The sequence below is a fragment of the Colwellia polaris genome (assembly GCF_002104515.1).
Classification (GTDB): Bacteria; Pseudomonadota; Gammaproteobacteria; order Enterobacterales; family Alteromonadaceae; genus Cognaticolwellia; species Cognaticolwellia polaris.
The window spans coordinates 288358-346028 of record NZ_NBOE01000001.1 but is presented as its reverse complement, the minus strand read 5'-3'; the positions used below and the strand labels follow the sequence as shown (position 1 = coordinate 346028).

Annotated in this window: 53 protein-coding genes (1 of these 53 running past the window's edge); 23 read left to right on the top strand and 30 right to left on the bottom strand. The window is 38.0% G+C overall.

What is annotated here, in order from left to right; genetic code table 11:
- A protein-coding gene (locus B6A32_RS01550) for a DUF2306 domain-containing protein (RefSeq protein ID WP_158088436.1) crosses the window boundary here: on the bottom strand, positions 1 to 126 show its start. Its footprint begins 684 nt before the window's first position; 126 of the gene's 810 nt are visible here — the first part of the coding sequence; the start codon lies at positions 124 to 126; its stop codon lies beyond the left edge, outside the window.
- A 365-nt stretch (positions 127 to 491) separates the two neighbouring features.
- Positions 492 to 752 (bottom strand): hypothetical protein, encoded by a 261-nt coding sequence (locus tag B6A32_RS01545; protein ID WP_085300999.1) that lies wholly within the window; start codon positions 750 to 752, stop codon positions 492 to 494.
- 624 nt (positions 753 to 1376) lie between these two features.
- On the opposite strand from B6A32_RS01545, the gene B6A32_RS01540 reads away from it, so the two are divergent.
- Entirely contained in the window at positions 1377 to 2840 is a 1464-nt protein-coding gene (locus tag B6A32_RS01540) for a carbon starvation CstA family protein (RefSeq protein WP_085300998.1), read from the top strand.
- A 98-nt stretch (positions 2841 to 2938) separates the two neighbouring features.
- On the opposite strand, the gene B6A32_RS01535 is transcribed toward B6A32_RS01540, so the two are convergent.
- Positions 2939 to 3106 (bottom strand): PLD nuclease N-terminal domain-containing protein, encoded by a 168-nt coding sequence (locus tag B6A32_RS01535; RefSeq protein ID WP_085300997.1) that lies wholly within the window; start codon positions 3104 to 3106, stop codon positions 2939 to 2941.
- 155 nt (positions 3107 to 3261) lie between these two features.
- Here B6A32_RS01535 and B6A32_RS01530 point away from each other — a divergent pair, with 155 nt between their 5' ends.
- Both B6A32_RS01530 and B6A32_RS01525 read left to right on the top strand, forming a co-directional pair.
- A complete protein-coding gene (locus B6A32_RS01530; protein ID WP_085300996.1) occupies positions 3262 to 4734 on the top strand; it encodes a TrkH family potassium uptake protein in 1473 nt (490 codons plus the stop codon).
- A gap of 5 nt (positions 4735 to 4739) precedes the next feature.
- Positions 4740 to 5396: a potassium channel family protein gene (locus tag B6A32_RS01525; RefSeq protein ID WP_085300995.1), complete on the top strand. Its 657-nt coding sequence runs from the start codon at positions 4740 to 4742 to the stop codon at positions 5394 to 5396.
- An 87-nt stretch (positions 5397 to 5483) separates the two neighbouring features.
- Here B6A32_RS01525 and B6A32_RS01520 read toward each other — a convergent pair whose 3' ends face one another.
- Positions 5484 to 5870, bottom strand: coding sequence for a PAS domain-containing protein (locus B6A32_RS01520; RefSeq protein ID WP_085300994.1), 387 nt, complete (start codon positions 5868 to 5870; stop codon positions 5484 to 5486).
- A 150-nt stretch (positions 5871 to 6020) separates the two neighbouring features.
- Between B6A32_RS01520 and B6A32_RS01515 the strand changes: the two genes are divergently transcribed.
- On the top strand, positions 6021 to 6716 hold the full coding sequence (locus B6A32_RS01515) for a tRNA (adenine(22)-N(1))-methyltransferase (RefSeq protein WP_085300993.1): 696 nt from the start codon (positions 6021 to 6023) through the stop codon (positions 6714 to 6716).
- A 285-nt stretch (positions 6717 to 7001) separates the two neighbouring features.
- Here B6A32_RS01515 and B6A32_RS19535 read toward each other — a convergent pair whose 3' ends face one another.
- The 6 genes from B6A32_RS19535 to tyrS form a co-directional block, all read right to left on the bottom strand.
- Positions 7002 to 7496, bottom strand: a complete 495-nt coding sequence (locus B6A32_RS19535) for a pilus assembly FimT family protein (protein ID WP_085300992.1) — start codon at positions 7494 to 7496, stop codon at positions 7002 to 7004.
- Positions 7497 to 7789: 293 nt separating this feature from the next.
- Positions 7790 to 8080 carry a hypothetical protein gene (locus B6A32_RS01505; RefSeq protein WP_085300991.1) on the bottom strand — a complete coding sequence of 97 codons (291 nt, stop codon included), beginning with the start codon at positions 8078 to 8080 and terminating at the stop codon, positions 7790 to 7792.
- A gap of 260 nt (positions 8081 to 8340) precedes the next feature.
- Positions 8341 to 8664 (bottom strand): ribonuclease E inhibitor RraB, encoded by a 324-nt coding sequence (locus B6A32_RS01500; protein WP_085300990.1) that lies wholly within the window; start codon positions 8662 to 8664, stop codon positions 8341 to 8343.
- 342 nt (positions 8665 to 9006) lie between these two features.
- On the bottom strand, positions 9007 to 9483 hold the full coding sequence (locus B6A32_RS01495) for a hypothetical protein (protein WP_085300989.1): 477 nt from the start codon (positions 9481 to 9483) through the stop codon (positions 9007 to 9009).
- 34 nt (positions 9484 to 9517) lie between these two features.
- Positions 9518 to 10075, bottom strand: coding sequence for a DUF4136 domain-containing protein (locus B6A32_RS01490; protein ID WP_085300988.1), 558 nt, complete (start codon positions 10073 to 10075; stop codon positions 9518 to 9520).
- Positions 10076 to 10295: 220 nt separating this feature from the next.
- The gene (gene tyrS / locus B6A32_RS01485) at positions 10296 to 11495 is read right to left on the bottom strand and encodes a tyrosine--tRNA ligase (RefSeq protein ID WP_085300987.1); all 1200 of its coding nucleotides are present in this window, start codon (positions 11493 to 11495) and stop codon (positions 10296 to 10298) included.
- Positions 11496 to 11661: 166 nt separating this feature from the next.
- Between tyrS and B6A32_RS01480 the strand changes: the two genes are divergently transcribed.
- The 5 genes from B6A32_RS01480 to B6A32_RS01460 all read left to right on the top strand — a co-directional run bounded on the left by B6A32_RS01480 (position 11662) and on the right by B6A32_RS01460 (position 16101).
- The gene (locus tag B6A32_RS01480) at positions 11662 to 13068 is read left to right on the top strand and encodes an OapA family protein (RefSeq protein WP_332888749.1); all 1407 of its coding nucleotides are present in this window, start codon (positions 11662 to 11664) and stop codon (positions 13066 to 13068) included.
- Position 13069: 1 nt separating this feature from the next.
- Complete coding sequence (locus B6A32_RS01475) at positions 13070 to 14245, top strand: anhydro-N-acetylmuramic acid kinase (protein WP_085300985.1); 1176 nt, start codon at positions 13070 to 13072, stop codon at positions 14243 to 14245.
- A gap of 171 nt (positions 14246 to 14416) precedes the next feature.
- Positions 14417 to 14608 carry a hypothetical protein gene (locus B6A32_RS01470; protein ID WP_085300984.1) on the top strand — a complete coding sequence of 64 codons (192 nt, stop codon included), beginning with the start codon at positions 14417 to 14419 and terminating at the stop codon, positions 14606 to 14608.
- A gap of 170 nt (positions 14609 to 14778) precedes the next feature.
- A complete protein-coding gene (locus B6A32_RS01465) occupies positions 14779 to 15678 on the top strand; it encodes a TIGR01777 family oxidoreductase (protein ID WP_085300983.1) in 900 nt (299 codons plus the stop codon).
- 18 nt (positions 15679 to 15696) lie between these two features.
- A complete protein-coding gene (locus tag B6A32_RS01460; protein WP_085300982.1) occupies positions 15697 to 16101 on the top strand; it encodes a hypothetical protein in 405 nt (134 codons plus the stop codon).
- A 238-nt stretch (positions 16102 to 16339) separates the two neighbouring features.
- Here the strand turns inward: B6A32_RS01460 and ssb are convergent, their stop codons facing one another.
- The gene (ssb, locus tag B6A32_RS01455) at positions 16340 to 17017 is read right to left on the bottom strand and encodes a single-stranded DNA-binding protein (RefSeq protein ID WP_085300981.1); all 678 of its coding nucleotides are present in this window, start codon (positions 17015 to 17017) and stop codon (positions 16340 to 16342) included.
- 289 nt (positions 17018 to 17306) lie between these two features.
- Positions 17307 to 17702 (bottom strand): acyl-CoA thioesterase, encoded by a 396-nt coding sequence (locus tag B6A32_RS01450; RefSeq protein ID WP_085300980.1) that lies wholly within the window; start codon positions 17700 to 17702, stop codon positions 17307 to 17309.
- 191 nt (positions 17703 to 17893) lie between these two features.
- On the opposite strand from B6A32_RS01450, the gene B6A32_RS01445 reads away from it, so the two are divergent.
- Positions 17894 to 18592, top strand: a complete 699-nt coding sequence (locus B6A32_RS01445; RefSeq protein ID WP_085300979.1) for a 2OG-Fe(II) oxygenase — start codon at positions 17894 to 17896, stop codon at positions 18590 to 18592.
- Between the two features lie 381 nt (positions 18593 to 18973).
- On the opposite strand, the gene pssA is transcribed toward B6A32_RS01445, so the two are convergent.
- The 3 genes from pssA to B6A32_RS01430 form a co-directional block, all read right to left on the bottom strand.
- The gene (gene pssA, locus B6A32_RS01440) at positions 18974 to 20305 is read right to left on the bottom strand and encodes a CDP-diacylglycerol--serine O-phosphatidyltransferase (RefSeq protein WP_085300978.1); all 1332 of its coding nucleotides are present in this window, start codon (positions 20303 to 20305) and stop codon (positions 18974 to 18976) included.
- 68 nt (positions 20306 to 20373) lie between these two features.
- The gene (locus B6A32_RS01435) at positions 20374 to 22311 is read right to left on the bottom strand and encodes a methyl-accepting chemotaxis protein (protein WP_085300977.1); all 1938 of its coding nucleotides are present in this window, start codon (positions 22309 to 22311) and stop codon (positions 20374 to 20376) included.
- A gap of 190 nt (positions 22312 to 22501) precedes the next feature.
- On the bottom strand, positions 22502 to 24532 hold the full coding sequence (locus B6A32_RS01430) for an NADPH-dependent 2,4-dienoyl-CoA reductase (RefSeq protein WP_085300976.1): 2031 nt from the start codon (positions 24530 to 24532) through the stop codon (positions 22502 to 22504).
- Positions 24533 to 24797: 265 nt separating this feature from the next.
- Here B6A32_RS01430 and B6A32_RS01425 point away from each other — a divergent pair, with 265 nt between their 5' ends.
- Positions 24798 to 25283: a hypothetical protein gene (locus B6A32_RS01425; protein WP_085300975.1), complete on the top strand. Its 486-nt coding sequence runs from the start codon at positions 24798 to 24800 to the stop codon at positions 25281 to 25283.
- Between the two features lie 46 nt (positions 25284 to 25329).
- Here B6A32_RS01425 and B6A32_RS01420 read toward each other — a convergent pair whose 3' ends face one another.
- Complete coding sequence (locus tag B6A32_RS01420) at positions 25330 to 26694, bottom strand: MFS transporter (RefSeq protein ID WP_085300974.1); 1365 nt, start codon at positions 26692 to 26694, stop codon at positions 25330 to 25332.
- Positions 26695 to 27008: 314 nt separating this feature from the next.
- Here B6A32_RS01420 and uvrA point away from each other — a divergent pair, with 314 nt between their 5' ends.
- The 3 genes from uvrA (at position 27009) to B6A32_RS01405 (ending at position 32033) form a co-directional block, all read left to right on the top strand.
- On the top strand, positions 27009 to 29867 hold the full coding sequence (uvrA, locus tag B6A32_RS01415) for an excinuclease ABC subunit UvrA (RefSeq protein WP_085300973.1): 2859 nt from the start codon (positions 27009 to 27011) through the stop codon (positions 29865 to 29867).
- A 581-nt stretch (positions 29868 to 30448) separates the two neighbouring features.
- The gene (locus B6A32_RS01410; protein WP_085300972.1) at positions 30449 to 31126 is read left to right on the top strand and encodes a fused MFS/spermidine synthase; all 678 of its coding nucleotides are present in this window, start codon (positions 30449 to 30451) and stop codon (positions 31124 to 31126) included.
- Positions 31119 to 32033, top strand: coding sequence for a spermidine synthase (locus tag B6A32_RS01405; RefSeq protein WP_085300971.1), 915 nt, complete (start codon positions 31119 to 31121; stop codon positions 32031 to 32033). The genes B6A32_RS01410 and B6A32_RS01405 overlap by 8 nt, the downstream gene beginning before the upstream one ends.
- 122 nt (positions 32034 to 32155) lie before the next feature.
- On the opposite strand, the gene B6A32_RS01400 is transcribed toward B6A32_RS01405, so the two are convergent.
- Complete coding sequence (locus B6A32_RS01400) at positions 32156 to 32767, bottom strand: FMN-binding negative transcriptional regulator (protein WP_085300970.1); 612 nt, start codon at positions 32765 to 32767, stop codon at positions 32156 to 32158.
- Between the two features lie 42 nt (positions 32768 to 32809).
- A complete protein-coding gene (rluF, locus tag B6A32_RS01395) occupies positions 32810 to 33766 on the bottom strand; it encodes a 23S rRNA pseudouridine(2604) synthase RluF (protein WP_085300969.1) in 957 nt (318 codons plus the stop codon).
- 134 nt (positions 33767 to 33900) lie between these two features.
- Between rluF and B6A32_RS01390 the strand changes: the two genes are divergently transcribed.
- Positions 33901 to 34440 carry an NADPH-dependent FMN reductase gene (locus B6A32_RS01390; RefSeq protein WP_085300968.1) on the top strand — a complete coding sequence of 180 codons (540 nt, stop codon included), beginning with the start codon at positions 33901 to 33903 and terminating at the stop codon, positions 34438 to 34440.
- Positions 34441 to 34484: 44 nt separating this feature from the next.
- Here B6A32_RS01390 and B6A32_RS19240 read toward each other — a convergent pair whose 3' ends face one another.
- The 10 genes from B6A32_RS19240 to B6A32_RS01345 form a co-directional block, all read right to left on the bottom strand.
- Positions 34485 to 34646 (bottom strand): hypothetical protein, encoded by a 162-nt coding sequence (locus B6A32_RS19240; protein ID WP_158088435.1) that lies wholly within the window; start codon positions 34644 to 34646, stop codon positions 34485 to 34487.
- A gap of 55 nt (positions 34647 to 34701) precedes the next feature.
- Positions 34702 to 35307: a DUF2238 domain-containing protein gene (locus tag B6A32_RS01385; RefSeq protein WP_085300967.1), complete on the bottom strand. Its 606-nt coding sequence runs from the start codon at positions 35305 to 35307 to the stop codon at positions 34702 to 34704.
- 314 nt (positions 35308 to 35621) lie between these two features.
- A complete protein-coding gene (locus tag B6A32_RS01380) occupies positions 35622 to 35906 on the bottom strand; it encodes a putative quinol monooxygenase (protein ID WP_085300966.1) in 285 nt (94 codons plus the stop codon).
- A 62-nt stretch (positions 35907 to 35968) separates the two neighbouring features.
- On the bottom strand, positions 35969 to 36772 hold the full coding sequence (locus B6A32_RS01375) for a formyl transferase (protein ID WP_085300965.1): 804 nt from the start codon (positions 36770 to 36772) through the stop codon (positions 35969 to 35971).
- A gap of 21 nt (positions 36773 to 36793) precedes the next feature.
- On the bottom strand, positions 36794 to 37204 hold the full coding sequence (locus tag B6A32_RS01370; RefSeq protein ID WP_085300964.1) for a GFA family protein: 411 nt from the start codon (positions 37202 to 37204) through the stop codon (positions 36794 to 36796).
- Positions 37205 to 37207: 3 nt separating this feature from the next.
- Positions 37208 to 37642, bottom strand: a complete 435-nt coding sequence (locus B6A32_RS01365; RefSeq protein WP_085300963.1) for a GNAT family N-acetyltransferase — start codon at positions 37640 to 37642, stop codon at positions 37208 to 37210.
- Between the two features lie 20 nt (positions 37643 to 37662).
- Positions 37663 to 38607: a YbgA family protein gene (locus B6A32_RS01360; RefSeq protein WP_085300962.1), complete on the bottom strand. Its 945-nt coding sequence runs from the start codon at positions 38605 to 38607 to the stop codon at positions 37663 to 37665.
- A gap of 372 nt (positions 38608 to 38979) precedes the next feature.
- Positions 38980 to 39972, bottom strand: a complete 993-nt coding sequence (locus B6A32_RS01355; protein ID WP_085301516.1) for a response regulator — start codon at positions 39970 to 39972, stop codon at positions 38980 to 38982.
- A gap of 10 nt (positions 39973 to 39982) precedes the next feature.
- Entirely contained in the window at positions 39983 to 43321 is a 3339-nt protein-coding gene (locus tag B6A32_RS01350) for an MHYT domain-containing protein (RefSeq protein ID WP_085300961.1), read from the bottom strand.
- 550 nt (positions 43322 to 43871) lie between these two features.
- Positions 43872 to 47129, bottom strand: a complete 3258-nt coding sequence (locus B6A32_RS01345) for an amidohydrolase family protein (protein WP_085300960.1) — start codon at positions 47127 to 47129, stop codon at positions 43872 to 43874.
- Positions 47130 to 47410: 281 nt separating this feature from the next.
- Here B6A32_RS01345 and B6A32_RS01340 point away from each other — a divergent pair, with 281 nt between their 5' ends.
- Positions 47411 to 47704 (top strand): hypothetical protein, encoded by a 294-nt coding sequence (locus B6A32_RS01340; protein WP_085300959.1) that lies wholly within the window; start codon positions 47411 to 47413, stop codon positions 47702 to 47704.
- Between the two features lie 111 nt (positions 47705 to 47815).
- Here B6A32_RS01340 and B6A32_RS01335 read toward each other — a convergent pair whose 3' ends face one another.
- Together B6A32_RS01335 and mpl are read right to left on the bottom strand one after the other, a co-directional pair.
- A complete protein-coding gene (locus B6A32_RS01335; protein WP_101685870.1) occupies positions 47816 to 48478 on the bottom strand; it encodes a flavin prenyltransferase UbiX in 663 nt (220 codons plus the stop codon).
- Positions 48479 to 48574: 96 nt separating this feature from the next.
- A complete protein-coding gene (gene mpl / locus B6A32_RS01330; protein ID WP_085300958.1) occupies positions 48575 to 49942 on the bottom strand; it encodes a UDP-N-acetylmuramate:L-alanyl-gamma-D-glutamyl-meso-diaminopimelate ligase in 1368 nt (455 codons plus the stop codon).
- Positions 49943 to 50184: 242 nt separating this feature from the next.
- On the opposite strand from mpl, the gene B6A32_RS01325 reads away from it, so the two are divergent.
- The 7 genes from B6A32_RS01325 to B6A32_RS01295 all read left to right on the top strand — a co-directional run bounded on the left by B6A32_RS01325 (position 50185) and on the right by B6A32_RS01295 (position 57654).
- Positions 50185 to 51393 (top strand): YcbX family protein, encoded by a 1209-nt coding sequence (locus B6A32_RS01325; protein WP_085300957.1) that lies wholly within the window; start codon positions 50185 to 50187, stop codon positions 51391 to 51393.
- Positions 51394 to 51407: 14 nt separating this feature from the next.
- Positions 51408 to 52151, top strand: a complete 744-nt coding sequence (locus tag B6A32_RS01320; protein ID WP_085300956.1) for a 5-oxoprolinase subunit PxpA — start codon at positions 51408 to 51410, stop codon at positions 52149 to 52151.
- A 50-nt stretch (positions 52152 to 52201) separates the two neighbouring features.
- Positions 52202 to 52990, top strand: a complete 789-nt coding sequence (pxpB, locus tag B6A32_RS01315; protein WP_085300955.1) for a 5-oxoprolinase subunit PxpB — start codon at positions 52202 to 52204, stop codon at positions 52988 to 52990.
- The gene (locus B6A32_RS01310; protein ID WP_085300954.1) at positions 52987 to 54030 is read left to right on the top strand and encodes a 5-oxoprolinase subunit C family protein; all 1044 of its coding nucleotides are present in this window, start codon (positions 52987 to 52989) and stop codon (positions 54028 to 54030) included. Before pxpB ends, B6A32_RS01310 begins: the two co-directional genes overlap by 4 nt.
- A gap of 124 nt (positions 54031 to 54154) precedes the next feature.
- A complete protein-coding gene (locus B6A32_RS01305) occupies positions 54155 to 54763 on the top strand; it encodes an anthranilate synthase component II (RefSeq protein ID WP_085300953.1) in 609 nt (202 codons plus the stop codon).
- Between the two features lie 76 nt (positions 54764 to 54839).
- Positions 54840 to 55985 (top strand): HDOD domain-containing protein, encoded by a 1146-nt coding sequence (locus B6A32_RS01300; RefSeq protein ID WP_085300952.1) that lies wholly within the window; start codon positions 54840 to 54842, stop codon positions 55983 to 55985.
- Between the two features lie 454 nt (positions 55986 to 56439).
- The gene (locus tag B6A32_RS01295; RefSeq protein ID WP_085300951.1) at positions 56440 to 57654 is read left to right on the top strand and encodes an aspartate aminotransferase family protein; all 1215 of its coding nucleotides are present in this window, start codon (positions 56440 to 56442) and stop codon (positions 57652 to 57654) included.
- Positions 57655 to 57671: the final 17 nt, after the last annotated feature.

Sequence of the window (57671 nt, the reverse complement as noted above, 5' to 3'; positions counted from 1 at the left end):
GACGTAATACACCATGATCCATTGCCCGATAACAGCAACGGCAAACCAACATTTAGCGATATTGGCTAAAATAACATTTGAACGTGTTGATACACTCTCAACACCAGCGATTTCATTTTTATTCATACCTAACTCTTTAATTTTTAGTTTTATTACTTTAAATGTTTTAGCAAAGAGCATTCCAAATTTTATTATCTTAAATTTCAACATCTTGAAAATTTTAATTGTAAGTGAGAAGTGTTTTTTACGACTTTAAGGTTTTTTTGACCGATATTTAGTGATGAGGTAATTTTTTACCAACAGGCGGTAATTTAAAAAGCAGAAGCTATAAATGCCAAGGCTATAAATGTGCACGTTAACCTATTGTTAAGTCAGACATATATAAACTTAACGATTCAGTGCGAAGGTAGGTGATAACTAATAAACATGGAATTTACCGATAGCTTTTATTTGCTAAACCGCTATCGGTGTTAACTCATAATAAAGTGCAATTATTTACGCAATTTAGATACCGTAAAATTAGCATAAATAGCGATAGCCGTTCCACTAACAAGCAGTAGCATAGCAAGTCCAAACATGGCATTACTTTGGGATTCAAAAGCCATGAAATATATTCCAACAGCGACAAAGAATAAACCAATATAAATGAACACTTTGGGATACGAGGAAATAACCCCTGACGTTTTTGTGCTTGTTAATGTTCTAGTTTTATTCTTTGCAACAGCTTTTCGTTTATGCTTATTTGTTGGCATGACCAACTCCTTAAATTATCAACTTATTTTAATCGTTTTTTATAAAGTTTTATTCAATAGAAATAAAATCAACCCAATTAGCTGAGCAACAGCTTAAGTAACCGAACTCTGGATAAGCAGCAATTGCTCAATGCTCCCTTTTAAGCCATTCTCTGCGTTAAATCGTCGATAAATAGCGCGCTATTCATCAAGGTTTTCCCTTGGAAATGGCATAAAATGAAGTATTGATGGTGTCTATTCTTGATGTTCACCATGCTATAGCATTTACTTTACAACCTAAACTTTTGATTCACTTGAGTATTAACCTCTCATTATCCAGCGTTCAGGTTAAGTAATATGTATTGAATCAAACAATTTATTTTTCATAACAATTTAAAGCTAACGTAACTATCTATGATAAAAACATAGTCGTAGATCAAGTACTCACATTCACAACAACAATGAAGCTAGCTAATTTAAATGCTAAACCATTTACAATATGACATATTTTAAACAATATATTAGCCTAACGTCTTATTGTTAAGGTCCTTGGCTTTTGATACAGTTCGCCGGTTAATTAAAATGTGCAAAATCTAGCGATAACTCACGCGCTTCATTATATAAATATACAAGAGAACGAGCTTTATGATTATCTTTTTTATCTGTCTCACCATCTTAATACTAGGTTACAAATTTTATAGCCCATTTGTCGAAAAACAAGCCGGCTTAGACTCCACTGTTGATACACCACAAAAGCGTTTTAGCGAAGGTGTTGACTATGTACCTGTTCACCCAGTTCGTGCTTTTTTAATCCAATTTCTCAATATCGCCGGAGTTGGTCCAATATTTGGACCAATATTAGGGGCATTATATGGCCCAATCGCTTTAGTTTGGATCGTGCTCGGTAACGTTTTAGGTGGCGCAGTTCATGATTTTTTCTCTGGGGTTATGAGCATAAAGGAAGATGGTAAAAGCCTACCTGAAATAGCAGGAAAATATTACAACGTTATTTTCAAAGGCTTTATGTTGATATTTACTGCCATGTTGCTATTTTTTGTTGGCGTAGTATTTATCATGAGTCCTGCGGGCTTACTCAGTAACTTAGATTTTTTTGAAGGCACCATTTTAGCCAATAATACTTTCTGGGTATTGGCTATTCTAGGCTATTATTTTTTAGCAACCTTATTACCCATTGATAAAATAATCACTAAATTTTACCCGATTTTTGGCTTATTAATGATTGTTATGACGATTTCAATCGCCATTGCACTTTTAATAAATGCGCCACATTTACCTATGACGGGCGATTTCTTAGCTTATTTTGAAGCCGATCATGCGCACGACTTTTTAACACCAAACCCTGATGGTTTACCCACTTGGCCACTACTGTTTATTACTATTACTTGCGGTGCCATAAGTGGCTTTCATTCTACCCAAGCCCCTATTATTGCTCGCTGTTTAACCAACGAAAAATATGTACGCCCTGTTTATTATGGCGCTATGGTCAGTGAAGGTGTGGTGGGCTGTGTTTGGGCGCTTGCCGGCATTGCCGCATTTCCTGAAGGTTATGCCGGATTAAAAGCACTGCTCGATGCTGGTGGTCCTGGGTTAGTGGTGAACCATGTTGCTAATAGTTATCTTGGTGTGTTCGGTGGAATTATGGCAATTGTTGCTGTTGCGGTTTTCCCTATTACCTCTGGTGATACAGCCTTTCGTTCACTGCGTTTAACAATAGTTGACGCTTTTAATATACCGCAAAGCATGCGTAATCGATTATTGCTCGCCATACCGATTTTAACCATTGCGTACTTTATGACAAAGCTCGACTTTACGGTTATTTGGCGTTACTTTGCTTTCTCAAATATGTTGCTATCTACCAGTGTGCTTTGGCTTGCAACAAAATACTTATTTGACCGCGGTACTTTCCATTGGATTACCAGCATACCTGCAGTTATCGCAACAGCGGTAACCGTTTCTTATATTATGACCGCAGCTATCGGTTTTAATTTATCAAGTGGTTACGGTAAGCCCATTGGTATTGCTACAGCAATATTAGGCTGCATTGCACTTGTTATTATTCATGCTGCTAAATATAAAAATACAAAGTAGCAAAAAATATTTAAACTAGATATTACGTGTACTTAAAACAAAAAAACCAGTAATCTAACAACGAATTACTGGTTTTTTTTATCTTGAAGCTGCGATTATTATTTGGGTCCGGCTAAAAACCAGATAATTAAACCAATAACAGGGAATAGCAATACCACTAATGCCCAAACAATTTTTTCTGCTGTTGATGCGCTTGATTTTAAAATACTAAGAATCGCCCAAATTGCGATAATTAAATGTATAAGTCCTAAAATACCTGTAAACATAAATTTAATCCTTAAGTGTTATTTATTTTTTTAAATCACGAATATGTTTAATAAACTCATGCGTTATCTTGAAGCATAATGCATAAACTTACTTTACACTAAATAGAAGACATTTATAAAAACAAAAATTAAGCGTATAGAAATAAGGAATAAAATTGTCGAATAGTTCAGCTCATATCAGCTCTAAAGGTCAAATAAGTTTACTCTTCGCGGCCCGTCCTCAGGCAGTATGTAAACACCTTTTTGAACTACTCGGTTTAATGGGGCTGCTGGTGTTAGTTCCAATGATCGTATCACTCGCCAGTGGACAATACCCTGTAACACTGGCTTATTTAGCTATCGCGATAATTTGTGCTATATGTTACGCCCTTAGTCGCAAAATTAAGCGCGTTAAGCAACTCCAACGTAATGAAACACTCGCCGTTGCCGCATTAGTGTTTATTACCTCATCATTACTTTTTACGCTGCCTATGCTGCAATACAACATGTCATTTATTGACGCATGGTTTGAAACAGTTTCAGGGGTAACAACCACAGGCCTTTCAACCCTATCATCTGTTGAAGACAAACCTGCTGCATTTTTGTTTGCACGAGGTTGGATGCAATGGGTGGGTGGTTTAGGCGTAATCGTACTCGCACTCGCTATTCACACCCAACCAGGTATAGAAACAAAAATGTTTGGTGCAGATGCTGCCGATGTAGACTCGCATATTGGTGGTACGCGTGGCCATGCTAAACGTATTTTAGTGGTTTACGCTGTATTAACTTTTATAGGTATTGGTGCATTACTTTTCGCTGGTAGCTCACTCATTGACGCTATAGTACATGCAATGGCTGCTGTTTCTACTGGTGGTTTTGCCAACCGAGACGACAGCTTTGCCTCATATGGCATTAGCGAGCAGTGGATAGTTTCTATTATTTCAATTCTCGGCGCGATTTCATTACACCTTTATTATCGTCCCACTATATCTTCACTTCGCGCTAGCTTCAGAGATCCTCAATTACGATGCCTACTTTTACTGGTAGCCTTTGTACCATTAGCCGTTTTCGCTTTGGTTAAATTATCTGGAGGTGAAGCTAGCATTGGACAAGCTTATTTTAATACCATATCTGCGATAACAACCGCTGGTTTTGCTTCATCTGATATTTTACCCTTTGGTAGCGCTGCCATGTTGTTAATTTGTGCTTGTATGTTTATTGGCGGCGGCATAGGTAGTACCGCTGGTGGCATAAAAATTTATCGATTATTAGTATTGTTTAAAGCCATGCAAATGTTTTTACGACGCGCCAGCAGTGGTGTGCATTCGCAGCTACATTTGCGCTTAGACGGTAAAAGGGTAGACTACTTAACAATAGAAAACATATTAGCAGTTATTTGCGGTTATTTAGTCTTTCTCGTTGGCAGTTGGTTAATCTTTCTGGGTTATGGCATGCCGCCAATAGAGTCTCTTTACGAAGTAACATCTGCGCTTGGAACCGCTGGGGTTTCTAGCGGCTTAACATCAACAGAACTGCCTACCCCCTTAAAACTGGTATTAATTTTTAACATGTTACTTGGAAGAGTAGAAACTGTAGCTATTATTGTTTTATTGCTCCCAGCAACTTGGATAGGTAAGAGAAGGAGTTAAACACAATGCGAATGGTAATTATCGGAGGCGGCTCTTTGGCCTCTCACTGTGCAGCAGAACTCACTAAGCGCGATCATGAAGTGGTTATTATAGAAAAAGATCAAGATAAAATTGATGTGTTAAGTGAATATATCGACTGTGGTTTTATTTTAGGTGACGGAGCTAAGCCTAAGTTTTTAGAAGAAGCCTGTGCGAAAAATACCGATGCCTTAATATGCCTTTCTGACAGTGATACCGACAATTTGCTCGCAGCACAGGTTGCAAAAACTATGGGTTTTAAAAGAGTAATTGTTAGAGTAGAAGACGACGAGCTTGAGCCGGTTTGTCATAACCTTGAAATGGACGGTGTTATTTTCACCAATAAACAACTGACAAGAGAAATAGTCAACATGAGCGAGATGCGCGATGGTATGCTCAGGTCGGCCTATTTAGATGGAGACCTTCAGTTTGTCGAACTTACTCTGGATGAAAACTGCCCTAAATCACTTGCTGATGCTGAGCTTCCGAAACAATGCCAATTAGTTACGGTAAACAGTGGCGACAAATGTAGTATTCCTGCAGATGTAAAGTCGCTCAACGCGGGTGATAAACTTTTATTCGTCAGTAGTCATAAAAACTTAGAAAGATTAAGAGAGAGCTTAGGGTTAACTTCAGATTCTTGATATTTTAGCGGGTAAAAATAATGCTATTGATAAGGTAAATTACTCATCAAATGTAACTAGATTACTCCAGTAAATAGCGTTATTTGGCTACTGTTTTATATAATCACAATGTTTGACAAATACGTCATAAATGACTTTATCAACTTCAGTACCGTAACAACGGGTATGCAAAAATTCGTTGTTTTCTTCATAAACGCTCGAGTTATAAATAATATATTTTATTTCAGATTTACCTTGCACCTTTGCAGGGTAATTTCTCAACATTTCAAAACGCTTTAAACGTGCCATCATGTCTGATAAGCATTCACTATCAATCTGAAATTCTGACACATGATGCCCTACATATTCGCTTTTTTCATAGCCTAAAACGTCAAGCTCACATTCATTGGCATAAACAATAATCCCTTTAGTCGATACCACATGAATGCCGATTGATGAGTTATTGATAAAGTCTTCTGGGTTTTCAGTAAACATAACAACCTAAGGGTTTTAAAATTACCCACTTATTTTACAAGAAATTTTTCTCAATACCAGAACGGCAATATTTCTTAAAGTCAGCTACTTAGCAAAATGGAATAAAAACATTACAATGCAACAAGATAACAAGAGATTAGGACAAGTTAGTTGAAACTCAGTAAAAGGTTAAAGCAGATTGAACAAATGGTAACTAGCCATTATACCCACATTTGGGATTGTTGCTGTGATCATGGCTTTTTAGGGGCAAGTTTATTGTCACAGCAAGCAGCGCCGAATGTACATTTTGTAGATATAGTGCCAGCGCTAATCGCCAGTGTAGAAAGTAAATTACAACAGTTCTATCAAAATGCTACTTCGCACTGGCAAACACACTGTATAGATGTTTCAACACTACCTTTGCAAAAGTATCAAGGCTCTCACTTAGTTATTATTGCCGGTGTTGGTGGCGATTTAATGATTAATTTCATTAATGATATTTGCCAACAGTCTCCTGATCTTAATATCGACTTTTTACTATGCCCTGTTAATCAACAATATGACTTACGTAAAAAATTAATTGCACTGCAATGCAGTTTAAAAAACGAAGCGCTAGTAGCCGATAATGGTCGCTATTATGAAGTGATATTAGCCTCAACAAAAAGCAAACTATGTCATGAGACTAACAATAAAATAAATAAACCTATAAGCCCTATAGGAGATGATATTTGGCAAGCAAAAAGCACTCAACAAGCACATGTAGTTAAACAATATTTAACTAAAACACTTAGTCATTACAAACGCATTCAGCAAGGTGGTAAAGAGAATGTTGATGACATTATATGTGCTTATAGCCAATTAAAGTAAACGTTTAAAACCGTAAATAAAATTACTATTTTTAATGATAACTTATTTATTTTCTTACGTGACTTTATCTTACGTGCTTTAACTTAAGCAATTTCACTACGGATAACTTATACCAATTGATATAAACAATCGATCATTATAAAGCGGTTTAAAATTGATCGATTCATTAAATCAATTGGTATTAGACAGAAGAGCTGAGATTGCTAAACATTGAAACTCATTACTACCAATACAGTGAGTTAGTTTATTGCTTGCATAGTTATTAATAACAAGTATTTATCAGCGTTAGCAACCATTAGTGGTTTGTGAATAAAATGCTGAATTATCTGCGTCGGCTTCAATATAATACAACAAGCAACCACTTGAAATGTCATAACCATTTGGAAAAATTTGTACGCCAGCATTAGGCACTTTATAAATTCCCCAGTTAGTAGTAAATGAATCGGTAGGGCTTGAAACTACAGTAAAAGACGCATCAATAGCATTAACAACATTTTGAGAGTCAGCTTTTAATGTGCCATAAAAGGTATCAATGTTGAGCGTGCCAAGGGCAATAACTCCCTCGCCAATAAGCTCACCCTGTACAATAGATTTTGAATACACCAGCTGATTTGCTGATTTTATAGAGCCTTCTAATGCATTAAGGTTTGCAATAACGGCATCACTTTTAATATTAATAAATTTAGGCGCAGCCGTCGCGGCTAGAATACCTAGAATAACGATCACCACAACGAGCTCGATTAGCGTAAAACCACGGTTAGTTTTTAGGTTCAAGGTCATTAACTTCTCACTGATAGAAGGTTGATAAGCAGCAACGATTTAGTTAAAAGTCGTTTGCCAATTGCAAGTTATTATATTGAACTGCTTGATAGATATCTATTCGTTAAATTAAAATGAATAAAATAATGCGAACTTCGCCAGTCAATTTACTTTACCTTTTACCATATAAAAAACCACAAAGTGATCTCATCAGCAGGTAAAGAGCTATTATTAAAAACTAAATCACTTAAGAAGCTAGCAACCAAAGAATACCTCTAGTTACTAAAGAAGCACTTACTTAAATTTAAATAAGCTTATTCTTCTTCAACACAATTACTATTGATTAGACCAATTTGTTGATGAATTTCTTTGGTGTTTTTTTCTTGCTCTGCCATTGCCAAATCAATTTTGGCAGCAGTACATTTATCAGCTAACTCTTTATTCATCAGGTGAGTTTGATCTTTTTGCTGCTGTTTTAACCCTTCGGCACCACTATATTGGTCACGAGTTTCAGGGGGTCTGTCTTGTTGGTATGGAGGCGGTTGGTTAGCTCCACAAGCGCTTAATATAACAAGCAGGGGGAAAGATAAATATTTATTAAGCATGATTTAACACTCCTTGTGTCGATAACACTTTATTACTGAAGGCTAAATTTATGAAAACTTAGCCAGATATTTTTGGAGTATTATTAATATCACAAATATGACGTAATGATAGATATTTTTCTGACGGTTTTTATCAATTCTATAAAAACGTAAAAAAGCCCCCCATATTAATATCTCTGCTCAATTTACAAACCTAAAGGCAGGCCTTTAAAGCTAATGGAATTGCATTGAGGTAAGTAAAGTACCACGTTTAAGCTTCGTTAAGCTTCAACACCCCAACCGTCGTTATAGCCTTTAAATTTAGCCGCTAACAATTCAAACTCAGCCTCTTGTGCCACTATAGCCTCGTAACTTGGGATCATATTTACTGTGCAGTTTACGTCCCAAACATTGGGCATTTCATCTGGTTCAATTGTTACTTGCATGTCAGGCGCTTGCGCGGCTAAATGCTCAACCATTGCTTTGGCTTGCATCTCTTGTTCAAATAACTGGAAAAACACAACGTTATGCATTTCGGTTAAATTAATACCAGCAGCTTGCATTTCAGCTAATACTTGGCCTGTTTCGTCATCTGGAAAATTCATATTACATACAATTTATAAAAAACAATGCGTTATTATATACCCAAATTATGCTAAACACGACAGCCACGCCGCCAAGATTTATTGTTCACACAATAAGTATGAACAACACACTATTGAATTACATTAACTAACCTGAACTCTGGATAATGAGTGCTTGATACTCAAGTGAATCAAAAGCTTAGGTGTTAAAGTAAATGCTATAGTAAGGTGAGCATCACTAATTTACACCATCAATGCTTCATTTTATGCCATTTCCAAGGTAAAACGTTGATGAATAGCGGGCTATTTATCGACGTTTTAACGCAGGTAATGGCTTAAAAGGGAGGATTGAGCAAGTACTGCTTATCCAGAATTCAGGTTAACTAAACTACAAACATTTTGCTGACAAGCTAATTGATGGGGCGAACTTACACTTGGGCAATTATCCATTGCAATGGTCTGGGTGGCTATTTTACTTAATTGTGAAGCACCAATAATATTACTGGCTAAGGTACAGTGTGTGTTTTTAAATTTAACTGTCACCACCTGACATTGCGCTACAGTTACGCAAGTTAAGTTGTTGATAAGCGCGCTTTCAAACGCTTGCATTATTTCAGCATCGGTTTGCGTTGGCGCTATATCAGCCTGAACATTGCTGGTATAAGTTTTAAGGTTATTTCGTTGATGCACTTTTTTCTGATTAAGTTGTATCTGTTGCGCTAATTGCTCTTTCAGCTCAGTGGTAGATTTTTCATTCTCAGACAACATGTAGCCTAAGCTAAGCAAGATAACCATGAAACAAGTTAACGCAAACAGTGTAATAGCGACCCATTTTGCCATTCTGCCAGCACTCCTTTTAGATTTAATTTTTGACTTATATTTTACCACTTGGGTAGTCGAGCAGCATAGTTTTAATCGCGCGATTAATTTTATCCTGAATTTCTTGGCTATTATCTTGCGCTTTAAAGTTTAACGGATATACACTGCGCCAAACAGATCGTTGGCGTTTCGGGTCAATAATATCAATAACTAAACTACCTGGGTTAAATTTCTTTTCTAATTCAATACGCGAATTTTTGTCGGCATTTAAACAATAACCACAATATTTTACTTGTTGATTATAGCGTTTAAATTCACCGACTTTATTATTCAGTAGATGATAAGCAATCACTATATCGGCACTTTCAACATCCTGGTAACGCAACCCTCTTTCATCAAGACCCTGCTCAATTGTTAGTTCAATGTTGTTACGAATTGCGCCATTAATATTTTGTACATCACCGAAAGCAGAGTTACGACCATACGTGCTGTAGCTTTTGACTCCAGAAAAATCAAAACCATCACCAAAAGACGTAGTAGCAACTTGAGTAACAGAACAAGATGAAAGGATAATAAGAAATGCTAAGCTGCTAAGTAATCGATGATTTATCATGGTAACTCTACTAAAAAATAATAACGTTAGATTACCTAGCTATTACTAAATTACAACTCTTTAGCGCCAATGCTATCTTCTAAAGTCAGTATTGAGCACCATATAAGTGCTTGGAGTTAATATATGAATAAAATATTTATTTTAGCTGTTTTGTTATTTAGAAGATTAAAAAAACCAGTAAATTTACTGGTTTTTTTATCAAGCGCTATATTGAGTAATTTTACTTAACGCTAACCTGAGCAAACTTACGTTTACCTACTTGGTAGATTGCTGATGTACCGGCATTTATTACAAGCTTGTTATCAACAACTTTTTCACCTTCAATTTTCGCTGCACCTTGCTTTATCATACGCATAGCTTCTGAGGTACTGGCGACTAAACCAGCCTCTTTTAGTAAATTAGCAATGGCAATTTCACCATTTTCAGTAGTTACTTCAACTTCTGCTATATCGTCAGGTACGGCGCCTTTTTGAAAACGATTAATAAATTCTTGATGTGCCGCTTCAGCTGCTGCTTGGTCATGAAAACGTTCAATTAACTCTTTCGCCAAATCAATTTTCACATCTCGAGGGTTCGCACCGGCGGCTATACCTTCTTTATAACCATTAATAACGTCAATCGGTTTAAAGCTTAATAACTCATAGTAACGCCACATTAAATCATCAGAAATCGACATAATCTTACCAAACATATCGTTTGGTGCATCGGTGATCCCAATATAGTTATTCAGTGATTTAGACATTTTCTGTACGCCGTCTAAGCCTTCTAATAACGGCATCATTAGCACGGTTTGTGGACGCTGGCCTTCAGATTTTTGCAGCTCACGACCCATTAATAAATTAAACTTTTGATCAGTACCACCTAATTCAACATCAGCTTCTAGTGCGACAGAATCCCAACCTTGTACTAACGGATACATAAACTCATGAATGGCAATGGCTTGGCCACCGTTGTAGCGCTTTTTAAAATCATCACGTTCCATCATACGTGCAACAGTTTGGCGTGAAGCAAGTTTTAACATGCCTGCAGCACCCAGTTTTTCCATCCAAGTAGAATTAAAAGCCACGGTGGTTTTTGCAGGATCTAATATTTTAAATACTTGTTCTTTGTAGGTTTCAGCGTTTGCTAATACATCTTCTTTTGTTAGCGGCTTACGTGTAACATTTTTCCCTGTTGGATCACCAATCATGCCGGTAAAGTCACCAATTAGAAAAATAATTTCGTGGCCTTGTTGCTGAAACTGACGCATTTTATTAATTAAAACTGTATGGCCAAAATGTAAATCAGGTGCTGTAGGATCAAAGCCCGCTTTAATTTTAAGCGGCTTACCTTTCTTAAGCTTTTCTAACAATTCATCTTCTAGCAGAATTTCTTCCGCACCGCGTTTTAATTCCGCAAACGCTTGGCTTACATCTGACATTTACTAGGCTCCAACAAAGGTATTTTTTTAAATAAGAATAATTTATTGTCGAATTCTACTGTAATTTTAACTGTGGTGAAAACCCTATCATTGTTTACGATGATATTATTTTGTTATAGTAGACGATAGTTTTCGTATTATAATGTCTTTTATGGGTCTTATCTTTTTGAAAAATATAAAAAACTTATATTTTGCCTTACCAAAACAGCACCAAATAATAATTATGTCTTGTGCTGCAATAGTACTGATTTTATTCATGGTACCGTTAGAAAATAGTAAGCAAGTATCATCAAACAATAGCGGTGAATTTAAAATAGGTGAACGCCATCAAGTTGCGATGCCTGAACAAAGTAACGATGCCGAAGTTACTAACAACATTCAGCTGCCAGTACCGCCAATTGAAGAATTAAAAATAAACCAAGGTCCTGCTCCCGATTTACCCAGTAATATTGAAGAAGATGCTGCTCAATTAACTTGGCAAGCCGTTACGGTAAGAAGTGGCGATTCACTAGCAAAAATATTCAAACGAAATGGCTTAAATGCTACCACAACCTATAACGTTATTACTGCTAAAGGTGAAGAAAGCGAGTTACTGAAAAAACTCAACGTTGGCGATATTATTCGCATGGGTAAAGACAATGAAGGTACGTTGGTTTCACTTGAGTATCCTTTGTCTAAAAATGAAACCTTGTTTGTTAATTTGCAAAATCAGCAATATCACGCTTACAAAGAAAGCAAAACGGTTGAAATTCGTGAGGCTATTGCCCAAGGTATTATTAAATCTAACTTTTGGAACGCTGCTTCATCTGCGGGGTTAAATGACGGCCAAATTATCAGCTTAGCTAATGTGTTTGGTTGGGATATAGATTTTGCGATGGATATCCGCGAAGGTGATAGTTTTAATGTTATCTACGAAAATCAATATGTTGAAGGTGACTTTATTGGCACCGGCAAAATAGTCGCGGCGGAGTTTATTAACCAAGGAGAAACGTTTACTGCTATTCGCTTTACCGACGACGAATATTACTCATCAGAAGGTAACAGCATGCGTAAAGCATTTTTACGTGCGCCGGTAAGCTTTCGTTATATTAGTTCAAACTTTAAGCCTAAGCGTTTTCATCCTATTCAAAAACGTTGGAAATCACATAACGGTACCGACTATTCAGCGAAAAGAGGTACACCTGTTGTTGCAGCCGGCAATGGTAAAGTAACTCATTCAACTTACAATAAATACAATGGCAATTACGTTTTTATTCAGCATGGTAATGGCATTGTGACTAAGTATTTGCACTTTTCAAAACGTGCAGTAAAAGCAGGCGAGCGAGTAAAGCAAGGACAAGTAATTGGCTATGTTGGCTCAACGGGTATGTCTGAAGCACCGCATTTACATTACGAGTTTTTACTTAATGGCGTGCATCGTAATCCAAGAACAGTAAAACTGCCCGATGCTAAACCTATTAGCAGTAAATATAAGAAAAAATTTGATGCTATAGCGGCTCAACGCCTTGCCGAGCTTTCTAGTTCGAGAGATATGTTGCTAGGTTTACCTGCTAATTCAAGTAACGCTGATTAATATGAGTACTGATTCGAGTACTGATGCGAGTAATGGTGTGAGTAATAAAGTTCGCTATATCGGCCTAATGTCTGGTACTAGCGCTGACGGCATTGATCTCGCATTAGTTGAGTTTGATCATAACCAAGCTCAGCACGCTAACGGAGCCAACTTAATCGCTAGCTATTATCAAGCATACGATAATCCTACTCAGCAGAAAATAATGCGCTTGTATAACGCCAGCGACAATGAAATAGATTGCGCAGGCAGTTTAAATGTTGAGTTAGCGCAGCAATTTTCACACGCTATTTTAAGTTTTTTAAAACAAGAAAACTTGTCTGCAACAGATATAACTGCAATAGGTTGTCATGGGCAAACAATTCGCCATAGGCCTGTTAAAAATCAACAAATAACATCACCTTTTACTTTGCAAATAGGCTGTTTACAAACATTAGCCTTATTAACCGGTATACGTGTTGTTGGCGATTTTAGAACAAAAGATATTGCGTTAGGTGGCCAAGGCGCGCCTTTAGTGCCGGCTTTTCATCAAGCAATTTTTGGTTCACCTGAAAAAGACGTGTTTGTGGTTAACATTGGCGGCATCGCTAATATTACCTTTCTTCCTGCTAATGCCCCCCATAAAACCACAGGTTTTGATACCGGACCAGGTAATGCATTAATGGATTACTGGTTTTCACAGCATCAATCAGGACGCTTCGATCCACAAGGCCAATGGGCAAGTTCAGGTACCATTTGTGCGACTTTATTGCAGGAAATGTTAAGCGACGCTTACTTTACTCAACCAGCGCCTAAAAGCACTGGCCGTGAATATTTTAATGCCCAATGGTTAGCAGAATTTACTGATAATAGCACGTTGTCACCAGCAGATATTCAAGCAACACTAACCGCATTAACCGCTGAAAGTATTGCCCAACAAATTCATCAACTAAGTACGAAATCTGACGTATACATTTGTGGTGGTGGCATTGAGAACAACTACTTGGTTTCACTTTTAAAACAGAGACTTACCAAGCACTCAATAGTGAATACTCATACAAAAAATATTAATAGTGATTCACTAGAGGCAATGGCTTTTGCCTGGTTAGCACTGGCATTTGATAAAAATATTTTCGGTAACATTCCAGCAGTTACAGGGGCTAGCAAGCAGGCCGTTTTAGGTATCAGTACCAAACCTTAAAAATAACTAGATTTGAATATTTTTCTCTCTATAATAAAACGTTCCCGTCGAAAAAAAGCACGTTATTTGCGGAATATTTGAACTATTAATATGTTAATCATTCTAACGAATAACAGTGTTTGCTTAATCGGAAGTTCGGTTTAATTTTCGACAATTAACGAGGAGGAAACGATGGAATTTAACGACATACATATTGGTATGAAATGCGGTAGTAAAAAAGGCAGCGGCACCGTTACTTGGATTGATGGCTCAACCCGCACCATTTACATGGCAAATACCGATAACAACAACAGTTTTGAAGTCGGCTTTGAAGAGATTATCGAAGACCCTCAAGCACACAACAAAGAAGATGCATATTACTAAGCTTTATCATCTACTTATGTAGTAAATAGAAGCTCCTTAGGGAGCTTTTTTATTGCTCTAATTTTATTTATGGCCACTTTCATCTGCTATAGTTTAATACAAGCTTGCGACATTGTATGTGATCCTTAATTTTACATTGACTGTATAATTAAGGTAACTAAGGAGCCACAATGAACATTTTGATCACCGGTGGTAGTGGCCTAATAGGGCAAGCACTGATCGAACACTTAAATGCTAAACGCATTATTGTATTAACTCGTAGTATTGAGTTAAGCAAAAAATTATTACCGCGTCATATTGAGTTAGTGACTTCGCTTAACGATATTAACTTTAATGATCTAGATGTCGTTGTAAATCTAGCCGGTGAAGCTATTGTTGATAAAAGATGGACATGTAAACAAAAGCAAATTATCTGCCAAAGTCGTTGGCAAATAACTCAAGATTTGGTTGATAAAATTCAACAAGCGATTAAACCACCCCATAGTTTTATTTCTGGTAGTGCTATCGGGTTTTATGGCCGTCAAGGCTCTTTGCCCATCGACGAAAGTCATCAAAACATACACAATGAATTTAGTCATCATGTCTGCCAAAAATGGGAAGCAATAGCGCAGCAAGCTCAATCAGAAGATACACGTGTTTGCCTTATTCGTACCGGTATAGTATTAGCCAATAATGGTGGTGCGCTACAAAAAATGTTACCTCCCTTTAAGCTCGGCTTAGGTGGTCCTATTGCTAGCGGCAAACAATTTATGTCGTGGATACATATTGATGACATGGTTGCCATTTTATTAGCCACAATTTATCAAACTGAACTCTCTGGGCCCATAAATGCCACAGCACCTATGCCAGTAACGAATAAAGAGTTTTCTCAAACCCTAAGTGCTGTACTTAGCCGACCTTGCTTATTTAAAGTACCGGCTTTTATATTGCGATTATTATTAGGAGAATCAGCCGATTTAGTGTTATATGGACAAAATGTATTACCGAATAAGCTTTTACACAACAGCTTTAAGTTTCAATATCCTACTTTACAGATAGCGTTGAAACAGCTATTAATAAACCATAAATAATAAGTTATAGGTAACCCGTTGAAAGCAGACTTTCTCCCACACGGACAATGCAGTTTTACTGTAGAAGGAAACATTATATCTATTGATGCGACTGGTCCATGGAATATAGAGTTCTTTAAAAAAATGCACGCTGATCTTACAAACATTATTATTAACAATGTTGATAGCCAAAACTTCGCAGTATTACTCATTTTAAGAGGCCTGCCATTAGCCACAAAAAACGCTTTAGATTATCATGTAAAACTTGTTAGCACTGGACAAACAAAAGCTTTAGCAATCTACTCTTGTTTAAGTGAGTCACCGGCGATTGCCGAAAGTATTTTTCAAAAAGCTTATAGTCAAGCTGGACTAAAAAACAAATCATTCGATTCAATTGAAACGGCTAAGGTTTGGTTAAATAGCCAATTGACTAAATCGTTTTAAACTATAAACCTACGCTCTATTGAATACCTCTACTTTTCTTAGTTATTAGCTTATTTATATCCAGTTAATCAATTTATACTCGTTGGATTATTGAAGTGTTCTCCGTTTTTATAACTAAAAGTGAACAGCTAATTAATTACGCAACTTGGTATGGTTTAACTAAAAAATAAAACTATATAACGAAAAAAGGTGAGCACAAGCTCACCTTTTCTAGTTGAATGTTCGAATTAACTATGTGTTAGAACGGAATATCATCATCAAAATCAATCGTTGGCTCTTGTGGGTTTACCTTAGGAGCATTTTGTTGAAAACCGCCTGACTGTTGAGACGACTGCTGCTGGTATCCACCAGATTGCTGTTGATAACCACCAGATTGTTGAGAATTTTGTTGCTGCTGAGCAGGTTGTTGATAACCACCGTTTTGTTGTGCCGGTTTGTTATAAGCTTGTTGTGGTGCTGCTTGCTGATTAAATCCACCACCTTGTTGAGGTGCTGCAGCTTGCTGCTGGAAACCGCCAGACTGTTGAGGTGCTTGTTGGTTAAAGCCGCCTGCGCCAGCACCGCTACCGCCACGTGAGTCTAGCATTTGCATTGTGCCGTTAAAGCCTTGAACTACAATCTCAGTAGTATATTGATCTTGGCCTTGTTGGTTCTGCCATTTACGTGTTTGCAAAGCGCCTTCAATATAAACTTTAGAGCCTTTCTTTAAATATTCGCCAGCGATTTCTGCTAATTTACCGAACATTACTACACGGTGCCATTCTGTTTTTTCTTTTTGTTCACCCGTTTGCTTGTCTTTCCAACTTTCAGAAGTTGCAATAGTAAGGTTAGCAACCCCACCACCATTAGGCATAAAACGTACTTCAGGGTCTTTCCCTAAGTTACCTAAAATTATTACTTTATTGACACCAGCCATGAACAAAATCCTATATTTACAGTAAAGTGATACTTTACTTATTTAACACTACCTAAGCGTGGGCTCGCTCAGAATATTTATTTTTAATAACAATATTCAGATTCTACCACTACGGGTAAATAATTACGCTAGGTTTACACGATTTTTTCTGAAATATTTTATCACTTATGTCTAAATTGCCACTTACCTGAATCTATATATTACTGCTCAATCACGAGGTTATTAACTTGCTAGATAGCCATAATATATAGAGGTGGTTTCACATATCAACAATGCAGCTTTTAGCAATTTATAGCTCAATAAAATTCGCTTTCATCGTATCGATTGTTGCCGCTGAAATTTTTTGAGACTTTTTATTCTTATGATCAAAGTGCACCATAACGGCAGTGCCAGAAGCACACTTTTTATCGTCTTGCCAAGCTTCTTGATAAACATCAAACGAGCTATTTCCGATCCGGCTGATATAGGTTTTTAATTCTACTTCAGCGCCATATTGTAATTCTGCATGAAACTCAACTGTAGTTTTAGCCAAAATCAATTTCCAATTACTTAAATTTAAATCTGGTGTAAACCATTTAAAAACTGGATCTCTTGCTCCTTCAAACCACTGTGCAACTACCGTGTTGTTGATATGGCCTAGACCATCAGTTTCACAAAATCTTGGTTTTATACTTTCTTTTATCATGATAACTCTCTACATCTTTTGGGATCAGGTATGCATTAATAGCCAGTAATTTAAACTGCTAAATGCACCTTACAATATACTTTATTCAAACATTCTACAGAGATTTTGCAACAAGGTAATTAAATTACTAGCGCTTTGTTGTATGCTGAACACAGATTAGCTGCACTACGATTAATAATAAGAAAATAAACATGACAGATTTTATTGAAGTATACCCAAATGCACTTAGCCCAGAATTTTGTGCAAAGTTCATTCAAGACTTTGAAAACAGTAAACATAAAGTGGCAGGAAGAACGGGCGGCGGTGTCGATACAACGAAGAAGCTCAGCCAAGACATTTATCTTAATCAACATGCTGAATTTCAGCCTGCACTACAAACCATTTTACAAGCTTGCAGTAAGCAAATTACCGACTACATTAGTCAATATTTTTTCAGTTTAATTGGCGGTATTGCACTTACAGTTCAGCACCCTAAAACTAAACAACCGGTTTTATTAACTGTTGATAATTTTGAAGAAGTTGGCAAACCAAACTTATTTAATTTAATTAAGTATTTATTTAATTTAGCGCCAGTTAACGCGCAAAGTTATGAGCAAGGTAAAGGTAATTATGGCTATTGGCACTCGGAAATATACCCACAATTAGGCGATAACAAAGCATTGCATCGTGTGCTGCTTTTTATTATTTATTTAAATGACGTGGAAGAAGGCGGCGAAACAGAGTTTTATTATCAGAATAAAATTATTAAGCCCAAAGCCGGCAGCATGATTATTGCTCCGTGTGGTTTTACCCATACACACCGTGGAAATATACCTATTTCATCAAACAAGTACGTATTAACCTCTTGGATGAGCTATAACCCCGCACAACAAATATATACTACGAATTAATATCGTTATTATCCTATTTTGCTAAAGATAGCATTGCGATAAAACTAAAGTTGGCATTCGTGCCATACACTAGAAGCAATAAAAAAAGCATAATGAGAACATTATGCTTTCTTATTAACAGGCGATTTATTACGTAAATAACCTGAACTCTGGATAATGAGTGCTTGATACTCAAGTGAATCAAAAGCTTAGTTGATAAAGTAAATGCTCTAGCCAGGTGAACATCACGAATAGACATCATCAATGCTTCATTTTATGCCATTTTTAAGTCAAAACGTTTATGAATAGCGCGCTATTTATCGACGTTTTAACGCAGAAAATGGCTTAAAAGGGTGCATTGAGCAAGTGCTGCTTATCCAGAGTTCAGGTTAAATATAATCATTATAAGAATCGTTTTAATAGCCTGTCGATTTGCGTCATTCGTAAACGTTTTAATAATTTACGCGGTTTATCGGGATAATTATGCAAGCTTTCAATGTCAGCGATATTATGAATAATTTTGGTATGCTCGGTAATACGTTGAAATTCGGCATTAAACTTATCCGCTAACCGCCCTTTTTCATCATCGAGTAAAATACCATTCTCTAAATCAAGCGACCAAGCCCGAGGATTTAAATTACTTCCCGTTAATAAGTGATAGCGATTATCTGCCACAATTCCTTTCAAGTGAAAGCTGTTGCTAGCATGCTGCCACAATCTCAGTGACAAATTCCCATTATCGAGAAATTTTTGACGACGAGACAAAAAGCTCACCAGTAAACGTTCATAAATATAAGGTACTATTTCAACGGTTGAAAAAGTGGTTTCATCAGGGTTATAAAAGTCATTGGCTTTTTTATCACCCACCGTTAAAGTAACTTTTACACCACGTTTTAGTGCCGCATCTAAGTCTCTGAGCAAAGGCTTGGGTAAATTAAAGTAAGGCGTAAAAATAACTAGCGTCTCTTGGCTATTGCGCACTAAATCTCTAATAGCGCGATTTAGTTGGTTGCCTCTTCGGCCACAACCTACCAACATAGACGCTTGAATATCTCCGATATTATTGTCAGATTTTTGAGTATTAAAAGCTTTATATTTTTCCGCTTTTAATAACTTAGTTAAGCGGAAAATTTTACGCTTTATTCTTTTTGCATTAGGGACTTCACCTTGATTTAATAGCGGAGCCAATGCGGGTTCAATAAAGCAGCGTTGCAAGTATTCACAAAAGTTATCTGCTAAAGCCTGACTGTTTAAACGATAATAGCGATCGAGGCGATAACGGTCTGTTTGCTGTAAATAAATATCATTAATACTGGCACCGGTGTAAAGCAATACATTGTCAATTACCATGCCTTTTAAGTGTAAAACGCCCAGTAATTCTTTACGCTTAACGGGTACACCATAAATATTAATAGATACTTTGTGTTGCTTTTCAAGCGCTAAGTAAAGGTCACGGTTACCGCCAGATTCTTTATCACCAATTAAGCCTCTTTGCGCACGATGAAAATCTACGAATAAGCAAATATCTAATGATGGCGTTTTTTGTTTAGCCTGATATAAAGCGGCTAGCACTTCTCTGCCGGCTTCATCGTCTTGTATATAAAGCGCAGAAATGTAGATACGAGTGGTGGCTTGGGAAATTTCTGCCAATAGTAATTGTTTAAAATCAGCAGCTGAATTGGCAATCTCGATATCTGTAGCAGCTATCCCAACCATAGTATTAATGGCAACCATATTAACGGTTGCCTGCGTGCGTAATGGAAAATTTCTGTGTGTTATTATTATTCATTCTGCCTAGATAATTATTTTTTCAGAGTAAACTGCGCTAATTGTACCGCAAGATCTTCTGCAAGTTGAGAAATATTAGCACCGGCATTTGCGGCGTCTTCAGCTGACTGTAACAAATTATCAGTACTTTCAGCAATATCATGGGTGTTTCCTGTGATACCAATCACCATATTTCGTTGTTGCTCAACAGCATTTGATATTTGAGTGGTTGCTGAAACTATTTCAGTAACACTCTGACTGACCTGCTGAAAGGCATCAGCCACTTGTGCAGTTTTTTCAACGCCTTGCTCAGCCTGTTCAACACCATTTTTCATCGCTTCAACTGAACGGCCAGTACCTAACTGTAACTGTTCGATAATGCGTTGAATTTCACTGGTAGAATCTTGTGTTCTAACCGCTAATGTTCGCACTTCGTCAGCAACAACGGCAAAACCTCTACCTTGATCTCCTGCTCGTGCCGCTTCTATTGCGGCATTTAATGCTAATAAGTTAGTTTGATCTGCTATCTCTCTGATCACATTAACAAACTTACCAATCTCACTACTATGCAACGCGAGCTCATTGATAACTTCAGCGGAAGCATTTACTTGCGAAGAGATAGCGGTGATTACATTGGCAGTATCACTTATAACTTCTTCACCATGATTAACACTTGTGTATGCATGCTCTGTCAGGATTTTAGCGTCCGCCGTATTTGATGAAATTATTTGCACAGAATCATTAACTTGATTAATAGAACTAGCAACTTGATGAGTATCTTGCTGCTGTAGGGCAATATTTTTTTCCATCGCTTCGGTTAGGCTATTAATATTAGCTGCTGCAGATTTTAGTACCGAAACATCATTAGCAACTCTCGTTAATAATGTGTGAATTTTGTGCTGCATTTGGCTAAAACGACGAGTAATATCGCCAAGCTCATCCTTCGCACTGCTACTAATATTAAATGAGAAGTCACCATTACCTAATCGCTCTGCGGCTAAATTTATTTTATTAACATTTTCACTCAATGATTGGTAAATACCCACTAATAAATAGCTTATCGCCAACATAATAATCACAAGTATTATCGATAATAACCACAGTGCTTGCATGCCACTACTTTTTAACTGTTGAATACGATCAACTAAAAGTTTATCTGACAAAACCATTAATTCTTGCTGTTGCTGGTATTGCGCATCTCCTAAGCTTTTGGCTTGAGCGGCACGCCATTGAATGCTATCAGGATTAATAACTTCGCTACGCAGTAATGCCTGATAATTGTCTACCGATTGCTTTACATTTTCATATTGCGATAAGTAGTTATTAAACATGTTAGGGGCAACACGTTTAAGTTGTTCAATAGTTTTTGCGTACTGTAGCTGTAGTTCATCTAAGCGATTATCTAAAGCAACTAGCAAAGTATATGTTTCAGCACTAAAACCGTTATTACTAATAATACTGCTTGTTAAATCTTTAATTCTGCTGGTGTATTCAACTAAGGCTGGCATTCTTATCAACGCCGCTTCAGCAAGATAAAAAGCTTGTGGATCTGGCTCTCTCGACAAACCACTTACTGCTGCTAAGTTTTCTCGCTCGGCGAATGTTTTGTCGTAAAACATCGAAAAGTCATTAAATGTTCGCTCGCTAACGCGTAAGTTTTGCCAACCCACAAGCAAGGTTTGCTTATTATTTTCGGGCAACGTTAGTTGCTCAATTTTCTGAGTAATATCATTGCTACGAGTTTGACTTAAACGAATATTTCCAACCGCTTGTTCGAGCTCAACGATAGCACTGATCTGAGTATTGCCCGATAATTCTAATTGATATTGACTGAGATTATGGAATTGTTGTTTAACAATCCAAATGAAACTAGCGATCAGTGGCAGATAAAACATTAAGGCTAAGAGAGAGAATTTAGCTTTAAACCTGAGTGAGTTCGAAATAGCAATTGCGGGGTTGAATATTAGCGTCATAGTCACTCTTATCTATTAGTTATCTACAAAATGCTTTTTGTAAGCATATCATTAGACCTTGATAAGTTAATGATTATTTCAATTTAAATTATTGCCTTTGTGATCAGTTATTGAATTTTCAGATAAATTGCCATGAGCATTAATAATATAAGGCTCATGGCATTTCAGTTTTACTTATTGCGTTATGAGCTTAGATTTTCGCGGCCAATTCTGCCGCTTGTCTTATCGCACGTTTTGCATCAAGTTCTGCGGCTACATTTGCGCCGCCAATCAAGTGAGCATTAACATTTTGTGCTTCTAACTGCTTATAAAGACTACGCTCAGACTCTTGCCCAGCACAAATAATAACATTGTCTACGGCTAACGTTTGCTGTTCGCCGTTAATTGAAATGACTAAGCCTTCATCATTTACTTCATCATAAGACACACCCGCTATCATTTGTACGCCATTTTTCTGTAAGGTTGCACGATGGATCCAGCCAGTGGTTTTACCTAAACCCGCCCCCACTTTAGTGGTTTTACGTTGCAGTAAGTACACTTCGCGATTTGGCGCTTCATGTGCCATTTTACCCGATAAACCACCATTTTCTTGATAGGCTTTGTCAACACCCCAACTTGCTAACCATTTGTCAGCATTGGTGGTTAGCGACTCTTCTTCTACCAAGAATTCAGCGACATCAAAACCAATACCACCGGCACCAATAATGGCTACACGTTTGCCCACAGGTTCTTTATCACGCAGTACCTGAATGTAGGATTTAACTTTTTCGTGTTCAATACCTTTAATGTCTAATGCTCTTGGTACAATACCTGTGGCTAACACTATTTCGTCAAAACCCGCACCCGCTAATTGCTCTGCACTTTGTTGCTGGTTTAAATGCAACTTAACGTCTAACAGTTCAATTTGTTTATTAAAATAACGTAGCGTTTCATAAAACTCTTCTTTACCAGGTATTTGTTTGGCGTAGTTAAATTGCCCGCCAATTTCACTACTTCGGTCGAATATCTCAACACTATGGCCGCGCTGAGCCGCATAAACACTAAACGCTAAACCAGCAGGTCCAGCACCCACTACCGCAATTTTTTTCTTGTTATTGGTTTTTGCAAAAGTAAGTTCAGTTTCATAACAAGCAACTGGGTTAACTAAACACGAGGCGCGTTTTTGACTAAACACGTGATCTAAACAGGCTTGGTTACAACCAATACAGGTATTAATTTCATCACTTTTATTGGCCGCCGCTTTCACAACAAAGTTTTCATCAGCTAAAAATGGGCGTGCCATCGATACCATGTCGGCTTGTCCTGAAGACAAAATTTCTTCTGCCACTTCAGGGGTATTGATACGGTTTGTGGTAATTAAAGGTACTGACACTTCTTTTTTCATTCGCTCGGTGATCCAAGTGAATGCCGCGCGCGGTACAGATGTTGAGATGGTAGGAACGCGAGCTTCATGCCAACCAATACCGGTGTTAATTAATGTTGCCCCTGCCGCTTCAACACCTTTAGCCATAGTGACAACATCTTGCCAGCTATTACCACCATCCACTAAATCAAGCATAGATAAACGGAAAATAATAATAAAATCGTCCCCTGCGCTAGCGCGAACAGCACGAATAGTTTCAATGGCTAAACGCATTCTGTTTTCAATGCTGCCGCCCCATTCATCAGTACGTTTGTTTACTTTTACACAGCTAAACTGGTTAATGAGATAACCTTCAGAGCCCATGATTTCAACACCGTCGTAGCCTGCTTTTTTCGCCAGTTTTGCAGAATGGGCAAAGTCTTTGATCGTGCCTTTAATTTCGCGCACCGACATAGCTTTTGGCGTAAAAGGGTTAATTGGAGATTTTACTTTACTAGCAGACACACTAAATGGGTGGTACGAATATCTACCGGCATGTAATAACTGTAAACAAATTTTAGTTGGGTATTCGTGCACGGCATCGGTAATTTTTTTATGTTTAGCTACGTGCCAAAATTTACTGAGTTCACACCCCAAAGGAGCCAGACGACCACGCATGTTAGGACTAATACCACCGGTAACAATAAGCCCAACACCGCCTTTAGCGCGAGCTTTATAAAATGCAGCGAGCTTGTCAAAGCCACCTTTTTCTTCTTCCAGGCCGGTATGCATAGAGCCCATTAACGTTCGGTTAGCTAAAGAGGTAAAGCCTAAATCTAATGGCGCTAATAAATGTGGAAAGGCAGCATTATCATTCATATTAAGTCACTTTTAATGGTTATATTAATTTATAGCTAAGGAATATAAAGGTAGTTTATATTTTTGCTTAAACTTATCAGATTATAAAATATCTGCTAGTAAGCTAAAATTCAAGCTTTATTTTGACACCTGTCAGATAGTAACAAATATAGTCAATGTTATCTTCATTGAAAGCACGAGTTTACTTTCTTTATAATTTGAGTATGCTGCGCTTGAGTTATTAAAAAAGGAAAGTCGGAGAAGCGATATTAACATCGACAAAAAAATGATTATTGAGCAAGTTACTGCTCAATTACAGCAAGAGTTATCGTTAGCATTAATGGCAGCGAACAATGCGCATAAAGCCGCTACCGACGATCAATCAGTGGCAGAAACACAATACGATACCTTAGCCATAGAGCAGAGTTACTTAGCCGAGGGGCAATCTAGGCGAGTAGATGAGATAAAATATGCTATTCAACGTTTACACAGTTTTCCGCTTGAAGCATTAGAAACCAAATTAAAAGTAGCTGTTGGTGCGGTTGTACAATTAGAAAAGGATATAGATAAACAACAGTGGTTTTTTCTAGCACCTGTTGCCGGTGGTTATCGTTGTAAACTTACTCTGGCAAACAATAACATTTTAAATATTGTTGTTATTACGCCAGAGTCGCCGTTAGGCAATGCATTAGTAGGAAAAGAGTTAGATGATGAAGTTAATATGCACATAGCCGAAAAGCATATTACAGATTTCATCACCGCGGTATTTTAAAGCCTATTATCCGGCTAACTAACTAGGTAAAAATATTAACCTTTATTTATTGATTTAATAACGCTTTAATACTCACAAGATCAGCCGTTTTATCGTCTACTTTTAAATAAGCGACAGCTTCTTCATGCATAATGGTTGCTTCAATAACGCCCGGCATTTCACTCAGCTTTTGTGCTATTTCAAGCGCTTTTTCATCACTAATGATACTGGTTGAAAAACTATAAGCTTTCGATTTTTTCAGGGGTTTCATCCCTAAGGTTAAAAGTAACCAAACTAAAGCAAATAAACCGGTCACCAAAAATATAGTTTGCTCACCAAATTCGCCTGCAACAAAGCCGCCTAAAATACCACCAGCAAAAGCCCCTAAAAATTGACTACTTGAATAAATTCCCATCACACTACCTTTAACGCCGGCAGGGGCTATACGCGATAATATTGACGGCATAGTGGCTTCTAAGTAATTGAAAGCGGTAAAAAACATCATTACCAAGACAACTAAGCTAAACAAACTAGTCGGTAAATACCAAAGTAATAATAGCGCCAAGGTTAACAGTGCAACCGCCGCACTAAACATTTGCTTTTCTTTTTGCTTTTTCATCCCGATGATCATAAATGGCACCATTAAGAAAAATGAGCCAATTAACGTCGGTAAATAAAGCTGCCAATGCTGTTCAAGCGCTAAACCATTAGCAACAAATTGTTTGGGTAAAGTAACAAAACATGCCGTTAACGCCATGTGTAAAATAAATACCCCCCAATTTAAGCGCGACAATTGATTATCACGAATTAAGCTGCCTAATTTTGAAGGCAAAGCAACATTGTCGCCTTTAGGGGCGGTATTTATAGAATTGGGGACAATAAATTGAATCGTCAGCATGGCAAATATCGTTAACAAGGCGATAAACCAGAATAAGCCACTTAGCCCAAACGCTTGTGCGACTATTGGGCCAATAATCATTGCAACAGTAAACGAAAGGCCAATGAACATGCCTATGGTTGCCATTACTTTAGGACGCTGTTCTTCACGGCTTAAGTCAGCCGCTAATGCAAGAATGGCACTCGCTATAGCACCGGTTCCTTGTAAAGCTCGGCCAAATACCACGCCATAAATAGTGTCTGACATGGCGGCGACAATACTACCAAGTAAAAAAATGACTAAACCGGCTAAAATAACAGGTTTACGTCCAAATTTGTCTGACAAAATTCCCATTGGAATTTGTAACAAAGCTTGCGTTAAACCATAAGCGCCAATAGCTACGCCAAGCCAAATAGGGCTATAGCCAATAAGTTGCTCACCGTAAATGGCAAAAACGGGCAAGATCATAAACAAGCCTAGCATGCGCAAGCCAAACACTGACGCCAATGATAATGCGGCTTTCTTCTCGATATTATTTAAACCGGATACGCTCATGAAACTTAAACTCTAATTTTGTAGGGAAGATATAAACGCGCACATATTAACACGGCAATCGAATGAACAAAAACAGAGATTTAAGATGAATTTGGACTAAAAATTGTGCGATAATATTCGGTTCCAACTTTATGTTCAGAACAACGCTACGTTTGGTATCATTAACGATAAAAACAACTTAGTTTAGCGCGTATTATATCGTTAATCATTATGTAAAATGTTACTGAGACATAAGATAATTTAGATTCAGTCTGATCTTTGTTTACGATAATCTCGTATCACAAACCCGGACGTTAAATTGGTCAAAAGTCATTATGAAGAAAATTGAAGTCAGGGGTGCTCGCACTCATAACTTGAAAAACATTAATGTAGATATTCCTCGCGATAAGTTAGTTGTTATTACCGGCCTTTCGGGCTCAGGTAAGTCTTCATTAGCCTTTGACACTTTATACGCCGAAGGACAAAGACGCTATGTAGAGTCGCTTTCTGCTTATGCTCGCCAGTTTTTATCTTTAATGGAAAAGCCCGATGTTGATCACATTGAAGGTTTGTCTCCGGCTATTTCAATTGAGCAAAAGTCAACCTCACATAACCCACGCTCAACCGTGGGAACCATCACCGAAATATATGATTATTTGCGCTTACTTTACGCGCGTGTTGGTGAGCCTCGTTGTCCTGATCATCATTTACCGCTTACTGCACAAACCATTTCTCAAATGGTTGATCGCGTATTAGCGTTAGAAGAAGGCACCAAAGTTATGGTGCTTGCCCCGGTGTTGCAAGACCGTAAAGGTGAACATACGAAATTATTAGATAACCTCGCGGCTCAAGGCTATATTCGTGCCCGTATCGACGGCGAAGTTTGTGACCTTTCAGATCCACCAAGCTTAGAGTTACAAAAAAAACACACCATTGAAGTAGTTGTTGATCGCCTCAAGGTACGTGAAGACATTCAATTACGCCTTTCTGAATCTTTTGAAACCGCACTTTCACTGACCTCAGGTACAGTAAAAGTAGCGTTTATGGATGATCCTAAAAAAGAAGAATTAGTCTTTTCTGCTAACTTTGCTTGCCCTAAATGTGGTTATAGCATGCAAGAGTTAGAACCTCGCTTGTTCTCCTTCAACAATCCTGCTGGAGCATGTCAAACCTGTGATGGTTTAGGTAATCAGCAGTTTTTTGATGAAAGCCGAATTATTACTAACCCTGAATTAAGTTTAGCCGGTGGCGCTATTCGAGGTTGGGATAAACGCAATTTTTATTATTTTCAAATGTTACAAGCCTTGGCTGATCATTATCAATTTTCGCTTGATTTAGCCTTTAATGAACTAGATAAAAAAACTCAGCAATTAATTTTAAAAGGTAGCGGCAAGCAAGAAATAGAATTTAAATACATGAACGACCGCGGTGACATTGTTATTCGCAAACATCCGTTTGAAGGTATTTTAAATAACATGGATCGCCGTTATCGCGAAACTGAGTCAAACGCGGTTCGTGAAGAGCTAGCAAAATACCTTAATAGCCAAAGTTGCCCTGATTGTCATGGTAGCCGTTTACGCTTAGAAGCACGTAACGTTTTTGTTGGCGATACGCCGTTACCTGAAGTAGCAGAATATGCCATTGCTGATGCATTAGCCTTTTTCCAAGGTCTTGAGTTAACAGGTCAAAAAGGCCAAATAGCAGAAAAAATTCTTAAAGAAGTATGTGACCGATTAGGCTTCTTAGTGAACGTGGGTTTAAATTACCTCAACCTATCGCGTGCAGCCGGCACATTATCAGGCGGTGAAGCACAACGTATTCGTTTAGCGAGCCAAATAGGCGCAGGTTTAGTAGGCGTAATGTACGTATTAGACGAGCCGTCTATTGGTTTACATCAACGTGACAATGAGCGCTTGCTAGAAACGCTGATCCATTTACGTGATTTAGGTAATACCGTTATTGTGGTTGAACACGACGAAGATGCGATTCGCGCCGCCGATTACGTCATTGATATTGGCCCAGGTGCCGGTGTGCATGGTGGCCATATTATTGCAGAAGGTAACGTTGATGATATTCTTGCGTGTGAAGACTCACTAACCGGTCAATATCTTTCAGGTAGAGAAGGTATTGAAATACCTAAAAACAGAGTGCCTTTTGACAAAAAGAACGTTGTTGAATTAAAAGGTGCTACTGGCAACAACTTAAAAAATGTCGACTTAGTTATTCCTAATGGCCTAATGACCTGTATTACCGGTGTTTCTGGTTCAGGTAAATCAACGTTGATCAACGACACTTTGTATAAGTTAGCCCATATTGAATTAAACGGTGCTACCACACAAGAACCTGCGCCATATAAAGAAATTAAAGGGTTAGACTTACTCGATAAAGTTATCGATATTGATCAAAGCCCAATAGGCAGAACACCGCGTTCTAACCCTGCCACTTATACCGGTATTTTTACCGCTATTCGTGACATTTTTGCCGCCACACAAGAGTCGCGTTCACGCGGTTATAAGCCAGGGCGTTTCAGTTTTAACGTTAAAGGCGGACGTTGTGAAGCTTGCCAAGGCGACGGTTTAATCAAAGTTGAAATGCACTTTTTACCTGATGTTTACGTACCTTGTGACGTTTGTAAAAGTAAACGCTATAACCGTGAAACTTTAGAAGTAAAATACAAAGGCAAGAGCATTCATGAAGTGCTAGATATGACCATTGAAGACGCTTTTGAATTTTTCGCGCCTATTCCTGCAATAAAACGTAAACTGCAAACGTTAGTAGACGTAGGTTTAAGTTATATTAAGCTTGGACAGTCAGCCACTACTTTATCGGGTGGTGAAGCACAACGTATTAAACTGGCGAAAGAATTATCAAAACGTGATACCGGTAAAACCTTGTATATTTTAGATGAACCCACCACAGGCTTGCACTTTCACGATATTAAACAACTACTACAAGTGATTCATCGTTTACGTGATAAAGGTAATACCTTAGTGGTTATTGAACATAACTTAGACGTGATTAAAACGGCTGACTGGATTGTTGATTTAGGTCCTGAAGGCGGCGGTGGTGGCGGTGAGATACTGGTTACTGGCACCCCAGAACAAGTGGCAAAACATAAGAGCTCACATACCGCGAGATTCTTAAAGCCGCTATTAGCTAACCAAAAGATTGCTAAAGATAAAAAGGCCAAATAAGCAACTTTTGATATAACAATTGCTGCAAATTTCTGTCTCATGCATGATTAAAGGCTTGTTTTTATAACAAGCCTTTTTTGTTTCTAAACTCTATGATCTGTGACCTTTATCTCAGCACAATGCTAACCCTCTATTTTTAATAGCTAACTACGCACTAACCTGCCAGCAAGGATATATTCGACTACTTTATTATTAAGCAATGAAGTGTTTTTTCGATATCCGCAAAGCACATTTCGCTCACCTGATTTTCTGAGTTTACATTACCTAACCTGAACTCTGGATAATGAGTGCTTGATACTCAAGTGAATCAAAAGCTTAGGTGGTGAAATAAATGCTATAGCAAGGTGAACATCACGAATTTACACCATCAATGCTTCATTTTATGCCGCTTTCAAGGCAAAACGGTTATGAATAGCGAGCTATTTATCGATGTTTTAACGCAGATAAAGGGTTAAAAGGGAGGATTGAGCAAGTGCTGCTTATCCAGAGTTCAGGTTACCTACTTATAATTACTCACTTTCTTAATTCAATTGGTATAAGATAACTTATCGATTAAATACCAAGAATAAAGCAGTAAGTTAATGACAAAAATAAATAATAATAATTCGCCTTGGCAAAACCCTTTAATCTATTTATTAGCCTTTAGTAGTGGCTTTTGTATCATGAGTATTGAGCTGTTAGGTGGCAGAATTTTAGCGCCGTTTTTTGGCAGTAGCGTACATATTTGGGGCAGTATCATTACGGTATTTATGTTGAGTTTATCATTGGGTTATTTAGCCGGCGGTAAGCTATCAACAAAAAACGCCTCTTTAAACCGTTACGGATTAATATTTATTTGTGCGGGTATTACTGTCTTGCCAGTCGCTTTTTCTTCACAATGGATAATGGAGGCTATATTTCTCGCCATTGAAGATACTCGTTATGGTTCGTTATTAGCATCCATGGCATTATTTTTTGTCCCTACCGTAATACTCGGTATGATTTCGCCCTATTCCGTACGCTTACTGGTTACTGATAAAGATAAAAGCGGTCAGGTCGCTGGGTTTCTCTACTTTGTATCAACACTGGGCAGTGCGTTAGGCACAATAATTACCTCTTTCTATTTAGTATTACTGTTCGAAGTTAACGACATAATTATGGTCTGTAGTACGGTACTAATTTTACTTGGCGTTAGTGCTATGGTGTTTAATCGTGTGAATCAACAGAAGCAAGGTCGCGATAGCAATGTACTTAACCAACAAGGCACAGCTCATGAATAAGTTTATTTTTACCCTTGTTATTATCAGCGGCTTACTTATAGGTTCAATGGTGAGTACACCAATATTAGCTAAAACTATTCACAGTGAGCGTTCGTTATATCGCAATATATTAGTGGAAGAGAACAAAGGTTTACGCTGCTTAAAATTTAACGTTAGAAGCTCTAAAACTCAACAAAGCTGCATGTTAGTTGACGATCCACAACGCTTAGTTTTTAACTATACTAAAATGCTTTTCTCCAGTTTATTAATTAACCCGAATCCTGAGCGCATTTTAATTATTGGTTTAGGCGGCGGCACCATGTCGAACACCTTACACCAGATCTACCCTAAGGCGACTATTACCAATGTCGAAATTGACCCAGCGGTAATTAAAGTCGCGCGCAATTACTTTAGTTTTTTCGAAAACGACCACATTACAGCGGTAGCGCAAGACGGACGCATTTTTATAAAGCGCGAATCGATAAAAAAGCAGCAATACGATTGGATTATTCTCGACGCATTTAACGGTGACTACATACCTGAGCATTTAATGACTCAAGAATTTTTACAAGAAGTTAAAAATTTACTCAGTGAAAACGGTGTTTTAGCAGCAAATACATTTTCGGTAAGTCGTTTATATAACTACGAGTCAGCGACCTATAAATCTGTATTTGGTGATTTTTTCAATGTTAAAAATAATAACAACAGCAACCGCATTATATTAGCCAGTGCTAAGCCATTACCTAACAACGATGAAATAGCCTCACGTGCTTTAGCTTTGCGCGCTAGTTTATTGCCTTTTAATGTTGATATTATTGAGATAAGCCGTCAAATGCTTTCAACGGCTACTACGCAAGATTGGCCAAAAAATTCACCCGTATTAACCGACCAGTACTCACCGGCGAATTTATTGAATTTGAAAGATTAATAGATAAAAACTGATCTGCTGTATGCAAAATGGCAATGAATAAACTGTGGGTAACACCTGAATAAATACTGTACAAGCCTTGAGTAAGTTATGAAAACTAACACTCAACAAGTGTTAATTCACTAACCAATACCTAACTTTAATGCTTGCATGTAGTTCAGCAACGCTTGGTGATCAGGTGATGAAGATTGACTCAAGGCCGCCGTTACTCCTTGTTGATCTGCTTTTGTACGATGCTGACCAAGCTTAGCTTTAGCGTCAATTTCATCTATTGAAATTTTAAAACCAACAATGCCATGGGCTAATTTTTCTTGATAGTCAGCGGTAACCACATCGCGTGTATCTAAAAGTGCAGGTTCATATTTAGCCATCAATAAATCGAGTGCTTGTGCAGTTTCATCAGCGCTTAATATTTCAGCACAGCCTTTAATATGTACTACCGCATAATTCCACGTTGGAACGGCAGGCTTATTGGCATACCAGGAGGGTGAAATATAACCATGAGGACCATTGAATATCACTAAATGTTGTTTAGTTGTATCTTTAATAAACTCTCGCCAATGTGGATTACTCCGCGCAAAGTGACCAATTAAACACTGTTTATCTCGATCTAACATTAATGGCAAATGACTCGACTGTAATGACGGTGAAACTAACGTGGCGAAACTATAGTTTTCAATAAAGGCAAAAATATCTGACTGTTTATCTAAACGCCACTTTTCAGGAATATGCATTATATGGTCTCGCTTCACTTCATCGTAAAATTTAGCGCTTTATTATTTTTTCTTTTTCAAACTTAAGCGTTTTTTACCGCCAGGCTTTTCTGAAGGTTTGCTGACATCTATGCGCGTTAAGCTACGTGAAGACGCCGGTGATTTAGAAACAATGCTTTTACTCGCATGTTTAATATCAGCAATGTTTACCTTGGCTGGTGCTTCGTCACTCGCTTGTTCAGTATCACTATCTGCATCGGCGCCGTTTTCAATATAATCATCATCAAGCGCTGTTTTGCGCGATCCGGCTACCGCCGTGGTAATTTCAGCCATTTCACTAGCGGTTAAGTCACGCCATTGTCCAGGGCGTAAACTACCCAGCTCAACTTTCATAATGCGTGAGCGCTTTAACTCAGTAACTTCATAATCGAGGTATTCACACATGCGACGAATTTGGCGATTTAATCCTTGAGTTAATATAATACGAAAAACGAACTTACTCTCAGGTTTAACAATACACGGCTTAGTAATTGTGCCTAAAATCGGTACGCCTTTCGACATACGCTCAATAAAGCGCTCGCTAATAGGCTTGTCTACTTTGACAATATATTCTTTGTCATGGGCATTTTCGGCACGTAATATTTTATTAACAATGTCGCCGTCGCTGGTGAGAAAAATCAAGCCTTCTGATGGTTTATCTAAGCGGCCAATAGGGAATATGCGTTTAGTATGACCAATAGCATCAATAATATTGCCTTTAACGTGGCGCTCAGTCGTACAGGTAATACCAACGGGTTTGTTATAAGCAATATAAACCCGGTCGGTATGATTACTGGCACTGGCTTTAATCTCATTACCGTCTACGCAAACCTTATCGCCTGAAACCACTTTAGTACCTAACTCGGGCACTTTGCCATTAATGGTTACACGATTGCTTTCGATTAACTTATCGGCAAATCGACGCGAACAATAACCTGAATCGCTGATATATTTGTTGAGGCGTTTTTCGTAAATTGACACTGGCTATCCTAAATAAGATCCGTTAAAAATACTTATGTTCTACATTTAATTAAAACCATTTTACCTAACTTTTATCACACTGTAGAGTAATGTTATTAAAAGCGTTAAAAAACCCAACGAACTAAGGTACAAATATGAAAATTGTTGCATTCGGTGCCAGCACCAGTAGTAAATCTATTAACAAACAACTTGCTCAGTACGCGGGGGAATTAGCGACTGAAATTAAAACAGGTATTGATTTAGAAGTGCTTGATTTAAATGATTATGAAATACCACTTTTTAGCCAAGATAAAGAAGCTGAATTGGGCCAACCTGAAGCGGCAAGGGCTTTCTTTGACAAGTTGGGAGCAAGTGACGCCATTATTATTTCATTTGCTGAACATAACGGTAGTTACAGCGCCGCTTATAAAAATTTATTTGATTGGACCTCGCGGATAAATCAAAAACTTTTTCAAAACAAACCTATGATTTTACTCTCAACATCTCCTGGCCCAGGCGGAGCAGCAAATGTATTAACCGCGGCCATTGGCTCAGCACCTTACTTTGCAGGCGATGTAAAAGCATCGTTATCGGTACCTAGTTTTTTCGAAAACTTTGATGTTGAGCAAGCTAAATTAACCAATGCAGCGTTAGCATTACAATTAAAAACAGCAGTGCAAAACTTGCTTGCCTAGCTTACTTACATAACCAATATTAAAGCCCTAGAGCAGCTATAACGCTAGGGCTTGTCAATATCGTTAACTTGACCATTCACAATAACATTAGGTTGTTCAACCGTTTTGCCAACAGTAACTTTTGCGCCTTGATTACTCACAGAAAAAGAACTGCAAGCCACAAGCGAAAATAGCGTAATAATGATAAATAATAGCTTCACTTTCATGAGTAACCTTAAATGTTAAGCGCTTACTTTTCAGTAACAGTGTTAGATATAAGCACTAAGGTTTGACGCGTATTTTAGCTAATTGGCGATCATGATATTTAGCTAAAACAATCAATGAAATAATAGCGCCAACTAACGCCAAAGCCATGTCTGATTGCGTGTCCCAAACATACCCTTGAGTACCTAAAAATGCTTCTGCATTCTCACCGGAAGCAACCGCAACCCACCACTCAATTAACTCATAAAAGGCACTAAAAGCTAGACAAATAGCTACAATAATAACATTTAGCCATGCCTTACCATTAACAATACCTTTGCGAATAAGAATTTCACGCGCTAATAAAGCGGGAACAAAACCTTGGAAAAAATGCCCAACTTTATCGTAGTTATTTCGCTCAGAGCCCAGCCAATTGGCAATAGTGTCAAACAGCGGCACTTCTGCGTAGGTGTAATGTCCGCCAACCATTAATACAATACAATGTAATAAAATAAAGTTATAAAGTAGCCGCGTTAATGGAAAACTCTTCAACGTTATCGCCATTAACACTAAGCCAATAATGGCCGGTAATACTTCTAAAAACCACGTAAATTGGTCTTTCGGCTCAATGCCTGACCAAATCAGCACAATAAAAAATAAGCTTAACCAAAGCATTTTTAACATATTAATTTTGCTCCATAAAAAATAGAAATAGTCTAAAGCTTGTTAATAACATCACCCACAATATTGCTTAACCTGAACTCTGGATAATGAGTGCTTAATACTCAAGTGAATCAAAAGCTTAGGTGGTAAAGTAAATGCTATAGTAAGGTGAACATCACAAATTTACACCATCAATGCTTCATTTTATGCCATTTCCAAGGCAAAACGTTTATGAATAGCGGGCTATTTATCGACGTTTTAACGCAGGTAATGGCTTAAAAGGGAGGATTGAGCAAGTACTACTTATCCAGCGCTCAGGTTACCTAGCTTCTGGCTTAGCCTTCTTTGTAGTATGTTCCTTTTGGCGCCGCACCAAATAAGCTCATTGCGGCTTGCATCTTATCTTGTGGATAATCGGTAATAGCAAGTTGATGGCTTTCTATTTCATCCCAACGCTCGATCATCATAAACTGATCTCTATGCTCATTATGTTTTAACAATTCACATGAAATACAGCCTTTCGCAGATGAAATATAAGGTATCAATGTTTGTAAAAATGTATAAAGTTCTGATGATTTTTCTGCTGCAGCAGTAAATTCGTTTACCCGTACTATGCTCATATTTTTTCCTTTTACTTAAACTCAAACTCAAACTCAAACTCAAACTCAATGATTAATGCTAGCTACTCACTTTGCTTTAATGAAGTGAGTAAATTAACAAGGTCACTCGGTTGATACAATGGACCAAATCTGGCGCTAAACTCAGTTATTTTCTCAGCGCTTGGGAAAGTATAATACTCACCTGCACTTCCCTGATTTTTAGTGATGATTTTACCGTCGTTATCTAGTGTTTCAATCGCTTGTTCAATTAATTGGCAACCGCCAACATATAAAGACAATACATGCCAAAGATAAGATTTATTTTGCTGCACCGCTAGCGTTGAGTTATTAATAATTCGGCCTGTATCTATCGAGCTATCATCGATAAAATGCAAGCTGGTCGACAGCTGTTCATCACCATTTAACAATGCCCAGAACGTCGCCATAACACCGCGATAATCGGGCAACTTACCAGAATGTAAATTAATAACGCCGTGTTTTGACAGGGCAATGATCGGGTTTTTCAAAATAACACCATAACGAATGGAAATAATTAAATCAGGGGATAATGCCTGAATTTTTTCTATCCCTTGTTCAGCGTTTATCTGATTTAAAGTTTCAATTTGAATACCGTGGTGCTGAGTAATTTCTGGGTAAGTTTTAAACATTAGCTTTTGAGCATTAACCTTTGGAAGCTGCTCTAAAGCTTGATAAATATCATGCTGTTCAAATCTCGCTAAATCTTGCAGTGCTTGCGGTCGTGTTAAATTACCACCCACTTTGCTCGATAAAAACACCTTGATATTATGTGGTGCTAACGCGGGTAATAATAAATTTAACGCTAAATTACTGGCTATATCATTATTCAGTAATAACACAATATTCATCAAAACGTCTTCCTGTACTGATTATTTATTTCGGCTGGGCTCGAAGGTCGAATAATGCGGTAAATCAGCATTAAACTCTTCCCAGTTGGCTTTAGAGTCGACAAAGTTATGCGATATCGGTCGCTCGACAATGTCAGAATCAAATATCCCTAGCCGCACTCGAACCCTTAACTTATCAGCTTCATTGCTGCTATAAACTGGGCTTCCGCAATGCTGACAAAAATAACGCGTACGTCCTGGCTTAAAAGAAAAAGCACTTAACGCTGAGTGACCTTGTTCAATAATAAAATCTGTTTGATTAACAAAGCCGTTAGTAGCATAAGCTGTGCCAGAGTTTTTCCGACAAAGTGAACAGTGACAATGGATAATATCGCTTATTTTTCCGCGCACACTAATGACAACCGCGCCACATAAGCACTTTCCGCTATACATGAATTATAAGTCGCTCTGCAAAGGTGTTAAATTTTTCATCATATAATATCTGCAACCAGTTTTTGGATAACCTTGCTGTGTCCACTGTACTTGATAACCATGTTTTTCATAAAACGGCATAGCTTGAAAGTTTAAAGTGTCGAGTAACGCTTTATTACAACCTCTGGCCTGCGCAGCTTGTTCGATTTCATGCAATATTTTACTACCCACTTGTTGGCCGCGTAGTGTTTCAGAAACCCATAAGGTATTGATCATTAACCAATCGCCGAAGGTGCGTCCAGCGGCGCCAGCAATAACATCACCGTTTTCAGCGTTTAGCTTTACAGCAATTGCTTTACGTTCACTTACCTCCCAATGAGCCCAGTTAAATTCAGCTATTTTTTTATCTAAAAAAGCAATTAACTCGGTCTCTGGGTTTTCAACCACTTCAATTTTCAATACGCTTTCCTCAAGCCATTTTATAAACTATTTAATAGCATCAATTCTTTAGGATGAGGTTTCATATAATATGAATCGGTAATGTAGTCGTTTGGAAACCTTCTAAAATGATGGCGCAGCAACGTTATTGGGACTATCAGTGGTAGTAAACCATTGCGATATTGATCAATAATATCAACCAGCTCAGCTTTGTCATCGGCACTAATAAAGTTTTTCAAATAGCCTTGCAAGTGGTGTAACGTATTTACATGACCTTTTCGAGAAGCTCTTAGTTTTAGTAACGTCATCATTTTTGTTAAGTATTGCGGCATTACTTCACTAGGCACTTCGCCATGGGCTTGCGCTAACCAATGCCCTAACTCTTTAGCCATAGCTTGGTTATGGCTCATAAAAATATACTTATGCTGGGCATGAAAATCGTTCAACGCTTTTATTGAAAACCCTTCTGCCGCTAGTTTTTGCCAGCGCGCATAAATAAACACTCGTTGAATAAAGTTTTCACGTAATATTGCATCACCCAAACGCCCTTCTTCTTCAACGGGTAAATTTGGATAATTCTCCATGAGCTTTTGAGCGTAAATTCCAACACCAATACGATCAGGCATATCACCTTTGTATAATCTCACCCGTTCCATACCGCAACTAGGCGAGTCTTTTTTCAAGATATAACCACTCAAGTTTTGCTGCCATGTTTTTTGTTCCTCAGCACAATCTTTAAGTCGCTCTGTTACATCTAAATCCGGATTTTTTGAACCTACACAATGCACTTTATCATCGAGCAGAACTAATCTAATGGTTTCACGAGGAATACCCAAGCCAATATCAACTTCTGGGCAAAAAGGAATAAAATCAAAATACTCACTTAAAGTATTATTTATGTATGAGTTGTTTTTATGGCCCGAGTCAAATCGCACTTTATGACCCAATAAGCAGCTACTAATGCCAATTGATATCTTGTTATCCATACTCGCTTCCTTTTACTGATTTTATAAATCTTTAGTTAATTTCAGTATAACGAAAAGCCTAAGGAAGTTAATCATTTAAATAAGCTCACAATGCATGAAGTTAACTCAGTAAAGAAATAACTAACATAATAGCCAACTTAATAGCTAACTATTAGTGACATGATGATAAAAATAAAGCGAGATGAAATTTGTAACAGCTAGCTTCTTTAAAGCTACTTACTGTGAGTGAAGTGATGGACTCAACAAATATGGGATATAATTAAACACGAGCGCTCTGTTGATTTAAGGATTGTTTGGGTATTTACCCGTCATTTAAATATCTATACTTACGGGAAAATGGTATCTATTTGTTTTGAATTAACATTGTAACCCTCAGTCTTTCCAACGTTCTTTTATTTCAAGAATTTGCTCAAGTAGTGGTTCAAAAATCTCCACAAGATGTGGATCAAAGTGCTTGCCTTTCTCTTTGTTTATCAACTCCATCGCTGCTTCAACTGTCCAAGCATCTTTGTATGGCCTAACACTGGTTAGCGCATCAAAAACATCTGCCAAGGCAACGATACGGCCTTCAATGGGAATATCTTCGCCTTTTAACTGGTTAGGGTAGCCTGTTCCATCCCACTTTTCATGATGTGTTAAAGAAACCAGTTTTGCCAAAGCGATTAATTCTGAGTCTGAGTCGCCTAATATTTCAGCCCCTATGATAGGGTGATTTTTCATCACAACAAACTCTTCATGAGTGAGCTTGCCAGGCTTAAGCATAATGCTATCTGGAATGCCTATTTTTCCAATATCATGCATCGGCGCGGCATTGAATAAATCATCAGCATCTTCTACTGAAAAGCCGTAGGCCAAAGCAATAATTTTAGAGTAATGGCTCATGCGCATAATATGCATGCCTGTTTCATTATCTTTATATTCAGAAGCTCTTCCCAAGCGTTGAATCACTTGTAATCGAGTGCTTCGAAGTTCATCAGCATCAACTAAAGACAAGTGTGTTTTAACTCGAGCTTTAACAACGGCTGGCGAAACAGGTTTTGAGATATAATCTACAGCACCAAGAGTTAAGCCCTTTGCTTCATCTTCAGGATCACTTAATGCTGTGATAAAGATGATGGGGATCGATTTAAACTGACTTTTTTTCTTTAGATGCTCACAAACTTCATAACCCGTCATATTAGGCATCATTACGTCTAGTAAAATCAAGTTAGGCGCTTCTTTTTCAATCAAGCGTAATGCTTCTTGGCCACTTTTAGCAAAAATTAACTTATAGCTGTCATTGAGTATTTGATTAAGTACACGCAAATTGGTTGGTTCATCATCAACAACTAAAATACTTTTATTTGATTTTTGCACTGTGTTTATTCCTTTATTTTTATGACGAACTTGGCTTAAGGGTTTCAATCAAAGATTCAATTTGCTCAAGTGCTTGAGTAAACTCAAAGTTTTCACATGCATCAATAATATTATTAATTTCAATAGTTTTAGAAGACACATGGCTTTGAAGCTTATCCAAAAGCGCGTCATTGAATTCATTATTACTGACATATGGGGTAAGTTGCTGCAAAATCTCAATCAGCTCTTCATTACTATTTTCACTGTTTTCTAGTGGTTGCAAAGCCACCGCTGCTTGCTCAATATCTTTTTTATTAAGGCAATTTACCGCCTGGTGAAGTTCAGCAATAACTTTCGCAATATTTTCAGCAATTAGCTCCACATTGTGATCATTACTTGACTGTTCTAAAGCGCCTAAGCTCAGCATAAATCGATTAAGCGAAAGATTACCTGCACCGCCTTTGAGTTTATGAGATATCATAGAGATTTGTTGGAGATTTTGTTGCTCTAGCATATCTTCAAGTTGAACAACGTCTGTTTTAGCGTCTTTGAGAAAACGAGATATCTCTGAGTAAAGAGTCGTTCTGGATCCCCAAAGTTCAATACCTTTTTTAACATCGATAACTAACGCCGTGCTCGCTATATTCTGATGACTTTCTTGAGCGACATTGTCTAAATTAAGTGCACTTAATATCTCATGATTAATTTGTTGCATGTCGATGGGTTTATTAGCAAAACCGTCCATACCGGCTTGTTCTGCCGAGGCTTTATCTTGCGGTAATACACTAGCGGTTAACGCAATAATAGGTAACTTAGTTAAACCATTAAGTGCTTCAAACTGTCGGCGCTGTTTGGCTGCCGTTAGACCATCCATTTTCGGCATTTGAATATCCATCAATACAATATCAAGCTCATTTTCTTGCATCTGTACTAATGCTTGTTCACCGTCACGGGCTTCTATTACTTCATGCCCATTTCGCTTGAGCATTAAAGCTAATAAGTCAATATTTTGCTCTATATCATCAACAATAAGAATACGCAGTTTAGGTATGGTGGCCGTTTTCTGCGAGGTTATGTTCTCAACTGCTTTAGTTGCAGGTTTCAATGGCAAGCTAAAGGTAAACTCTGAACCTACACCTTCTACACTTTTTGCGCTTATACTGCCTTTCATCAACTCTACTAACTGCTTACTAATTGTTGTGCCTAAGCCTGTGCCGCCAAAGCGTCGACTCATCGATTCATCAGCTTGAGAGAATGCTTCAAATATCGTAGCAAGTTGTGGTGCTGTCATGCCAATGCCAGTATCTTTAATCACAAAAGTTGTCACGTGATTATCCGCCTGAAAAATATCAATACTCACTGTGCCTTTTTCAGTAAATTTGATTGCATTACCAATAATGTTGGTTAGCACTTGCCGGATGCGATCAGGCGCACCATTATGGTATTCTTGTACATTCGGGTGAATATTCAGGGTTAACGCTAAACCTTTACTTTGTGCTTGTAGCCACAAAGTAGAAACAACGGCATCAACTTCTTCAACAAGTGAAAAGTCACGATACTCAAGCTGGGTTTTACCTTTATCAAGTTTTGCGCTGTCGAGTATATCATTAAGAATGTGTAACAATGATTTGGCAGACTGGTTAATAGTGCCAAGATGCTTTCTTTGGTATGCACTCAGTTCGTCATCTAATAATATATCGCTAAAGCCAATAACTGCGTTCATGGGAGTTCTAATTTCATGACTCATATTTGCTAGGAAAGCCGCTCTAGTTTCAGCCGCTTTTTCAGCGACTTCTTTTGCTAAAACCAGCTCAGATTCCATCTGTTTTCGCTCACTAATATCCATAATAAAGCCATCAAGATAATATTCATCGCTGTCGTCAATTTTACTTGCACGACCATAAGCGAGTACCCACTTTATTGTGCCATATCGATCGATAAACCTATGTTCATTACAAAAGCCATCTGGGCCGCGTAAATCTGTCGACTCAATTCTATCTAGGTCTTCAGGATGAATAAAATCAGCTAAACTACGCTTTGGCTCAGGCATTAAAAAATCTTCTTTTGGATAACCCAGTATTTTTTCAACTTCATCGTTTAGAAAAATACATGGCCAGCCAGAACGGTCAAAACAACGATAAACAATACCAGGAATATTTTTTAATAGGGCATGAATAAGTGTATCTTTTTTCTGTAATTCTGCGGCCATCTCTCGACGCTCCCGTAGATCAGAAATAAAAATTACAAATAAATGCTGTGCATTCAATTCAACATGCCCAATAGACAAAAGCACCGGCACTTCTTCTTTATTCTTCGCGATGATTTCCAGTTCATGCTCAGAGCCTATAAGTTTTGCATGGCGAGTTTCAATATAGTTGTCGATATAGTGATTAAAATTATGCTGGAAAGATTCAGGAGCAATCATACCAATACTGCTATCAAGCAACTCGCTTTCTTGCCACCCTAAAATTTTTGTTACCGCTTTATTTATACTAATGATTTTTCCTGATGCATCGATAGTAATTACGCCATCAATAGCGGTATCCATAATTGCGATAAGTCGTTTTTCATTGCGCTCAGCAATAACAGATTTGTTTTTATAACTAAAAAGTACATTAACAGCTAGAACCATACCTATGATGATAACGGTAATTACCGTTATCCCTAATGCAAGATATAGCGAAATGGCGTTGGTTTGGTTGGAAATTTCAAAACCTGGCGGCAACACAAAGCGCGCTGCAGCCATACCTGTATAGTGCATACCTGAAATAGCTGCGCCCATTACACAGCTCGATATTAGCATTTTCATGTTTTGACTTAGATTACTTTCACCAAACTGCTTAAGCCCAAAACTTATCCATAATGACAATATGGCTAACACCACCGCAACCACTATTGAAAGGCAAAACATAAAAATGTCATATCTAAGCAGCACCGACATATCCATAGCTGCCATGCCGACATAGTGCATCGTGCCAATACCCGCACCAACAAGCACTCCGCCTAACACTAATTGCGAACTTTTAATATTTTCACGGGTAATTAAATTCAAAGCGACCCACGAAGCTACAATGGCCGGAAAAACAGAAACAACCGTTAAGTCAAATTTATAGGTAACTGTAGTACACAACTCAAGTGCTAGCATGCCAATAAAGTGCATTGACCACACACCACCGCCTAAAGCAAAGCTGCCTACTAATAATGAAACATGTTTACGAAAAGCTGTCGCCGTTGAGGCTTGAGAAGCAACCTGAAATCCCATGTAAGATGCAAAGATGGCGATGGTGACTGACAGTAATACTAGCCATGGGTTATGTGATGAAACCGCCAAAAGGCTAGTATCTGAATACTGAAACAATTCGAAAATTTGGTTTAGCATAATACTTCGTCACCTAAACAATAAAAAATTTAGCGCAGCAATAGCTAAACATTAGTTTTTAGCAGCGACTTATTAAAATTTACATAGTCGAAATAAGCCTGCTGATTCGATGAGATATATCAAATTACATATTGACGTATCCAATATTTGATTTTAAGTTGCTGTTGTTTAATGTCAAGTATGGGCAGGGGTTTACTTAATTAATCATGGCAATTTTTGTAAATTTAAGCGAAATATATTGCCATGTTTAGTCACGCTTAGAAATGCATGTATTACTTTCGCGCAACTAAAACAGTTCGAAAATGTATTTTACATAAGCTGGAGAGTCGTCATTCTTGCTGATATTAGTTTCTATCGCGTTAATCGTTCACCTTTTAATAAACATGTTATCCAATGGTGCCATACAAGAGCTCAATAATTTAGTTAATATTTCAGTCGTAATCCACATAAATATTCGCAACTAATGAAGTGGGTTAGGAAGTAACTGGGAATAGATAAAGCCCAGAATGACTGGGCTTTATCTTGGTTTCAATAAATGAAAGAGTAAACGTTATTTTTCAAAGTAAAACTTGGCACGCTTATTATCGTAGTTGCCCACTTCATTCATCGTTTCTGCATTATATAAACGGCCATTGATCATAGTGTAAACAATGCGATCAGATAAACGAATATCAGTACTTACATCACCATCTACAACCAAAATATCAGCAAGTTTACCTACCTTAAGTGAACCTAACTGGCTATCTAAACCTAAGGTATGTGCAGAAGACATGGTTGCTGTGTGTATAGCTTCTAATGGCGACATGCCACCTTGCGCCATCATCCACATTTCCCAATGCATAGCTAAACCTTCACGTTGGCCATGACCGCCCGCATTAACCACAACACCTAAATCTTGTAATTCTTTGGCGACTTTTGCCACGTTTAGGTGGTTGTAATGATGGTGTGGCGCTTTTGTACGTCGCATTGAACGTGGGTCTAAAAACTCACTTGGTACATATTTGCTCAAACGTGGATGCTTCCAAACATCTGTGGTGTCATACCAAAAATGTTCACCTGAAATACCACCGTAGGCTACGCCCATAGTTGGCGTATAAGCCATTTCAGATTGCGACCATAACTGCTTAATATCATCGTAAATTTTTGCTGTAGAAATAGAGTGTTCTAACGTTGTATGACCATCGATAATCATAGACAAGTTATGTTGAAGTAAAGAACCGCCTTCTGGTACCACTAATATTTCAGCCTCACGAGCTGCTTGTATCATTTGTTGACGTTGGTTACGACGTGGTTGGTTATAGCTTTTAACACTAAACACACCGGCCTTTTTCAAACGTTCAATATGAAATTTTGCATCGTCTAAACTATCAACATGTGAAGTATAACCTGCTACGGTTGCACCGTATAAAATACTACCTGTCGAAAATAATCGCGGCCCAACAATATCGCCTGCTTTTTGCATTTCACTGGCGGCAAAAAACTCGGTTGTATCGTTCGACGGATCATGAACCGTTGTTACACCTAAAGCTAAACCTGCATAGTTTTTCCAGTTTTGTTGTGGAATAATTTCGTCACTACCTTGTGGACCATGTGCATGCGCATCAATTAAGCCTGGCATAATCGACTTACCCGCAATATCAATCACTTTGGCATTCGACGGAATATCTACTTCACCATTTTTACCCACAGCAATAATTTTATTGCCTTCTACCACCACAACGCCATTGTCGATAACTTGTTCGGCTTCCATGGTGATCACTTTACCACCAACGAAAGCAACACGGCCTGAAGGTTTATCTGCTTTTTCTTTAAAACCTAAATAAGTTTTAACGGGGTCAGCTGTGTTATCAGCGTCAGCAACCTCAGATTCATTAGTGATATCAAACAAACCAGCAACACTGGCTTGATATAAATCTGGCCCTAAGCTCCAATAAATTTCATTAGATGCGCCATTCCAATTTATGCTTTCACCTGCGCGTAATGATAATTGCTCTACCGGTAAGTTTTTCGCTTTTGGACCAATATCGATCACTTGGCCACGCTCAACAAACGGTGTTACAAACACTTTAAAGCGTTCAGCAAAAGCCAAATATTTACCATCAGGAGATACTTTATATTCAGTCGCAAATTTACCTTGGTAAACTGCTTGCTCTTTCTCAGCGCCGGCTGAAGCTTGTAGACTTACTTTTACTAGTTGTGGTGTTTCACCGTTTTGTAAAACATAAATACGATCATTTTTAGCACCAAAGTGCGGTAATGCACCTGATTCTGTAATTAACTTAGGTGTGCCCTTTTTCACAGCCACAGTGTAAATGCCAGGGTTTAAACCCCATGTAGGATCAGTAATATAACCACCGGCTACTTTGCGAAATACCACGGTTTTACCATCAGGGGAAAAGCTCGGTTCTACGTACTTTCCTGGTTCCTGAGTTAACACACGCCCTTTACCACCACGTGAAGAAACCATACGAATATCGCCAAGTTTATTATCATCCCACGTACTGTAAACAACCGTTCTACCATCACGAGAGAAGCTAGGGTTCAACTCAAAGTGCGATTTTTGTTTGGTTAAGCGTTTTGCTTTACCTTTGGCTTTACCATCATCAATACTGCGAACATAAATATGTCCCATTGATTCATAAACCACCTTGCTGCCATCGGGTGATATCTCAACATCACGCAACATTTTTACATCAAAGTTGTCTTGATCAATATCTTGTTGAAAGCGTAACGCTGTTTGTATTTTTTTCTCGGTTTTAACGTGAAAAGGAATAACGGTAGTTTTCTTGCTTTTTAGATCAAGTTTGTTAATTTCTCCACCAGACCAAAACACCATTCCTGAGCTATTTGGCAACCAAGCCATGTTGGGATACACACCATGAATTGCCCATGTTTCTTGCATATCTCGATCTAAGTTTTCAAAAATTAAACTTTCTTTACCACTCGTTAAGTCATATAAGTACAAGTTAGATTGGAAGTCATCTCGGCTAATGTAAGCTAAGTATTTACCATCTGGTGAAGGTACCGGGCGAATAGCTCCACCTTTACCAGAAACAACAACTTTAATTTCGCCAGATTCAAGATCTAAACGCTTAATCTTATAAATGCCTTTCTCTGAATCTTTACTGTAGTGGAAAGTTTTTCCTGGTGTTGCATCTTGTGAAAAATAGACGTACTTACCGTCATGTGAAAATGCAGGTTCACCTAAATCTTTTTGCTCATTTGGGCGTTTAGTCAACATAACGCCATTACCACCGGTTTTGTGGTACATCCAAACTTCACCAGCACCAAGCGAGCGAGACCCCGTATAATGTTTACGACCAACAAGGTAATTTCCATCAGGCGACCATGCAGGACTATTTAGTAAACGAAAAGTTTCAGAGCTAACCGCTTTGCCAGCACTACCGTCTGCATTCATGATCCATAAGTTATCACCGCCATCTTCGTCAGAAGTAAAAGCAATATGTTTACCATCTGGGCTAAAGCGTGGTTGCATTTGCCATGCAATATCAGTCATTAACGCAGTAGCTTCACCACCTTCAATAGGTAAAGTGTAAATATCGCCAAGTAAATCGAATGCAATGGTTTTGCCATCAGGGCTTATATCAACATTCATCCATGTACCTTGGCGAACATCAATGTTGGCGGTGGTAAATTCACCTTGTGGATTATTTACCGACCATTTTTCGATTTTGGTTTTATCGGCTGTTGCTTGAGTATTATTTTCAGCAAAAGCTTGATGGCTTGCACCTGTTATTAGAGCAATGCTAAGAGCGAGTGACGTTATACGAGTAGTAAATCTAGACATACATTTAACCTGATCAGCTATATCAATTATTGTTATAACCTTACTACAACACATCATTACAAAAAACTTAAGTCTAATGCGATAAATAGTCATTATTTACCGTTCAATACCTGTTACAAAGCACTAGATAGATTACTCAGACAACTTATCAGTTATGCAGAAAAAATAGACAATATTTTTATTTTTCAGTATGGTAGATAAAGGCTCTAATAAAACACTAACTCGCGCTTTAAAATAGAACTGCTACGTAACATAACAATAAAAACAAGGAATGATTTTTAATGAAAAGACTGGAAGAAGCACAAGCAAGTTTAGTTGCAACTTATGCTCTGTACAATGCAGCTAGTGAGAAGAAATTACCTGCAATTAACCCCGATGATACCGAGACATTGAGAGCGTTATTGGAAGTTATTCACAATCGTGAAGCTGTTGCTTACGTGCAAAAGCTCAAAAAAAGTATTCCCAGTGAAGTTACTGAACTTAAAAGGTTACTTGCAGACGTAATGCTGTTGCTTGACGGCGTTGATATTAAAATTCTTAAAGCAAAAAGCAAAGTCAGTGTAAACGCCGACTAGCTAATAATTTACTTTTACCTTTACTTAACTTTAGGCTGTTAGGTATGTCGATATTATTCAATTGTACAATATCGATAACAAGCGACGACTGAAAAGCCAGTTTTTCTCGTTTTACGTGCTTACTGTACCAGCTTGATAGCCCCAACGCGGCATAATAGCTTGCTCGATATTTAAATGGTCAAGCATTCTACCGACCATAAAATCAATCAGATCGTTTATCGTTTCAGGTTGATGATAAAAACCTGGCGCTGCCGGCATAATGGTTACGCCCATTTGCGATAACGTCAGCATATTTTGTAAATGTATGGTTGAAAAAGGTGTTTCGCGCGGCACTAAAATTAATTGTCCGCGCTCTTTAATCACTACATCGGCCGCGCGTTCAATCAGGTTATCACTCATCCCTTGGCTAATTGCCGCAAGCGTACCAGTAGAACACGGGCAAACGACCATAGTTTTTGGCGCTGCTGAGCCAGAAGCAACTGGAGAAAACCACTGTTCTTTGCCAAAAACAATAATTTGCTCGGGTTTTGCTTTAAGTCTGTCAATAAAAAATTGGCTAGCGGCATCGGGCGAACCGGGTATTTTCACGCCGACTTCTGTATCAAAAACTACTCGCGCAGCACTTGAGCACAAAAGATACACCTGATAATTTGCCGCGACTAAACATTCTAATAACCTTAATGCATAAGCTGAGCCTGAGGCACCAGTAATGGCTAAGGTTATTTTCTGATTAAACTCAGTATTGTTATTAATTGTTGTGGCTGTATTTTGCAAACCTACACCTTAAAGATAACGTTAATTAATGCTAATGGTCTTTATACTCGGTAAATGAATAATTAGTTTAATTATCAATACCAATTACTTTAGCTATTATAGTTTAGCAAGTGCTGATAATAACTTGTCATGAATACCGCCAAAGCCACCATTACTCATTACAAGTAATGTATCGCCTGTTTTAGTTTGTTTGATAATATCAACAACCATTTGGTCAACATTATCACCGACAATACAAGGTTGTTTACAGTCAGCAATTAATGCATCAACCGACCACTTTACTTGCTCTCCTTGATAAACAAAAACGATATCGGCATCAGCAAGTGAGTTAGCTAAGGTGTCTTTATGTACACCTGATTTCATGGTATTTGATCTTGGCTCCAATATCGCTATTACCCGCTTATTACCAACATTGGCTCGCATACCTGCTAAAGTTTTTGCAATGGCGGTTGGGTGATGAGCAAAATCGTCAAAAACCCTGACCTGATTCACTTCACCTTTTAGCTCTAACCTACGTTTTGTATTCACAAAACTTGCTAATGCTTCAATAGCAACAGCGCTTGGTACACCAGCATGGCGCGCTGCTGCAATGGCCATTAAGCCATTGTCGATATTAAAGTCGCCAATTAACCCCCATTTTACTTGCCCTTGCTTTACACCTTCAAAGCTGACGATAAACTCACTGCCATCGGCAATACATTTTTCAGCATGCCAGCCAGCTGTTTTATGTTCTTGGTCAACACTATACTCAGTCGGCGTCCAACATCCCATGGCTAAAGTTTCAGTAATGGCTAGCTCATTTTTGGGGGATAATATCAGCCCGTTACTCGGCACCATGCGAATTAAATGATGGAATTGACGTTGAATATCGCTGATATCATTAAAAATATCAGCATGGTCAAACTCCATGTTATTAATCACTAACGTATTCGGACGGTAATGGACAAACTTAGAACGCTTATCAAAAAATGCCGTATCGTATTCATCGGCTTCAATAACAAAAAATGGGGCATTGCCTAATCGAGCAGAGAAATCAAAATTTTGTGGCATGCCGCCAATTAAAAAGCCCGGTTCCATGCCTGCATATTGCAATATCCAGGTTAACATAGAACTGGTTGTGGTTTTGCCATGCGTGCCTGAAACTGCCAATACCCAGCGATCTTTCAATACGTTATCTAATAGCCATTGCGGGCCTGAAGTGTAAGCAATTTTTCTATCGAGCATATATTCTACCATTGAGTTGCCACGTGCCATGGCATTACCAACAATAACCAAATCAGGCTCATCTGCTAAGTGTTCGACTAAGTAGCCTGATTTTAATTCAATACCCAATTGTTCGAGCTGAGTGCTCATTGGCGGATAAACGTTAGCGTCACAACCTGAAACACGAAAGCCCATTTGTTTGGCAATAGCGGCAATACCGCCCATAAAAGTGCCGCAAATACCTAAGATATGAAGATGCATAAAAGCCCATTTTTATTAGCACTAACACAACTTTTGCTCGTTAGCGCTAAGGTTTAAATCACAATGGGCTCAATATACCTTAATCTAACGAAAATACATATTGCAAAATCATGGCATTTTGCCCACTATCAAGGGCATTAACACTTATCGCAATATGAATGGCTTAATTGGAAAAGTTAAGTTCATCATTCTCTAAATTAACGTTACCATTAACCTTATCATTAAAAGTATTAAGGGAGCTCATGAGCCAAGCCATCCTACAAAATATCAATATTTATCCTATTAAATCTAGTGCTGGTATTGAGTTGTCAAATAGCTGGGTTGAAGAACTTGGTTTAGCTTGTGACCGGCGTTTTATTGTTGCTAACGATAAAGGTGAGTTTATCACCGCACGCACGCACCCTAGTTTGTGCTTAATTCAGGCAAACTTAACGGCAAAGGGTATTATGATCACGGCACCAGATATGCCAGCTTTATTGATCGAATACCAGCAACTTAGCCAAAACTATATTGCTGTAACTGTGTGGCAAGACACCATTAATGCACAGCAATGTAATAACAACATTAATCTGTGGTTTACGCGTTATCTCAAACAACCTTGCCAATTATTGTTTTTTGGCGCCGACTCTCAGCGTTTCGTAAAAAACAAAAATAGCCAAGTTGGATTTGCAGATGGCTACCCTTTACTGCTGATCTCACAAGCATCACTGGATAATTTAAATAGTCGATATAAGCCTGAAACGCATAAAATTTCGATGGCACAATTTCGAGCCAATATTGTTGTGAATAACTGTGAAGCTTTTGCTGAAGATACTTGGCAGCATATTCGCATTGGTGAAGTAGAGTTTGAAATAACGAAACCTTGCACTCGATGTGTTTTCACCACAGTGAACCCTGAAACAGGTGAAAAAAGTCCACAACAAGAGCCTTTAAAAACACTCAAAAATTTTCGCCAATTAGCTAATGGTGATATTTTATTTGGGCAAAATTTAGTAGCACTTAATCAAGGCCAAATAAAACAGGGGGATCAGGTTGAAGTAATAAAACGCCAAACAGCCCCTACTTTTACGCTCAGTAATAAGTCATCGGTTAACCCCACTTCAAATGACATAAAGCCCACATTGGAAAAGGAAACAGTCTTGAGCACGAAAACGAGTAAACCCGTACTAACATTCAGTAGCTTTAATAAAACCATTACTGGAAATAATACCCAAACATTGCTTGAGCAAGGCGAAGATGCAGGTTTAATACTGCCATACTCTTGCCGAGCTGGCATGTGTGGCAGCTGCAAGGTAATGTTAGAGCAAGGTGAAGTAGAGCAAACTTGTCAAGACGGCTTATCTGACCAAGAACAACAACAAGGTTATATCTTAAGTTGTTGCAGTACTCCCCTTACTGATGTGGTGATAAGTCACCCGGCAAGGCAGCGTCGACATATTGCTGATGATTAATAAGGGGAGATATCATGAAATTAAATTGTGATTTAGGCGAGTTTAAAGAAAATAACGATGCCGATATTATGCCTTTAATTGATATGGCGAATATCGCATGTGGATTTCACGGCTCAGACCCTTTAACGATCAAAAAAACCATTAAACTAGCAAAACAATATCAGGTAATTATTGGCGCACACCCAAGTTATCCCGATGTGGAAAATTTTGGCCGTCAATCAATGCACTTATCTCAAAGCGAATTAATCGCCAATGTGCAATATCAAATAGGTGCTTTACAAGCTCTGTGTTCAGCCGAAAATGCTCAACTTTCCTATGTAAAACCGCATGGCGCTTTGTATAACGATATGATGCAAGACCTAGCGTTGTTTGAAAATTTGTGTATCGCTATCGCGCAATTAAATCAAAAAACGAATCAAACACTATCTTTAATGATACAAGCAATTAGCGACATCGAGAAGTTTGATCAAGTAGCCAAAAAACATCATATTGCACTCTATTATGAAGCCTTTGCAGATCGCGCCTATCTCGATAGCGGCTTGTTAGTACCTCGCTCAACAGCTGGAGCGGTATTAAGTAACAATCAAGATGTCGTTAGCCGTTGTAAAAGTTTGCTTAACAATAAGCCTTTACTCAGCGTTAACCAAAAGCCCTTACAATTCCATATTGATGCATTATGTGTTCATGGCGATACACCCAATGCCTTGGCGATGATCAAAGCTTTGCGAGCAACTATTGATACGCAAAAAAATGCATAAATATAGGCGTAACAAGCAGTTAGAAGATAAAAAATATAAGTCATAATATAATGAAAAATGCGTCACAAAGTACTGAAATTTTAGAAGTGCATAACACCGAAATTGCCATTGAAGTAGTCGCGGAAAATGCGTTGTTACTTAGCTGGCAAGCAAAAATATCACTGTCACAACATAATGAAATTATCGCCTTTCAAAAAATTATTACCCAGCAATTAAATGCGCTGATTGTAGAGTCGGTAGCGAGTTATCATTGCTTAATGGTTTATTTCAACTTGCAATTAACCACCAGTGCTCAGCTTATTGATAAAATTAGGGCTCTAGCCAAACATCAGCAAAATAACTTACAAAACCAAGTAAAGAGTCGTGATAACAAACCAGTAATTAAAGAACTAAGTCAACAAAATGATGACTGTATAAATATCCCTGTTTACTATGATACAGAGCAACAATGGGATCTAGCGGATGTTGCACAGCGCTGTAACATGTCGGTGGACGAGGTTATTAAACAGCACAGTGCTCAAACTTATCATGGCTACGCCTTAGGTTTTACACCGGGCTTTTGTTACCTCGCTAGCTTACCGACAGCACTTCATTTACCGAGAAAGTCTTCGCCACGTTTAAAAGTGCCTCAAGGCGCCGTTGCCATTGCTGAGCAGCAAAGTGCTATTTACCCGATTGAAAGCCCCGGCGGCTGGCACATTATTGGTCAAACACCATTACCTATGTTTTCAAGCATAAATGGTGAATTTAATGCCACCATCAACGTTGGACAGAATGTAAAGTTTTATGCCATTACTCAAGCTGAATTTATTGCGCTAAAACAAGGTATAAATTCATGAGCCAACATCACCTGGAAATTATCAGTATCAATGGTCAGGCAAGTATTCAAGATCTTGGCCGCCTGAATGCCCAACATTTAGGTTTTAGTGCCAGTGGCGCCGCCGATGAATTTGCTTTTCTGAGTGCCAACAAATTGATTAGCGAGCCATTAATGGCTAATGATATTTCGCTTGAACAAAGTCGCTGTGCGGCAATCGAAATTACCCTAGGTCAAATAAGTTTTGAAGCCAAATCTGCCTGTACCATTGCGATAACAGGTGCTGATTGCCAAGCTAAAATAAACCATGTTGCAATTAAACCTTGGCAACGTTTTCATCTACAAGCTGGTGATATACTTGACTTGGCAATGCCAAAAGCGGGTTTGCATAGTTACCTTGCTGTATTCGGAGGTTTTACTTGTGAACCAACACAACAGCCTTGGCTAGGCAGCTATGCACAAACAATAAATGAAATGGCCTTGGGCTTTATGGGAGAAAAATTAACTGTTGGCAGCAAATTATTTTTTACACCACAAGCTAAAATATTAACTGAGCCTTCTGAGAATAAAGTAGATAAACTATTGGCTTCAAACACGCCAACTGCCCTACCAGCACTATTTTATTCTCAAAAAGAACTCACCATTCGTATGATACCCAGCAGTTTATTTCTAGCAATGGGCCATAAACAGCAACAAAAATTTTTAAACACAGAATATAGTGTTTTACCTGATAGTAATCGCATGGGGTATCGTCTGAGCGTTACCCATTTACAAAAGCCAGCAGCTACCGAGCCACTACTTTCAAGACAATTGCGAAGCCATTGTTTGCTATCAATGCCCGTTACTTATGGGATGGTGCAATTTCCTGAAAACGAACAACCCATCGTATTAATGAAAGAGCGACAAACCATGGGCGGCTATCCAGTTTTAGGCACTATAATTCAAACAGACTTATTTCGCTTAAGCCAAATGCGCCCTGGTGAAAAAATCAACTTCAGGTTAATTCCCTCAGAACAGGCTCTGCAACAGTTAACCGCATTCTACAAAAGGTTCAGCCTATAATAAATCCAGCGTCGCTAAATCAAGATGCTAACAATTCCTATTAGAGCCACTAAAGGTAGAATGGCTAACAATAAAAGATTAGAATAACGCCCGCGTTACGATTTACTTTTATGCAGGTGTTTTTTTGTTATTAATGATCGACAATTACGACTCTTTTACCTTTAACTTAGTGCATTATTTTCAGGCATTAGGACAAGAGGTTAAGGTATGTCGAAATGATGAAATCAACTTAGCCGATATTGAATCATTAGCACCACAATATATTGTGATTTCTCCAGGGCCTTGCGATCCAAACGCGGCAGGTTTATCTTTGGCGATTATCGAAAAGTTTAAAGGCCGCATTGCCATATTAGGTGTTTGCTTAGGGCACCAATGTATTGCCCAACATTTCGGTGCAAAAGTTATTAAAGCAAATAAAGTCATGCACGGTAAAACCAGTTTGATTAGCCATAATGAGCAAGGTTTGTTTCATGCGTTAAAACAACCATTAACCGTTACCCGATATCATTCGTTAATTGTTGATAAAAATTCTTTACCTAATGACCTCGAAGTAACTGCTTGGATCACCGAAAATGGTCAACAAGAAATCATGGCTTTACAGCACAAAACATTAGCTATTGCTAGCGTACAATTTCATCCTGAGTCTGTTTTAACAGAGCAAGGCCATCAATTATTACAAAATTTTATTGACCAATACGCCAATCATATAGATGATAATATTTTAACCTCATGAAATATAACAACAGGTCGATAACCTAGCTAATGTCTTATTTATCGATTGTTCACACATAACTAACAATGAAGTTCTGATGCATATTTTTGAAAATAACAAATTAGTCTTACCTATTTACAATCGCGTGTTAAGTCTTGCGATAAGTAAGGATTTTGCCAATCAAAAAAATGGCAAAATCAATATGACTAAGCATCAAGACAGTGAACAGTTTAATCGCAGGCGTGAGTTATTAGCGATTGAAGAAGAAGCAAACAAAAATAAAATTATACAAGCACACGGTGAAGAACACTTTAAAACACAAGTTAAAAACAAGTTTTATAAACGTGTTAATAACCAAGTAAATAAAGTGTTTGATAATAAAGAAAACCTTTACACCAATGTACTAAAAATTGAAGATGCTGCACCTTCTATTATGGAAATATTAGCGGTAAAAGCAGCGAGTATTAACCGCATTACTCCTTTGGCTAAGTCACTTCCCTGGCTTTGTAATGAATTAATTAATTTGGTTAATAAGCCTCAGTATCGCAAACGTTCAGACATACAGGTAACTGAGCCAAGTTTAGCCTTAAGCTATGTAGGCTTAGATAACCTAAAGTTAGTCATGCCCACATTTATGCTAAAACACTGGTTGCCCACAAGTACCTCCCCTTATCCGTTAATGAAGCGAAAATTGTGGAACGATAGTTTATCAATTGCACTGGCATCTCAGCGTTTAGCCAAAGAAGAAGGGTTAGATGAGTTCACAGCATTTACTGCAGGCATGCTCAGTAACTTAGGATTATTAGCCGTAACTCGCGGCTTTTTAGATGCCTATAGCGATCTGTATAATAAAGACTTACGTGCCGCATACGACAATAAAGATAAAAAGCTACATGACGTATTAGTAACACTTGATACAGCGCCTGATTTATTACTTGAACAATTACTAGAGCGCAGCAGTAAAGTAGCGGCAGATATGGTTGAGCTTATGCGCTTTGATCGCCTACAAATTACAGAGCCTTTATTCGATCTTGCTTATGCGACAGACATAAAGCATATGTGTCCAATTGCAAAATTAGTCACCAAAGCCAAAGCTTATGTTGCCTTTAGAAGTTTAGCTAAAGAAGACCTTATAAGTACTGAAGAAGCAAAAACATTATTAATGGCTGGGCGCTTAACAAAAACTGACATTAGCTTACTAAAGAAAAGCGATATTGATCATATTAAATTAATTTTTAATTAACCTTTACTGCTCTTTTCCTCATTACTCAAACACATCTTTACCAATATATATTGCCTTATATCGACTATTCTTCGGTTAAATATCAAAAAAATAGCGATAAAATCACTAAAAAAGCCTCAATCGCCAAATTATTTTTGATTAATTATGAAATATCATAAGTATTTACAGATCTGCTAAGCTGACATAAAACGCTAATAACTAGCCATAGAGTGCAAAAAAAACGCAAATATAGTTATGCAATAAAAATGAATAAAAACGGAGAGGCCTTTATTTTATAAGGGCTTCAGCGCATTTTGACAAGACAATACCTGTTTTTTCTGTCATAATCCGTGCCTATTTTTAATTTGTCGTGCATTTAATAATGCATCACTCGTTAATGCATGTAGTTTTGTTAGCGTTAGCTATCGCAAAACAATGATTAATTACAATATCCTAAATATATAAGGAATTTACAATGTCTAACCACTTCCCAGTAAATCGTGAATTATTTGATGATGTTATGGTACCAAACTATTCACCATCTGCTGTTATACCTGTGCGCGGCCAAGGTTCGCGTGTTTGGGATCAACAAGATCGTGAATTTATCGATTTTGCCGGTGGCATTGCCGTAAACTGTTTGGGACATTGTCACCCAGTCTTGGTTGGCGCATTGACTGAACAAGCAAACAAGATTTGGCATTTATCTAACGTTATGACTAACGAGCCAGCATTGCGTTTAGCGAAAAAACTAACTGATAGCACATTTGCTGATAAAGTTTACTTTGCTAACTCAGGCGCTGAAGCAAACGAAGGCGCCTTAAAATTAGCGCGTCGTTGGGCATTAGAAAACTACGGTGCTGAAAAGTCACAAATTATCGCATTTAAGCAAGGTTTCCACGGTCGTACATTCTTCACCGTAACTGTTGGTGGTCAAGCAGCTTATTCTGATGGTTTTGGTCCTAAGCCTGGCGATATCGATCACGCTGAATACAATAATTTAGACAGCTTAAAAGCACTTATGTCTGATAAAACTTGTGCTGTCGTTATGGAACCATTGCAAGGGGAAGGCGGTATTGTTTCACCTACTGATGAATTTGCTAAAGGTGTACGTGAATTATGTAACGAACACAACGCATTATTAATTTTTGATGAAGTTCAAACTGGTGTTGGCCGTTTGGGTGAGTTATACGCATATATGGGACTAGGTGTTACTCCTGATATTTTAACAACTGCCAAAGCACTTGGTGGCGGCTTCCCAATTGGTGCGATGATCACCACAACTGATATAGCTAAGCACTTAAAAATTGGCACACATGGTAGTACATACGGCGGTAACCCACTAGCTTGTGCTGTAGCAGAAGCAGCCTTTGATACCGTAAATACACCAGAAGTATTAGATGGCGTAAAAGCCAAAGCTAAACTTTATGTTGCTGGTCTTAATGCCATCAACGCAAAATACAATGTATTTAGTGAAATTCGTGGTAAAGGTTTACTTGTTGGTGCAGTACTTACCGAAGCATACCAAGGCAGAGCGAAAGACTTTTTAAATGCAGCCATGGAAGAAGGTGTAATGACACTTGTTGCCGGCGCTAACATTATTCGTTTTGCCCCTTCATTAGTTATTCCTGATGAAGACATTGCTGAAGGTTTAGCGCGTTTTGAAAAAGCTGTAGCCAAATTAGCTAAGTAAGTTTCCAATATAATAGC

What these genes read in the sequence shown, in the direction of transcription:
- B6A32_RS01390 (WP_085300968.1), top strand. Translation starts at nt 33,901, where the DNA reads ATGAAAATTGTTGCATTCGGTGCCAGCACCAGTAGTAAATCTATTAAC.
- B6A32_RS01500 (WP_085300990.1), bottom strand. Translation starts at nt 8,664, where the DNA reads ATGAATTTTCCAGATGACGAAACAGGCCAAGTATTAGCTGAAATGCAA.
- B6A32_RS01490 (WP_085300988.1), bottom strand. Translation starts at nt 10,075, where the DNA reads ATGATAAATCATCGATTACTTAGCAGCTTAGCATTTCTTATTATCCTT.
- B6A32_RS01410 (WP_085300972.1), top strand. Translation starts at nt 30,449, where the DNA reads ATGACAAAAATAAATAATAATAATTCGCCTTGGCAAAACCCTTTAATC.
- B6A32_RS01400 (WP_085300970.1), bottom strand. Translation starts at nt 32,767, where the DNA reads ATGCATATTCCTGAAAAGTGGCGTTTAGATAAACAGTCAGATATTTTT.
- B6A32_RS01465 (WP_085300983.1), top strand. Translation starts at nt 14,779, where the DNA reads ATGAACATTTTGATCACCGGTGGTAGTGGCCTAATAGGGCAAGCACTG.
- B6A32_RS01445 (WP_085300979.1), top strand. Translation starts at nt 17,894, where the DNA reads ATGACAGATTTTATTGAAGTATACCCAAATGCACTTAGCCCAGAATTT.
- B6A32_RS01435 (WP_085300977.1), bottom strand. Translation starts at nt 22,311, where the DNA reads ATGACGCTAATATTCAACCCCGCAATTGCTATTTCGAACTCACTCAGG.
- B6A32_RS01295 (WP_085300951.1), top strand. Translation starts at nt 56,440, where the DNA reads ATGTCTAACCACTTCCCAGTAAATCGTGAATTATTTGATGATGTTATG.
- B6A32_RS01320 (WP_085300956.1), top strand. Translation starts at nt 51,408, where the DNA reads ATGAAATTAAATTGTGATTTAGGCGAGTTTAAAGAAAATAACGATGCC.
- mpl (WP_085300958.1), bottom strand. Translation starts at nt 49,942, where the DNA reads ATGCATCTTCATATCTTAGGTATTTGCGGCACTTTTATGGGCGGTATT.
- B6A32_RS01545 (WP_085300999.1), bottom strand. Translation starts at nt 752, where the DNA reads ATGCCAACAAATAAGCATAAACGAAAAGCTGTTGCAAAGAATAAAACT.
- B6A32_RS01425 (WP_085300975.1), top strand. Translation starts at nt 24,798, where the DNA reads ATGATTATTGAGCAAGTTACTGCTCAATTACAGCAAGAGTTATCGTTA.
- uvrA (WP_085300973.1), top strand. Translation starts at nt 27,009, where the DNA reads ATGAAGAAAATTGAAGTCAGGGGTGCTCGCACTCATAACTTGAAAAAC.
- B6A32_RS01535 (WP_085300997.1), bottom strand. Translation starts at nt 3,106, where the DNA reads ATGTTTACAGGTATTTTAGGACTTATACATTTAATTATCGCAATTTGG.
- B6A32_RS01380 (WP_085300966.1), bottom strand. Translation starts at nt 35,906, where the DNA reads ATGAGCATAGTACGGGTAAACGAATTTACTGCTGCAGCAGAAAAATCA.
- B6A32_RS01375 (WP_085300965.1), bottom strand. Translation starts at nt 36,772, where the DNA reads ATGAATATTGTGTTATTACTGAATAATGATATAGCCAGTAATTTAGCG.
- B6A32_RS01520 (WP_085300994.1), bottom strand. Translation starts at nt 5,870, where the DNA reads ATGTTTACTGAAAACCCAGAAGACTTTATCAATAACTCATCAATCGGC.
- B6A32_RS01470 (WP_085300984.1), top strand. Translation starts at nt 14,417, where the DNA reads ATGGAATTTAACGACATACATATTGGTATGAAATGCGGTAGTAAAAAA.
- B6A32_RS01385 (WP_085300967.1), bottom strand. Translation starts at nt 35,307, where the DNA reads ATGTTAAAAATGCTTTGGTTAAGCTTATTTTTTATTGTGCTGATTTGG.
- B6A32_RS01360 (WP_085300962.1), bottom strand. Translation starts at nt 38,607, where the DNA reads ATGGATAACAAGATATCAATTGGCATTAGTAGCTGCTTATTGGGTCAT.
- B6A32_RS01540 (WP_085300998.1), top strand. Translation starts at nt 1,377, where the DNA reads ATGATTATCTTTTTTATCTGTCTCACCATCTTAATACTAGGTTACAAA.
- B6A32_RS19240 (WP_158088435.1), bottom strand. Translation starts at nt 34,646, where the DNA reads ATGAAAGTGAAGCTATTATTTATCATTATTACGCTATTTTCGCTTGTG.
- pxpB (WP_085300955.1), top strand. Translation starts at nt 52,202, where the DNA reads ATGAAAAATGCGTCACAAAGTACTGAAATTTTAGAAGTGCATAACACC.
- B6A32_RS01430 (WP_085300976.1), bottom strand. Translation starts at nt 24,532, where the DNA reads ATGAATGATAATGCTGCCTTTCCACATTTATTAGCGCCATTAGATTTA.
- B6A32_RS01525 (WP_085300995.1), top strand. Translation starts at nt 4,740, where the DNA reads ATGCGAATGGTAATTATCGGAGGCGGCTCTTTGGCCTCTCACTGTGCA.
- B6A32_RS01405 (WP_085300971.1), top strand. Translation starts at nt 31,119, where the DNA reads ATGAATAAGTTTATTTTTACCCTTGTTATTATCAGCGGCTTACTTATA.
- B6A32_RS01310 (WP_085300954.1), top strand. Translation starts at nt 52,987, where the DNA reads ATGAGCCAACATCACCTGGAAATTATCAGTATCAATGGTCAGGCAAGT.
- B6A32_RS01420 (WP_085300974.1), bottom strand. Translation starts at nt 26,694, where the DNA reads ATGAGCGTATCCGGTTTAAATAATATCGAGAAGAAAGCCGCATTATCA.
- B6A32_RS01450 (WP_085300980.1), bottom strand. Translation starts at nt 17,702, where the DNA reads ATGATAAAAGAAAGTATAAAACCAAGATTTTGTGAAACTGATGGTCTA.
- B6A32_RS01350 (WP_085300961.1), bottom strand. Translation starts at nt 43,321, where the DNA reads ATGCTAAACCAAATTTTCGAATTGTTTCAGTATTCAGATACTAGCCTT.
- B6A32_RS01345 (WP_085300960.1), bottom strand. Translation starts at nt 47,129, where the DNA reads ATGTCTAGATTTACTACTCGTATAACGTCACTCGCTCTTAGCATTGCT.
- ssb (WP_085300981.1), bottom strand. Translation starts at nt 17,017, where the DNA reads ATGGCTGGTGTCAATAAAGTAATAATTTTAGGTAACTTAGGGAAAGAC.
- pssA (WP_085300978.1), bottom strand. Translation starts at nt 20,305, where the DNA reads ATGGTTGCCATTAATACTATGGTTGGGATAGCTGCTACAGATATCGAG.
- B6A32_RS01325 (WP_085300957.1), top strand. Translation starts at nt 50,185, where the DNA reads ATGAGCCAAGCCATCCTACAAAATATCAATATTTATCCTATTAAATCT.
- B6A32_RS01340 (WP_085300959.1), top strand. Translation starts at nt 47,411, where the DNA reads ATGAAAAGACTGGAAGAAGCACAAGCAAGTTTAGTTGCAACTTATGCT.
- B6A32_RS01475 (WP_085300985.1), top strand. Translation starts at nt 13,070, where the DNA reads ATGAGTACTGATTCGAGTACTGATGCGAGTAATGGTGTGAGTAATAAA.
- B6A32_RS01495 (WP_085300989.1), bottom strand. Translation starts at nt 9,483, where the DNA reads ATGGCAAAATGGGTCGCTATTACACTGTTTGCGTTAACTTGTTTCATG.
- B6A32_RS01370 (WP_085300964.1), bottom strand. Translation starts at nt 37,204, where the DNA reads ATGTATAGCGGAAAGTGCTTATGTGGCGCGGTTGTCATTAGTGTGCGC.
- B6A32_RS19535 (WP_085300992.1), bottom strand. Translation starts at nt 7,496, where the DNA reads ATGACCTTGAACCTAAAAACTAACCGTGGTTTTACGCTAATCGAGCTC.
- B6A32_RS01505 (WP_085300991.1), bottom strand. Translation starts at nt 8,080, where the DNA reads ATGCTTAATAAATATTTATCTTTCCCCCTGCTTGTTATATTAAGCGCT.
- B6A32_RS01300 (WP_085300952.1), top strand. Translation starts at nt 54,840, where the DNA reads ATGCATATTTTTGAAAATAACAAATTAGTCTTACCTATTTACAATCGC.
- tyrS (WP_085300987.1), bottom strand. Translation starts at nt 11,495, where the DNA reads ATGTCAGATGTAAGCCAAGCGTTTGCGGAATTAAAACGCGGTGCGGAA.